The organism is Dyella sp. Tek66A03, assembly GCF_052567735.1.
Map to the genome: position 1 here is coordinate 917,735 of NZ_CP199584.1, position 56,964 is coordinate 974,698.

General features: G+C 63.7%; 52 protein-coding genes and 1 riboswitch (2 of these 53 only partly in view). Of the genes, 42 read left to right on the forward strand and 10 right to left on the reverse strand.

Annotated features, from left to right (window positions below; all coding sequences use genetic code 11):
• Positions 1-516, reverse strand: the 5' portion of a protein-coding gene (locus ACT01B_RS04005; protein ID WP_445146095.1) for a carbon starvation CstA family protein. The gene continues 1,560 nt to the left of window position 1, outside the view; only the first 516 of its 2,076 coding nucleotides appear in the window; it begins with the start codon at positions 514-516; the stop codon falls past the left edge of the window.
• Between the two features lie 206 nt (positions 517-722).
• On the opposite strand from ACT01B_RS04005, the gene def reads away from it, so the two are divergent.
• The 4 genes from def (at position 723) to ACT01B_RS04025 (ending at position 7,021) form a co-directional block, all read left to right on the forward strand.
• Positions 723-1,262 carry a peptide deformylase gene (gene def / locus ACT01B_RS04010; protein ID WP_445146096.1) on the forward strand — a complete coding sequence of 180 codons (540 nt, stop codon included), beginning with the start codon at positions 723-725 and terminating at the stop codon, positions 1,260-1,262.
• 214 nt (positions 1,263-1,476) lie between these two features.
• Entirely contained in the window at positions 1,477-3,492 is a 2,016-nt protein-coding gene (locus tag ACT01B_RS04015; RefSeq protein WP_445146097.1) for an OPT family oligopeptide transporter, read from the forward strand.
• Between the two features lie 146 nt (positions 3,493-3,638).
• A complete protein-coding gene (gene mprF, locus ACT01B_RS04020) occupies positions 3,639-6,245 on the forward strand; it encodes a bifunctional lysylphosphatidylglycerol flippase/synthetase MprF (RefSeq protein ID WP_445146098.1) in 2,607 nt (868 codons plus the stop codon).
• Positions 6,242-7,021 carry a virulence factor family protein gene (locus ACT01B_RS04025; protein ID WP_445146099.1) on the forward strand — a complete coding sequence of 260 codons (780 nt, stop codon included), beginning with the start codon at positions 6,242-6,244 and terminating at the stop codon, positions 7,019-7,021. The genes mprF and ACT01B_RS04025 overlap by 4 nt, the downstream gene beginning before the upstream one ends.
• 247 nt (positions 7,022-7,268) lie before the next feature.
• Here ACT01B_RS04025 and pyrF read toward each other — a convergent pair whose 3' ends face one another.
• Together pyrF and ettA are read right to left on the reverse strand one after the other, a co-directional pair.
• Positions 7,269-8,081, reverse strand: a complete 813-nt coding sequence (gene pyrF / locus ACT01B_RS04030; protein WP_445146100.1) for an orotidine-5'-phosphate decarboxylase — start codon at positions 8,079-8,081, stop codon at positions 7,269-7,271.
• 177 nt (positions 8,082-8,258) lie between these two features.
• The gene (gene ettA, locus ACT01B_RS04035) at positions 8,259-9,920 is read right to left on the reverse strand and encodes an energy-dependent translational throttle protein EttA (protein ID WP_445146101.1); all 1,662 of its coding nucleotides are present in this window, start codon (positions 9,918-9,920) and stop codon (positions 8,259-8,261) included.
• Between the two features lie 213 nt (positions 9,921-10,133).
• Here ettA and ACT01B_RS04040 point away from each other — a divergent pair, with 213 nt between their 5' ends.
• On the forward strand, positions 10,134-11,009 hold the full coding sequence (locus tag ACT01B_RS04040; RefSeq protein ID WP_445146102.1) for a DUF817 domain-containing protein: 876 nt from the start codon (positions 10,134-10,136) through the stop codon (positions 11,007-11,009).
• A 29-nt stretch (positions 11,010-11,038) separates the two neighbouring features.
• Here ACT01B_RS04040 and ACT01B_RS04045 read toward each other — a convergent pair whose 3' ends face one another.
• From ACT01B_RS04045 to ACT01B_RS04055, 3 genes are all read right to left on the reverse strand, one after another.
• A complete protein-coding gene (locus ACT01B_RS04045) occupies positions 11,039-12,034 on the reverse strand; it encodes an aldo/keto reductase (protein WP_445146103.1) in 996 nt (331 codons plus the stop codon).
• Between the two features lie 99 nt (positions 12,035-12,133).
• A complete protein-coding gene (locus tag ACT01B_RS04050) occupies positions 12,134-12,736 on the reverse strand; it encodes a TetR/AcrR family transcriptional regulator (protein WP_445146104.1) in 603 nt (200 codons plus the stop codon).
• Positions 12,737-12,738: 2 nt separating this feature from the next.
• Positions 12,739-13,842 (reverse strand): alpha/beta hydrolase family protein, encoded by a 1,104-nt coding sequence (locus ACT01B_RS04055; protein ID WP_445146105.1) that lies wholly within the window; start codon positions 13,840-13,842, stop codon positions 12,739-12,741.
• Between the two features lie 144 nt (positions 13,843-13,986).
• Between ACT01B_RS04055 and glyA the strand changes: the two genes are divergently transcribed.
• The 14 genes from glyA to ACT01B_RS04125 all read left to right on the forward strand — a co-directional run bounded on the left by glyA (position 13,987) and on the right by ACT01B_RS04125 (position 26,487).
• Positions 13,987-15,240, forward strand: coding sequence for a serine hydroxymethyltransferase (gene glyA / locus ACT01B_RS04060; protein ID WP_445146106.1), 1,254 nt, complete (start codon positions 13,987-13,989; stop codon positions 15,238-15,240).
• Between the two features lie 80 nt (positions 15,241-15,320).
• A complete protein-coding gene (nrdR, locus tag ACT01B_RS04065) occupies positions 15,321-15,839 on the forward strand; it encodes a transcriptional regulator NrdR (protein WP_445146107.1) in 519 nt (172 codons plus the stop codon).
• Between the two features lie 233 nt (positions 15,840-16,072).
• Positions 16,073-17,137, forward strand: coding sequence for a bifunctional diaminohydroxyphosphoribosylaminopyrimidine deaminase/5-amino-6-(5-phosphoribosylamino)uracil reductase RibD (gene ribD / locus ACT01B_RS04070; RefSeq protein WP_445147422.1), 1,065 nt, complete (start codon positions 16,073-16,075; stop codon positions 17,135-17,137).
• 41 nt (positions 17,138-17,178) lie between these two features.
• Positions 17,179-18,048: a phytanoyl-CoA dioxygenase family protein gene (locus ACT01B_RS04075; RefSeq protein WP_445146108.1), complete on the forward strand. Its 870-nt coding sequence runs from the start codon at positions 17,179-17,181 to the stop codon at positions 18,046-18,048.
• Complete coding sequence (locus ACT01B_RS04080) at positions 18,045-19,061, forward strand: Gfo/Idh/MocA family protein (protein WP_445146109.1); 1,017 nt, start codon at positions 18,045-18,047, stop codon at positions 19,059-19,061. The genes ACT01B_RS04075 and ACT01B_RS04080 overlap by 4 nt, the downstream gene beginning before the upstream one ends.
• A gap of 112 nt (positions 19,062-19,173) precedes the next feature.
• Positions 19,174-19,343, forward strand: a riboswitch (FMN riboswitch).
• Between the two features lie 147 nt (positions 19,344-19,490).
• Positions 19,491-20,132 carry a riboflavin synthase gene (locus ACT01B_RS04085; RefSeq protein ID WP_445146110.1) on the forward strand — a complete coding sequence of 214 codons (642 nt, stop codon included), beginning with the start codon at positions 19,491-19,493 and terminating at the stop codon, positions 20,130-20,132.
• Positions 20,133-20,209: 77 nt separating this feature from the next.
• Positions 20,210-21,301, forward strand: coding sequence for a bifunctional 3,4-dihydroxy-2-butanone-4-phosphate synthase/GTP cyclohydrolase II (ribBA, locus tag ACT01B_RS04090; protein WP_445146111.1), 1,092 nt, complete (start codon positions 20,210-20,212; stop codon positions 21,299-21,301).
• A 158-nt stretch (positions 21,302-21,459) separates the two neighbouring features.
• Entirely contained in the window at positions 21,460-22,419 is a 960-nt protein-coding gene (ldcA, locus tag ACT01B_RS04095) for a muramoyltetrapeptide carboxypeptidase (RefSeq protein ID WP_445146112.1), read from the forward strand.
• Between the two features lie 47 nt (positions 22,420-22,466).
• Positions 22,467-22,928: a 6,7-dimethyl-8-ribityllumazine synthase gene (ribH, locus tag ACT01B_RS04100; RefSeq protein ID WP_445146113.1), complete on the forward strand. Its 462-nt coding sequence runs from the start codon at positions 22,467-22,469 to the stop codon at positions 22,926-22,928.
• Positions 22,928-23,374: a transcription antitermination factor NusB gene (gene nusB / locus ACT01B_RS04105; RefSeq protein WP_445146114.1), complete on the forward strand. Its 447-nt coding sequence runs from the start codon at positions 22,928-22,930 to the stop codon at positions 23,372-23,374. Before ribH ends, nusB begins: the two co-directional genes overlap by 1 nt.
• On the forward strand, positions 23,374-23,919 hold the full coding sequence (locus ACT01B_RS04110; RefSeq protein WP_445146115.1) for a GNAT family N-acetyltransferase: 546 nt from the start codon (positions 23,374-23,376) through the stop codon (positions 23,917-23,919). The genes nusB and ACT01B_RS04110 overlap by 1 nt, the downstream gene beginning before the upstream one ends.
• Positions 23,920-23,960: 41 nt before the next feature.
• Positions 23,961-24,941, forward strand: a complete 981-nt coding sequence (thiL, locus tag ACT01B_RS04115; RefSeq protein WP_445146116.1) for a thiamine-phosphate kinase — start codon at positions 23,961-23,963, stop codon at positions 24,939-24,941.
• Positions 24,938-25,441, forward strand: coding sequence for a phosphatidylglycerophosphatase A family protein (locus ACT01B_RS04120; RefSeq protein WP_445146117.1), 504 nt, complete (start codon positions 24,938-24,940; stop codon positions 25,439-25,441). Before thiL ends, ACT01B_RS04120 begins: the two co-directional genes overlap by 4 nt.
• A 470-nt stretch (positions 25,442-25,911) precedes the next feature.
• Positions 25,912-26,487 carry a hypothetical protein gene (locus tag ACT01B_RS04125; RefSeq protein ID WP_445146118.1) on the forward strand — a complete coding sequence of 192 codons (576 nt, stop codon included), beginning with the start codon at positions 25,912-25,914 and terminating at the stop codon, positions 26,485-26,487.
• A gap of 147 nt (positions 26,488-26,634) precedes the next feature.
• Here ACT01B_RS04125 and ahr read toward each other — a convergent pair whose 3' ends face one another.
• Positions 26,635-27,651, reverse strand: a complete 1,017-nt coding sequence (gene ahr, locus ACT01B_RS04130; RefSeq protein ID WP_445146119.1) for an NADPH-dependent aldehyde reductase Ahr — start codon at positions 27,649-27,651, stop codon at positions 26,635-26,637.
• 162 nt (positions 27,652-27,813) lie between these two features.
• On the opposite strand from ahr, the gene ACT01B_RS04135 reads away from it, so the two are divergent.
• The 22 genes from ACT01B_RS04135 (at position 27,814) to ACT01B_RS04240 (ending at position 53,394) form a co-directional block, all read left to right on the forward strand.
• Positions 27,814-28,782, forward strand: coding sequence for a potassium channel beta subunit family protein (locus ACT01B_RS04135; RefSeq protein WP_445146120.1), 969 nt, complete (start codon positions 27,814-27,816; stop codon positions 28,780-28,782).
• Between the two features lie 340 nt (positions 28,783-29,122).
• Positions 29,123-30,013: a subclass B3 metallo-beta-lactamase gene (gene bla, locus ACT01B_RS04140; RefSeq protein WP_445146121.1), complete on the forward strand. Its 891-nt coding sequence runs from the start codon at positions 29,123-29,125 to the stop codon at positions 30,011-30,013.
• Positions 30,014-30,103: 90 nt separating this feature from the next.
• On the forward strand, positions 30,104-30,325 hold the full coding sequence (gene hemP, locus ACT01B_RS04145; RefSeq protein ID WP_445146122.1) for a hemin uptake protein HemP: 222 nt from the start codon (positions 30,104-30,106) through the stop codon (positions 30,323-30,325).
• 188 nt (positions 30,326-30,513) lie between these two features.
• Positions 30,514-31,050 (forward strand): hypothetical protein, encoded by a 537-nt coding sequence (locus tag ACT01B_RS04150; RefSeq protein WP_445146123.1) that lies wholly within the window; start codon positions 30,514-30,516, stop codon positions 31,048-31,050.
• A gap of 175 nt (positions 31,051-31,225) precedes the next feature.
• Positions 31,226-32,497, forward strand: a complete 1,272-nt coding sequence (locus ACT01B_RS04155; protein WP_445146124.1) for an efflux RND transporter periplasmic adaptor subunit — start codon at positions 31,226-31,228, stop codon at positions 32,495-32,497.
• Between the two features lie 61 nt (positions 32,498-32,558).
• Entirely contained in the window at positions 32,559-33,281 is a 723-nt protein-coding gene (locus ACT01B_RS04160) for an ABC transporter ATP-binding protein (protein WP_266183521.1), read from the forward strand.
• A 66-nt stretch (positions 33,282-33,347) separates the two neighbouring features.
• Positions 33,348-34,652 (forward strand): ABC transporter permease, encoded by a 1,305-nt coding sequence (locus ACT01B_RS04165; RefSeq protein ID WP_445146125.1) that lies wholly within the window; start codon positions 33,348-33,350, stop codon positions 34,650-34,652.
• A 10-nt stretch (positions 34,653-34,662) separates the two neighbouring features.
• Entirely contained in the window at positions 34,663-35,898 is a 1,236-nt protein-coding gene (locus ACT01B_RS04170) for an ABC transporter permease (protein ID WP_445146126.1), read from the forward strand.
• 84 nt (positions 35,899-35,982) lie between these two features.
• Positions 35,983-37,296 (forward strand): ABC transporter permease, encoded by a 1,314-nt coding sequence (locus ACT01B_RS04175; protein ID WP_445147423.1) that lies wholly within the window; start codon positions 35,983-35,985, stop codon positions 37,294-37,296.
• A gap of 15 nt (positions 37,297-37,311) precedes the next feature.
• Complete coding sequence (locus tag ACT01B_RS04180; RefSeq protein ID WP_445146127.1) at positions 37,312-38,541, forward strand: ABC transporter permease; 1,230 nt, start codon at positions 37,312-37,314, stop codon at positions 38,539-38,541.
• Between the two features lie 33 nt (positions 38,542-38,574).
• Entirely contained in the window at positions 38,575-39,879 is a 1,305-nt protein-coding gene (locus ACT01B_RS04185) for an ABC transporter permease (RefSeq protein WP_445146128.1), read from the forward strand.
• Positions 39,880-39,889: 10 nt separating this feature from the next.
• Positions 39,890-41,110 carry an ABC transporter permease gene (locus tag ACT01B_RS04190; RefSeq protein ID WP_445146129.1) on the forward strand — a complete coding sequence of 407 codons (1,221 nt, stop codon included), beginning with the start codon at positions 39,890-39,892 and terminating at the stop codon, positions 41,108-41,110.
• A gap of 45 nt (positions 41,111-41,155) precedes the next feature.
• Positions 41,156-42,478 carry an ABC transporter permease gene (locus ACT01B_RS04195; RefSeq protein WP_445146130.1) on the forward strand — a complete coding sequence of 441 codons (1,323 nt, stop codon included), beginning with the start codon at positions 41,156-41,158 and terminating at the stop codon, positions 42,476-42,478.
• 11 nt (positions 42,479-42,489) lie between these two features.
• A complete protein-coding gene (locus tag ACT01B_RS04200) occupies positions 42,490-43,704 on the forward strand; it encodes an ABC transporter permease (RefSeq protein ID WP_445146131.1) in 1,215 nt (404 codons plus the stop codon).
• 95 nt (positions 43,705-43,799) lie between these two features.
• Complete coding sequence (locus tag ACT01B_RS04205) at positions 43,800-45,605, forward strand: DUF885 domain-containing protein (RefSeq protein ID WP_445146132.1); 1,806 nt, start codon at positions 43,800-43,802, stop codon at positions 45,603-45,605.
• 68 nt (positions 45,606-45,673) lie between these two features.
• The gene (locus ACT01B_RS04210) at positions 45,674-46,480 is read left to right on the forward strand and encodes a PDZ domain-containing protein (protein ID WP_445146133.1); all 807 of its coding nucleotides are present in this window, start codon (positions 45,674-45,676) and stop codon (positions 46,478-46,480) included.
• A gap of 91 nt (positions 46,481-46,571) precedes the next feature.
• On the forward strand, positions 46,572-47,915 hold the full coding sequence (locus ACT01B_RS04215; protein ID WP_445146134.1) for a sigma-54-dependent transcriptional regulator: 1,344 nt from the start codon (positions 46,572-46,574) through the stop codon (positions 47,913-47,915).
• Between the two features lie 104 nt (positions 47,916-48,019).
• Positions 48,020-48,331: a hypothetical protein gene (locus tag ACT01B_RS04220; RefSeq protein ID WP_445146135.1), complete on the forward strand. Its 312-nt coding sequence runs from the start codon at positions 48,020-48,022 to the stop codon at positions 48,329-48,331.
• Positions 48,332-48,359: 28 nt separating this feature from the next.
• Positions 48,360-49,742, forward strand: a complete 1,383-nt coding sequence (locus ACT01B_RS04225; protein WP_445146136.1) for a sensor histidine kinase — start codon at positions 48,360-48,362, stop codon at positions 49,740-49,742.
• A 68-nt stretch (positions 49,743-49,810) separates the two neighbouring features.
• A complete protein-coding gene (locus ACT01B_RS04230) occupies positions 49,811-50,770 on the forward strand; it encodes an SPFH domain-containing protein (RefSeq protein WP_445146137.1) in 960 nt (319 codons plus the stop codon).
• Positions 50,771-50,797: 27 nt separating this feature from the next.
• Positions 50,798-51,244 carry an NfeD family protein gene (locus ACT01B_RS04235; RefSeq protein WP_445146138.1) on the forward strand — a complete coding sequence of 149 codons (447 nt, stop codon included), beginning with the start codon at positions 50,798-50,800 and terminating at the stop codon, positions 51,242-51,244.
• Positions 51,245-52,122: 878 nt separating this feature from the next.
• Positions 52,123-53,394: a threonine/serine ThrE exporter family protein gene (locus tag ACT01B_RS04240; RefSeq protein ID WP_445146139.1), complete on the forward strand. Its 1,272-nt coding sequence runs from the start codon at positions 52,123-52,125 to the stop codon at positions 53,392-53,394.
• A gap of 65 nt (positions 53,395-53,459) precedes the next feature.
• On the opposite strand, the gene ACT01B_RS04245 is transcribed toward ACT01B_RS04240, so the two are convergent.
• From ACT01B_RS04245 to ACT01B_RS04255, 3 genes are all read right to left on the reverse strand, one after another.
• Positions 53,460-53,783, reverse strand: a complete 324-nt coding sequence (locus ACT01B_RS04245; RefSeq protein ID WP_445146140.1) for an H-NS histone family protein — start codon at positions 53,781-53,783, stop codon at positions 53,460-53,462.
• A 287-nt stretch (positions 53,784-54,070) separates the two neighbouring features.
• On the reverse strand, positions 54,071-55,768 hold the full coding sequence (locus ACT01B_RS04250; RefSeq protein ID WP_445146141.1) for a proline--tRNA ligase: 1,698 nt from the start codon (positions 55,766-55,768) through the stop codon (positions 54,071-54,073).
• A gap of 117 nt (positions 55,769-55,885) precedes the next feature.
• A complete protein-coding gene (locus ACT01B_RS04255; protein WP_445146142.1) occupies positions 55,886-56,311 on the reverse strand; it encodes a DUF4124 domain-containing protein in 426 nt (141 codons plus the stop codon).
• Between the two features lie 106 nt (positions 56,312-56,417).
• Between ACT01B_RS04255 and pssA the strand changes: the two genes are divergently transcribed.
• On the forward strand, positions 56,418-56,964 hold the 5' portion of the coding sequence (gene pssA, locus ACT01B_RS04260; protein WP_445146143.1) for a CDP-diacylglycerol--serine O-phosphatidyltransferase. The gene runs 224 nt beyond the window's last position; 547 of the gene's 771 nt are visible here — the first part of the coding sequence; it begins with the start codon at positions 56,418-56,420; its stop codon lies off the right edge, out of view.

A 56,964-nucleotide genomic window follows, 5' to 3' on the forward strand; every position in this document is an offset into this window, starting at 1 on the left:
GCCGAACATGGCGACCACGCCGGCCACGGGCCCCAGTTCGTCGCGCAGCATGTTGCCCAGCGAGCGGCCATCGCGACGCAGCGAAAGGCCGAGGATCATGAAGTCCTGCACCGCGCCTGCAAACACCACGCCGAACAGGATCCATATGGTTCCAGGCAGGTAACCCATCTGCGCCGCCAATACCGGACCTACCAGAGGACCGGCACCGGCGATCGCGGCAAAGTGGTGGCCGAACACCACCCACTTGTCGGTCGGCACGTAGTCGAGACCGTCATTGCGCAGTACCGCGGGGGTGGCCCGGCTCGGGTCCATGCGCAGGACGTTGTCGTTGATGAACTTGCCGTAGAAGCGATAGCCGATCAGGAATACGGCGATGGCGGCAGCCACCACCCAGATGGCATTGATCGGCTCACCTCGGCGCAGGGCGACGACGCCCAGGCACCAGGCGCCGACGATGGCGATGACGGCCCAGAGGATCTTGCCGGCGGGACTTGGTCTGGCAACGGCGGTGTGCATGCGCGATGTCTCCTGAACGGTCGACAACAAGGGTCGTCCCCGTTGCCCCGGTGGTCAATGCCATTATGCGCTTGCCAACATTAGCCATTGGTCGAATGTCCCCCATGGCGCACGCCACGCTGGAATCGTCATCCGCGCGCTAGACTGGCGCTTCGGCCGGCCCAGCGCTCGGTGGGCGGCAAACCTGCGACCTAGCGAGGCGTTCCATGATCCGAGAGATCCTGAAGATGGGCGATCCACGGCTGTTGCGGGTGGCGCCACCGGTGCCTGACGCGATGATCGGCAGTGCCGGGCTGGATTCGCTGATCGCGGACATGTTCGAGACCATGCACGATGCCGGCGGCGTTGGCCTCGCTGCGCCGCAGATCGGCGTTGACCTGCAGTTGGTGATCTTCGGCTTCGACCAGTCCGAGCGTTATCCCGATGCGCCAGCGGTGCCGCGTACCATCCTGCTAAACCCCATGATCACGCCGCTCTCACAGGACATGGAAGAGGGCTGGGAAGGTTGTCTCTCGGTGCCGGGGCTGCGTGGGGTGGTGAGCCGCTACTCGCTGATCCGCTATCAGGGGCTGGACCCGAAAGGCGAGCGCATCGACCGCAATGCCGAGGGCTTTCATGCGCGAGTGGTGCAGCACGAGTGCGATCACCTGATCGGGCGCTTGTATCCGTCGCGCATCACCGACTTCAGCCGGTTCGGGTATACCGAGGTGCTGTTCCCGGGGACGGATCCGGGCGCGGACGAGTAGTCGTGCTTTGCTCCCTCTCCCCGCTGGGCAGAGGGAGCAAAAGCCTGTGGCGCGCACTTCGACCCTCCCGCCGTAGGGGAGAGGAAAAAAACTCATTGCGTAACCCCTAAAATCTGGCAAATCTACGCGCTGGCCCGCCGCCTGGCGGCAGCCATCGCATCCATGTCGCCCCTGGGCGGCGAGCAGGGGACACCAAGATGACGGGCAGATATTCGTGAGTGGCAACCATCCCAGCGCCCAGTCGCGCAAAGAGCTGACCCTTCGAGGTCTCATCCTTGGCGTCATCATCACGGTGGTGTTTACCGCCGCCAATGTGTTCTTCGGCCTCAAGGCCGGCCTAACGTTCGCCACCTCGATTCCGGCAGCGGTGATCTCGATGGCGCTGTTGCGAGCCTTCAAGGACTCGACGATCCAGGAAAACAACATCGTACAGACGATCGCCTCGGCGGCCGGCACGTTGTCGTCGATCATCTTCGTGCTGCCGGGCATGATCATGATTGGCTGGTGGACCGGGTTCCCATTTTGGACTTCGTTCGCCGTGTGCGCGCTGGGCGGCATCCTGGGTGTGATGTACTCGATCCCGCTGCGCCGCGCGCTGGTGACCAATTCCGACCTGCCGTACCCGGAGGGCCTGGCCTGCGCCGAGGTGCTGAAGGTCGGCAGCGGCGGTGAGGACGGCGACGGTAGCATCGAGGAAGGCAAGGCCGGCCTGATGGCGGTGCTTTGGGGCTCGATCGTGTCGGCCGTGTTTGCCTTGGTGGTGGCCACCCAGGTGTTCGCCAGCGACGTCACGCAGTACTTCCGCGTGGGCAACAAGGGCGCGGTGAGCGGCTACGATTTCAACCTATCCTTCGCGCTGTTCGCCATTGGCCACCTGGTGGGCCTGTCGGTAGGTATCGCCATGCTCATCGGCGCGGTGATCGGCTGGGGCTGGGGCGTGCCGCATTACTCGTTGCTGGCGCAGGCCTCCGGTGCGGTGGCCGACGTGGCCAATGCCACCTGGAGCCACAAGGTGCGTTTCGTGGGTGCGGGCGCGATCGGCGTCTCGGCCATCTGGACCCTGGCCAAGCTGGTCAAGCCGGTGATCAGCGGCCTGGCCTCGGCCATGGCCGCCTCGCGCGTGCGCAAGGCCGGCAAGGCCGACTCGCTGCCGCGCACCGAGCGCGACATCCCCATTGGCATCGTCGGCCTGATCACGCTGGCGTGCTTCGTGCCGATTGGGTGGTTGCTCGGCTACTTCGGTTCGATCAGCGGCCTGGGTGACCACGTCGGCGTACTCGCCATCGGTGGCGTGGCCTTCGTCGTGCTGATGGGCTTCTTCGTCTCCACCGTGTGCGGCTACATGGCCGGCCTGATCGGTTCGTCCAACAGCCCGCTGTCGGGCGTGGGCATCCTGGTGGTGATTGCCGCCGCACTGCTGCTGGTGGCCTTCGTCAAGCCCTATGTGAGTCCGGAACAAGGCAAGGCGCTGGTGGCGTTCGCCCTGTTCATCACCTCGGTGGTGTTCACGGTGGCGGCCATCGCCAACAACAACCTGCAGGATCTGAAGACGGGTCAGCTGGTGGATGCCACGCCGTGGAAGCAGCAGGCGGCATTGGTGATCGGCGTGATCGCCGGTGCGGCGGTGATTCCGCCGGTGCTGGATCTGCTCAACAAGGCCTACGGCTTCGTCGGTGTCGCCGGTGCAGGCGCCCATGCGCTTCCGGCGCCGCAGGCGGGCCTGATCTCGGCGCTGGCGCAGGGCGTGATCACCAACAACATCGACTGGAGCCTGATCATTACCGGCATCTGGATCGGCGTGGCGATCATCGCGGTGGACGAGATCCTGGCGCGCACGACCAAGCGTATGCGCATTCCACCGTTGGCGGTGGGCCTGGGTATCTATCTGCCCACGGTAAGCACGCTGATGGTCGTGGTCGGTTCGCTGGTCGGCTGGTATTTCGACCGTCGCGCGGATCGCTCGGCCAAGCCCGAGACCACCAAGCAGCTTGGCGTGCTGCTCGCCTCCGGCCTGATCGTGGGCGAGAGCATCGTCGGCGTGCTGATTGCCGCCGTTGTCGCGTTCGCCGACAAGCTGGGCTTCAGCAATCCGGCAGCGCCGCTAGCGCTGGTTGGCCCCGGGTTCGCAGGCGCCGCGGAGTGGATCGGCGGCATCGCCTTCGCCGCCATCGTCTTCGTGCTGTATCTCTGGGTGGCCCGGATGGCCAAGGGCTTGAACGGCAAGTCCTGAGTTTCAGGGTCGCGGTCTGCCTGAAGCGGCCGCGACCAAATGTCATCCCCGCATGCCACGATCGAACAGGAATGCGCCTTGACCGGCTATCCTAGACGGTCGCAGTGAAGTCCTGCGTGTTAGGTCGATGTGGAGGCGGTAAACGCGTGGTGGAGCAGACTGGGGCGGAGGCCCCGATTTCCGGAGACGTGCTGGCTCGTCCTGGCCTGATGGTCAGGCTGCGCCGGTTGGCCGGTCCCCTGCTTTCGGTGGCGATGCTGTGCCTGGCGCTGTGGGCGCTGCGCCGCCTCGCCAGCGAAGTGAGCTACCGCGAGGTCGCCCGCTACGTTCACGGTCTTGAGAATTATCGCGTCGCGCTGGCTGTACTGCTGACCGCAGGCAGCTATGGCGTGATGATCCTGTACGACTGGTTTGGCCTGGCCTACGTCGGCAAGCGCCTGCCAGGCGCACAGGTCAGCCTGATTTCCTTCATCAGCTACGCCTTCAGCAACGCGCTGGGCATGGCGCTGTTGATCTCCGGTTCGATCCGCTACCGCTTCTATATTCAGGCTGGCCTGAGTACGGCTGAAGTGGCGAAGGTCGTGCTCTACTGCACCCTGAGTTTCTGGCTGGGCTTGCTTGCGCTCACTGGCGTGACCTTGCTGCTGGTGCCGGTGCCGCCATCACTACCACTGGCCAACTGGCGATTGCCGGTGGCCGCGGTGCTCACCGCGATTCCATTACTGTGGTTGGTAGGCAATCGCTTGTTGGGACGACCGCTACGCCTCTGGCGCTGGCGCGTCAGCTTACCGTCCACGCCTATCGCCGCGCGCCAGATCCTGGTCGGTGCAGTGGACTGGGGCCTGGCGGCCTACGTGCTCTACCTGTTGATGCCGGACCAGGTCGACACGGGCTTCGGGCATTTCCTGGCGATCTTCGTGCTGGCACAGATCGCCGGCCTGGTCAGCCATGTCCCGGGTGGACTCGGTGTCTTCGAGGCCGTGATGCTGGCCGGCTTTGGCGCCGCTGGTAACCAGGGCCTGGAGGCGCCGATTCTCGGTGCACTGGCTGCCTACCGTCTGATTTACTACTTCCTGCCGCTGTTCGCTGCCACCTTGGTGGTGCTGTGGCGAGAGGCGCGCGGACTGCGCCAGAAGGCGTTGCTGGCGCCGTGGTTCACGGGGCTGCTGCCGCCGTTCTTCGCGGGCCTGACGCTGGTCTCGGGTGCCGTCCTGCTGTTCTCTGGTGCCACTTCCGCGCTACCGACGCGCATGGCGATCCTGCGTGACGTGCTGCCGCTGGCGGTGCTGGAAGTCTCCCACTTCCTGAGCAGCGTGGTCGGCATGATGCTGCTGATCCTGGCGCGCGGACTGCAGCGCCGGCTGGATGCGGCCTATGTGCTGACCCTGGTCTTGCTAGTGCTGGGCGCGGTGCTGTCGCTGCTCAAGGGCATCGACTACGAAGAAGCCATCCTGCTGTCCTTGCTGGCCCTGGCGCTGGCGCCGGCACATCAGCTGTTCTACCGGCGCACGTCGCTGTTCAGTGCCAGCTTCTCGATGGGCTGGATCATCGCGATTCTCGCCGTGCTCGGTTGTGCCGGCTGGCTGGTGGGCTTCAGCTACAAGCACGTCGAATACAGCAACAACCTGTGGTGGGAATTCAGTTTCTATCACGGTGGCGCACCGCGTGCGTTGCGTGCACTGGTGGGAGCGGCGGCCGCGGGCCTGCTGTTTGCGCTGGCCAACCTGATCCGTCCGGCGCGACCGGATTTGCGCTTGCCGAACGAAGCGGAGCTGCAGCGGGCGCTGCCGCTGATCAAGCAGTATTCGTCCGCACAAGCGCATCTGGCGCTGATGGGCGACAAGACGCTGCTATTCGATGCCGAGGGCAAGGCCTTCATCATGTACGACGTGGAAGGCCGCAGCTGGGTCGCCATGGGCGATCCGGTGGGTGAGTCGGACCACGCGCGTCGTGAGCTGGTGTGGACTTTCCGCGACCAGTGCGAGCGCGCAGGCGGCTGGCCGCTGTTCTACCAGGTACGGCCGGAGGACCTGGATCTCTATCTCGAAGTGGGCATGAACCTGCTGAAGATCGGCGAGGAAGCCCGTGTGTTGCTTAGCAGCTTCAACCTCGACGGCAAGTCGAAGAAGGTACTGCGCAACACCATCAACAAGCTCACACGCGAAGGCATGCGCTTGGAGATCGTGCCGGCGGAAGCCGTGGCGTCGCTGCTGCCACGCCTGAAGAAAATCTCGGACGCATGGATGCGCGACAAGGGCGTGCGCGAGAAGGGTTTTTCGCTGGGTACGTTCGACCCGCATTACCTGGAGCGCACACCGATGGCCCTGGTATGGCAAGGCGAGGACCTGGTGGCGTTTTCCAACCTGTTCCTTACCGATAGCAAGGAGGAGGCGTCGCTGGACCTGATGCGTCACCTGCCCGACGGCACCTCGGGCATCATGGATTTCATGTTCATCGAATTGATGACGTGGGCCAAGCAAGAAGGCTACCGCTGGTTCAATCTCGGCATGGCGCCGCTTTCCGGTCTGCAGAACCGCCGCAGCGCGCCGCTGTGGAGTCGCCTGGGTGCGATGCTGTTCGGACGCGGCGAGCGTTTCTACAACTTCCGCGGCCTGCACAAGTACAAGGACAAATTCGACCCGGTGTGGGAACCTCGCTATCTGGCCGTGCCTAACGGCATTGCGTTGCCGCTGGTGTTCGCCAACGTGGCGAGCCTTATTTCGGGTGGACTTTCGGGCATGGTGCGCCGTTGAAACGACTTTGGAAGTTAGTAGCGCTGGTATTTGTGTTGGCTGGGGCGATCGGGCTGTGGGCCTGGCAGCCGTGGCATCACGCCAGCATCGACGAATCGATCTTGATGGTGCCTGCCGCGCCGGGCGTCACGCCGCCGGCGGGACGCGAGGACGTGGTCGCGATCTTCTATTCGGGCGACGGCGGCTGGCGCGACCTGGACCAGTCGCTGGGCAAGATCATGGCGTCGCACGGCATTCCGGTGGTGGGCATCAGTCTGCTCAAGTACTACTGGCGTGAGCGCTCGGCGGAAGCTTCCGCGGCCGATCTCGATGCGCTCATCGCACGCATGGTGGCAGACGGCGACAAGCGGCGCGTCTGGCTGATCGGGTTCTCGTTCGGTGCGGACGTGCTGCCTTCAATCGTCGGCAAGCTTAGCCCGGAGGGGCGCGATCGCATTGCCCAAGTGGTGATGCTGTCGCCGAGCAAGGACGTGAATTTCGAAATCGAAATGGAAGGCTATATGAAGGAGGGCTGGTGGAAGACCCATACCCAGGACTTCTTCCAGTGGCTCAACCCGGTTCATCACTACGCCGCCATGCCGCCATTGCTGGCGTTGAACGGCAAGCCCCTGGTGGTCTGCTACTACGGCGTCCAGGACAAGGCCGACACCATCTGCGCCGAACCCAACTTACCGTCCTGGATCAAGGTCTACGAAAAGACCGGCGACCACCACTTCGACTACGACTACGAAGGGTTGGCGCGGCAGATGATCGATGACCTGCCAGCCGCGCACTAACCGCACCTTTGCTTAGGAGCGCACCCTGTGCGCGACAAACCGGCACGACTGCCGGTTTGCACAGCGCCAGCTGCCCGCAGGGCGAGGGCCAAGGATGGCCCGAGTGACAAACCGGCACGACTGCCGGTTTGCACAGCGCCAGCTGCCCGCAGGGCGAGGGTCAAGGATGGCCCGAGTGAAAAGCCTAAGTAGCGGTGACGCCGTAATCGCGCACAGGGTGCGCTCCTGCATCAGAGCGTCGTGCTGATTAGCGGAAACGGTTGATCGTGTCGCGCAGCTCGATGGCTGCTGCGCGGGCAGCCTGGGTGAAACTCTCGTCGTTGCCGGCGTAAAGGATGGCGCGCGAGGAGCTGATCATCAGGCCCGTGCCGTTGGCGCTGCGGCCATGCTTCAGCACCGCTTGCACGTCACCGCCCTGCGCGCCGATGCCCGGCACCAGCAGCGGCATGTCGCCGACGACCGCACGCACCTGGCCCAGCTCTTCTGGCCAGGTTGCGCCGGTGACCAGCGCGCAATTGCCGTTGCCGTTCCAGTCGCGGGCGATGGTTTCGGCGACGCGGAGGTAGAGCGGCTGGCCGCCGCAGTCGAGCGCCTGGAAATCCGCACCGCCGGGATTGGATGTGCGGCAGAGCAGGATCACGCCCTTGTCGGCACGATCGAGGAACGGCTGGATGGAGTCACGGCCGAGATACGGATTGAGCGTCACCGCGTCCGCGTCGTAGCGCTCAAATGCTTCCGTCACATAGTGCTGCGCCGTGCTGCCGATATCGCCGCGCTTGGCGTCGAGGATCACCGGCACGCCGGGATGGCTGGCGTGGATATGGGCGATCAGCCGTTCCAGCGCATCCTCCGTGCGCAAGGCGGCGAAGTGGGCGATCTGCGGCTTGTACGAGCACACCAGGTCCGCTGTCGCGTCGACGATGGCACGGCAGAATTCAAATACCGCATCCGGCGTGTTGCGCAGGTGGGCGGGAAACTTGCTCGGCTCAGGATCGAGGCCGACGCAGACCAGCGAGTTGTTGCGGGTCCATGCCTGTTGCAGCGCCTGCATGAAGTGCATCGGATTCTCTCCTCGCCGCCGCCTTTTACTCCCTCTCCCCTCCGGGGAGAGGGTTGGGGTGAGGGGTGGTCTTGCCGTATCGCTAGATGATGGTGTGGTTCTGTTGAGGACAGGGGCCAGCCGTGGCCCCTCACCCCAACCCTCTCCCCTTTGGGGGAGAGGGAGCAAGTGCGAAACTTACGCCAGCTTCTTGTACTTCACGCGATGCGGCCGGGCCGCTTCGTCGCCGAGGCGGCGCTTCTTGTCCGCTTCGTATTCGTTGTAGTTGCCGGGGAAGAACTCCACGTGCGAGTCGCCTTCGAACGCGATGATGTGGGTGGCGATGCGATCGAGGAACCAGCGGTCATGCGAGATCACCATCGCGCAACCCGGGAATTCCAGCATCGCGTCTTCCAGCGCGCGCAGCGTTTCGACGTCCAGATCGTTCGACGGTTCGTCGAGCAGCAGCACGTTGCCGCCCTGCATCAGCGTCTTGGCCAGGTGCAGGCGACCGCGCTCACCACCGGACAGGCTGCCCACCAGCTTCTGCTGGTCGGTGCCCTTGAAGTTGAAGCGGCCGATGTACGCGCGCGACTGCAGTTCGTAGCGACCGATGGTGATGATGTCGGCGCCGTCGGAGACTTCCTGCCACACGTTCTTGTTCGGATCGAGGCTGTCGCGCGACTGGTCGACGTAGGCCAGCTGCACGGTATGGCCGAGCTTCACTTCGCCCTGGTCGGCCGTTTCCTGGCCGGTGATCAGCTTGAACAGGGTGGACTTGCCCGCGCCGTTCGGACCGATCACGCCGACGATCGCGCCCGGCGGAATCTTCATCGACAAGTCGTCGATCAGCAGGCGGTCGCCGAACGACTTCGACACGTTCTTGAACTCGATCACTTCCTGGCCCAGGCGTTCGCCTGGCGGGATATAGAGTTCGTTGGTTTCGTTGCGCTTCTGGTACTCGACCGAGTTCAATTCCTCGAAGCGGTTGATACGCGCCTTACCCTTGGACTGACGGCCCTTGGCAGCCGAACGCACCCACTCGAGCTCGCGTGCGAGAGCCTTCTGGCGGCCCTTCTCGGCGGCTTCTTCGCGGGCCAGGCGCTCGCTCTTCTGTTCCAGCCAATCGGTGTAGTTGCCCTTCCACGGAATGCCGCGGCCACGGTCGAGTTCGAGGATCCACTCGGCAGCGTGCTCGAGGAAGTAGCGATCATGCGTCACCGCCACCACGGTGCCCGGATAGTCCTGCAGGAACTGCTCCAGCCAGTCGACCGATTCCGCATCCAAGTGGTTGGTCGGCTCGTCGAGCAGCAGCATGTCCGGCTTGGACAGCAGCAGGCGGCACAGCGCCACGCGGCGCTTCTCACCACCGGACAGCGGGCCGATCTTGGCGTCCCACGGCGGCAGGCGCAGCGCGTCGGCGGCCACTTCGAGCTGGCGCTCGAGCGCATGGGCGTCGTTCACCGCCAGCAGGTTTTCCAGCTCCTGCTGTTCCTTGGCCAGCTTGTCGAAGTCGGCGCCTTCCTCACCGTAGGCGGCATAGACCTCGTCGAGGCGCTTCTGCGCATCGAGGATCACCGACACACCTTCCTCGACCGCTTCACGCACGGTCTTCTCGGCATCGAGCTGCGGTTCCTGCGCGAGGTAGCCGACCTTGATGCCCGGCGCCGGGCGGGCTTCGCCCTGGAAGTCCTTGTCCACGCCGGCCATGATCTTCAGCACCGTCGACTTGCCCGAGCCGTTCAGACCCAGCAGGCCGATCTTGGCGCCGGGGAAGAAGCTGAGCGAGATGTCCTTGATGATCTGGCGCTTCGGCGGGACGATCTTGCTCACCCCGTTCATGGTGTAGATGTATTGCATGGAGCCTCCGGCGGCGTGCACGACACCAGCCGCAGAGGGCAGGCAGTGCATTCAGAGTGGGTGTAAACCACTCATTATAGCGGGTTGTTGGGTGATCCCGGTGACGCCGACAGGCCCTGACGGCGCGACATTCCTGCCCTTGTTCGGCCATGGGCTTGCGGCTAACGGCCAGCCAGCCTCGTCATGCTGGTCTTTTCCAAAGGTGAGACTGCCATGGCAGGCCACGGCACGATGGAGGCAGGCGCCGCGCTGCGGGCGTTTGCCGCGCTGGACGGGCAGGTAGCGGCATGGGCGGCGCCGCGAGGTCACTGGGCTATCGCGCTGCATGAGCTGATCTGTTTTGGCCTGAAACAGGCATCGGCCTGCCTGTTCGGGGGCTGCATGCTGGCCTTGCTGCTGGCGAGCTGGGCTTGGTATCCGGCTGGGGCAGGGCTGGCACGCTACGACTTCCTCACCCTGGCAGCGCTGGCGATCCAGCTGCTTTTGATCGCGACCAGGATGGAGGGGCGCGACGAAGCGTGCGTGATCCTGTGTTTCCACCTGGTTGGCACCGCCATGGAAGTATTCAAGACCGCTATGGGTTCGTGGATCTACCCCGAGCCGTCGGTGCTGCACATCGCGGGAGTACCGCTGTTCACCGGCTTCATGTATGCCTCGGTGGGCAGCTACATCGCCCGGGCGTGGCGCCTGTTCGATTTCCGCTTCGTGCGGCATCCGCCCTTTGCCGCGACGGCGTGGCTGGCCATCGCGATCTACCTCAACTTCTTCACCCACCACTTCCTGCCGGACGCGCGCTGGCTATTGTTTGCCGCCGTCGCGTGCTTGTTCGGCCCCACATGGATCCACTTCCGCATACGCCAGAAGCATCGGCGCATGCCCTTGCTGCTTGGCTTCGTCTTGGTGGCGCTGTTTATCTGGCTGGCGGAGAATCTGGGCACGTTTGCCGCAGCGTGGCGTTACCCCGCCCAGCGGCACGCCTGGAGCATGGTGCCACTGGGCAAGCTGGGTGCGTGGCTGCTACTGATGATCATCAGCTACGTGCTGGTATCGGTCGTGGCGCGCCGACGGTATCGATCGGGTCTCTCGTAGGGGCGACGGCATTTCGCGTTCGCTGGTACTCAGCGTTCGCTGTCCAGCGATGCCATGCCTTGCTTGTTGTAGCGTTCGCCCGCGGCCGCGTCGGGCGGGACGGCACGCTCGATGGCGGCGAGATCGTCGACCCCCAATGTCACGTCCAGCGCCCCCAAGGCTTCCTGCAAGCGTGCTCGCGTACGCGCGCCGACCAAGGGGACGATGTCGTCGCCGCGCGCCAGCACCCAGGCGATCGCCAGCTGCGCCACGCTGACCCCGCGTGCCTCGGCCAGCTCACGCAGCAGTTCGACCAGGCCGAGGTTGTGCGTGAGGTTGTTACCCTGGAAGCGCGGACTGTGCTGGCGGAAATCGCGGGCGTCGGTAGCCTGGTCCCTGGACCAGTGGCCACTGATCAGGCCGCGCGAGAGCACGCCATAGGCAGTGACGCCTATGCCCAGTGCGCGGCAGGTGGTCAGGATGGCTGTCTCGATGCCACGCGAGATCAGCGAGTATTCGATCTGCAGGTCGGACACCGGCATCACCGTGTGAGAGCGGCGGATGGTATCGGCGCCCATCTCGGACAGGCCCAGGTGGCGCACGTAGCCGGCCTTGACCAGATCGGCGATGGCACCCACGGTCTCCTCGATCGGTACGTTCGGATCCAGGCGCGCGGGGCGATAGATATCGATGTATTCCGTGCGCAGGCGCTGCAGCGTATAGGCGAGTGCAGTCTTCACCGCCGCAGGCCGTGCGTCGTAACCCAGCCAGTCGCCGGCGGGACCACGCTGGGCGCCGAACTTCACGCTGAGGCGATAGCTGTCGCGTGGGCGTCCGACCAGCGCGTCGCCGATCAGCATCTCGTTGTGACCCATGCCGTAGAAGTCACCGGTATCGAGCAGGTCGACACCGGCATCGAGCGCGGCATGAATGGTGGCGATACTTTCGCTGCGATCGGCAGCGCCGTACATGCCGGACATGCCCATGCAGCCGAGACCGAGGGCAGACACCTTGGGGCCGTGCTGGCCGAGGGTGCGGTACTTCATGGGGGAGCTCCGCAGGGTGGAGTCCCCTATGGTGCACAGGTGAGAAAAGCTTGCCATGTGCCGAGCCTCGTTTTCCTCTCCCCTGCGGGGAGAGGAAGCTCAGAGCTGGCGCGGTTTGGCGGCGTCGAACAGTGTGCCTGCCGTGCGTGTGTGCAGCGATGCGGCGTCATAACCTTCAGGCAGCAGACCGGCGATTTCCAGCATGACCGCGCCATGCAGGGCGGCCCAGACCTGGTGACCCAGGATTGCTGCGTCCGCCGCGACCACGCCCTCGGCAATCATCACCTCCACGTGAGCGGCGACAGTGCGCCACATGCGTGCATGGGCTTCCCGATAAGCCGCGTCGTCGCGCTCGGTCTCCGGGTACTCGAACATCAGCCGATAAGTGGCTGTGTTCTCGCGCGCAAACGCGATATAGGTATCGCGCACGGCGCGGCTGCGCGTGCGTCCGTCGCCTGGCGTGTCCAGTGCGCGTTCCAATGCTTCGGAAAAGCGATGCATGCCACGCGTACGTACCGCGGTGATGATCTGTTCCTTGTTGCTAAAGTAGCGGTAGGGCGTCATGGTGCCGCAGCCGATTTCCGTGGCGATGCGGCGCATGGTGACGGCGCCCGGGCCTTCCTTCACGAACAGTTCCGCGGCCGCCTGGCAGATGCGTACGCGGAATGCTTCGGTTTCAGCCTCGCTCAGGGCTTTGGGCACGATCAGCGGCCTTGCACGTCGAGTGTCTTGCGGAAGAAGGCCAGTGCATCGGCGTTGATCTGCGCATGCACCTTGGCGCGATCCACGCCCGGCGGGTCGCTGCACAGCGGGCCAATATCCTTCGCCAGCGCCTCCGAGCAGGGTGGCAGGAATACCCAGTGATCGGCCTTGGGCACTTCCTTTACGGCCACCAGCGTCTTGAGCGTGGGGCGGATGTAGCGGGCATTCTCGTCCGGCAGCAGCACGTGATCGTACTGGCCGTAGTACAGGAACAAGGGAATGTGCACATTATCGAAGCCGTGCTCATCGAAGATCAGGCTGAGCGGGGCCATGACGAAAGCAGCCTTCACGCGCGGATCGGCCGTGTCGCCCCAACGACCGAGCTCGCCTTGCATGTCGTCGAACACCTGCTCGAGCGTGTGGCCGGACTTGGCGGCCTCCGCCTTGAACTTCGGCGCATCGCCGCAGGTCTGCGCGTCGTCCGGGTGGCGCTCGCAGTAGCCGATAAAGCGGCTGAAACGTGGCTTGGCACCGGCAATCAGCAAACTCGTATAGCCGCCGGCAGAGAAGCCCGCCACGCCGATGCGGGTCGCATCGATCAGGTTCTTCCAGCGCGGATCACCAAGCAAGGTGGCGATGGTCGACTTCACCTGGATCGGTCGACCGGCCAGCACCTCGATATGTCCGGCACCACCGGCGTCCTCGAAATCGTCTTTCGGGTGGTTGAGCGTGGCCACGATAAAGCCGTGGCTGGCGAGGTACGCGGCCAGGTCATGGTGGCCCAGCCGGCTGCCACCGTGGCCGTGGGAAATCACCACCAGGGGTTTGGCGCCTGGAAGCGCTGGGGCATCGGGAATGGCCGCCACGTTGTAGGGGCCGATCGCCGTGGTGCCATGGACGGGCAGGGGCGAGGGGTAGAACACATAACCATCGGTCTGCCCACCGCTGACCGGGTCGGGGATATGGATCGGCGCCATGCCGACCCCGGTCACGGATGGGGCGCACACCGCCACAGGGGCCAGGGTCACCGGCAAAAGCGCGAGCCAGCGAAAACGGTGGCTCGGCGGCAGCCGGTGCGTGGTGGTGCGCGGAAAGTCGGTCGTCATGGCGAAGATCCCCGATCGAAAGGTTGCGTGCAACGTACGGTACAATGTACGCAATGGCGTCGGCAAGTGCCCGACGGTGGCCGCGAAACCCCATCACAGCTACACTTTCGCGTTCGAACCCGCTTGCCACCCCACGAGGTCAGGATGTTCCCGAAGCACGAGACGATCGCCGGTTATGACAATGAACTGGCCCAGGCCATGGCCGACGAAGCGCGTCGCCAGGAAGATCACGTCGAACTGATCGCTTCCGAGAACTACGCCAGCCCGCGCGTGATGGAAGCGCAGGGCAGCGTGCTGACCAACAAGTACGCCGAGGGTTACCCGGGCAAGCGCTACTACGGTGGTTGTGAATACGTTGACATTGCCGAGCGCCTGGCCATCGATCGTCTCAAGCAGCTGTTTGGCGCTACCTACGCCAATGTGCAGCCGCACTCTGGCTCACAGGCCAACCAGGCGGTTTACCTCGCCCTGCTGCAGCCGGGTGACACCATCCTCGGCATGAGCCTGGCCCATGGCGGCCACCTCACCCACGGCGCCAAGGTCAATATCTCGGGCAAGCTGTTCAACGCCGTGCAGTACGGCGTCAACGAGCAGGGCCTGGTCGACTACGACGAAATCGAGCGCCTCGCTCTCGAGCACAAGCCGAAGATGGTCGTGGCCGGTTTCAGCGCCTACTCGCAGATCATGGACTGGGCCCGCTTCCGCGCTATCGCCGACAAGGTAGGCGCCTACCTGTTCGTGGACATGGCGCACGTCGCCGGCCTCGTCGCCGCAGGCGTGTATCCGAGCCCCCTGCCGCACGCGCACGTGGTCACCTCCACCACGCACAAGACGCTGCGCGGTCCGCGCGGCGGCATCATCGTGGCGAAGGACGCGGGCGAAGAGATCGAGAAGAAGCTGCAGTCGATCGTGTTCCCTGGCATCCAGGGCGGTCCGCTGATGCACGTGATCGCGGCCAAGGCGGTTGCCTTCAAGGAAGCGCTGGAGCCGTCGTTCAAGGTCTACCAGGCCCAGGTGGTGAAGAACGCCAAGGCGATGGCCAAGACCTTTATCGAGCGCGGCTACAAGATCGTCTCCGGTGGCACCGAGAATCACCTGATGCTGGTCGATATGATCGGTCGCGATATCACCGGCAAGGATGCGGAAGAAGCGCTGGGCAAGGCCCATATCACGGTCAACAAGAACGCGGTGCCGAACGATCCGCGCAAGCCCTTCGTCACCTCGGGCCTGCGCGTGGGTACGCCGGCCATCACCACGCGCGGTTACCAGGAAGCCGACGTGGTCGAACTGACCCAGTGGATCTGCGACGTGCTGGATGCGCCGAACGACGAGGCCGTGATCGCCCGCGTACGCGAGCAGGTCACGGCGCAGTGCCATAAGTTCCCGGTTTACGGCTGAGGCCGGGGACGAGCAGGCGGGAGCGGGAGAGTAAAGACATGGTCACTGCTTTCCCACTCCTGCATACTCACGGCTAACCCATGCATTGCCCCTTCTGCCAGCACGAAGACACACGCGTCATTGACTCGCGCCTGACCGAAGATGGCGCCACGGTGCGTCGTCGTCGTGAGTGTCCCAAGTGCAGCGAGCGTTTCAATACGTTCGAGACGGCGGAGCTGAAGCTGCCCACTATCGTCAAGAGCGGCGAGCGTCGCGAGCCGTTCGATGAGCGCAAGTTGCGCGTGAGCTTCGAGCGCGCCCTGCAAAAGCGGCCCGTGCCGACCCATTCGGTGGATGCCGCCGTGCGCGAGATCGTCAACGATCTTTGCCGTTCCGGCGAGCGCGAAGTGCCGTCGCGACAGGTGGGTGAGCTGGTGATGCGTGAGCTGAAGAAGCTCGACCAGGTGGCCTATGTGCGTTTTGCCTCGGTCTACCGCAAGTTCGAGGACGTGCAGGCGTTCCGCGAGGAAATCGAGAAGCTGGAGCGTGACCTGCCCGAGCTGGAGGCGTTGCAGCTTTCGCTTTTGGGCGAGAGTGTCGCGCGCCGCAAGAAGTCCTGAGCTTTTCTCCCTCTCTCCTCCGGGGGGAGGGCTGGGGTGAGGGGCCAATCTTGCGAAATTGCTGGGTCCAAGCCGGCTTTCGTTGTGACACTTCCGCGAGCACCCGCCCCTCACCTCAATCCTCTCCCCTCCGGGGAGAGGAGGCAGAGGCAGCTTTCGCATAGACTCAGGTGACGGCAATGCGAGACGCTTCTGCAATGACCCCCACCTTCACCGCCATCGACCACACCCACATGGCGCACGCCCTGCGCCTGGCCGAGCGCGGCATGTTCACCACCCAGCCCAACCCCCGCGTCGGCTGCGTGATTGCGCATGGCGAACAGGTGGTCGGCACGGGTTTTCATCAGCGAGCTGGCGAACCGCATGCGGAAGTGTTCGCCCTACGCGAGGCCGGTGAGCAGGCGCGCGGCGCCACCGCTTACGTAACACTGGAACCTTGCGCGCATCACGGCCGCACACCGCCCTGTGCCGATGCACTGATTGCCGCCGGCGCGGCCCGAGTGGTGATTGCCGCCGAGGATCCCTTTCCCCAAGTCGCCGGCCGCGGCATCGGCAAGCTGCGCGATGCCGGCATCGTGGTCGAGACGGGGCTGATGCGCGAGCGCGCACGCGAACTCAATATCGGTTTCTTCAGCCGCATCGAGCGCGGACGCCCCTGGGTGCGGGTAAAACTCGCGATGAGCCTGGATGGCCGCACGGCGCTCGCCGATGGCGAGTCGAAGTGGATTACCGGTGACGCTGCACGGGCCGATGTGCAGCGCTGGCGTGCCCGTAGCTCGGCGATCCTTACCGGCTCCGGCACGGTGCTGGCGGACAATCCACGCTTGAATGTGCGCCTGCCCGATGCTGAAGCCTTTACGCCACCGTTGCGCGTGGTACTCGATCGTCAACTACGCACGCCCGCTGGTAGCCATGTACTGGACGGCGCCGCGCCCACACTGCTGCTGCATGGCGAGCGTGCAAAGGCGAATGACGAACGTTTCCACACGATTGAGCACGCTGCGGTAGCAGAGCAGGGCGATGTCCTGGATTTATCGGCCGTGCTCGGCGTGCTCGCGCATCGTCATTGCAGCGAAGTGCATGTGGAAGCCGGCCCTACCTTGTGCGGCGCGCTGTTCGCCGCCGGTCTGGTCGATGAGCTGTTGATCTACGTGGCGCCCTTGCTGCTCGGCGACACCGCACGGCCGCTGCTGCAGCTACCCTCGTTGACGGCTATGGCTGCGCGTTGGAAATTGCAGACCATCGATCGCCGCGCCGTCGGTGACGACCTTCGATTGTTGTTGCGACCCGCCGCCTAAGTGTGGCGCTTCTTTCGAATTCGAGGCCAAAGGTAAAGGGCATGACCCAGTCGCAGCTGCTGCAGACCAGCGTATTGACGGAGTCGGAGCGTGCATCGTTCCGCGAACAGGGCTACCTGATCCGCAAGATTCTGGACGATGCCAGTGTTGCCCGTTACTTTGCGGCCGTCGAAGCGTCGCGCCGCGAACGGGGCGATACCCAGCAGATGAGCAACCTGCAATTCCTGCAGCCGGGCAAGGCCATTCGGGGCATCCAGGACATCATCTGTAACGCGGACATGCTTGCCGTTGCCCGTGATCTGCTCGGCGATGGCATCGTCATCGATGGCGCTTCGCTGTTCTACGGCGATGCCGGCATCGATTATCGGCAGGGCTGGCATCGCGACGTGCTGCAGGTGCCCGACGAGCTGATCGACCTGAACTGGTTTAGCGACGACTACGCCTACAACTACGTGCAAATGAATATGCCGCTGACCGTTGACGGCTGCCTGTGGATCGTGCCGGGAAGCCATCGGCGTCAGCTCAATGCGGAGGAGCGTGCGATCTTCGGCCATTCCGAGAAAATGGCGCCGGTGGACGCTGCCGAGCTGAGCGGCGGCAAGCAAATCGTGGTGCAGCCGGGCGAAGCGGTGTTCTACAACAACTACGCCGTGCATCGCGGTTACGGCGGCGTGCTCAAGGACCGGCGCATCACCATCCATCTCGGCTTCCATTCACGCACGCGCCCGCCGACCTGCCACTTCGGTGTGCTCGATCACACCGAGTACACGCTGGATTACCTGTCATCGCTGGAACCAAACGTACGCGAAGCCTTGCGTATTCATCTAGTCGAGCGCGCGAAGCACCCGGAAGTGAACATGTATCACGCCTATCACCAGCAGTTTCTCGGCAAGGAGTTCAAGACCACATGACGACGCCATCCCTACGCTGGGGCATCATCGGTTGCGGCAATGTCACCGAGGTAAAGAGCGGTCCTGCCTTCAGCAGGACGCCGAACTCCTCGCTGGTGGCGGTGATGCGTCGCGATGGCGAGAAGGCGCGCGACTACGCGCAGCGCCATGGCGTGGCGCGCTGGTACGACGATGCCGCCGCGTTGATTGCCGATGCGGACGTCAATGCCGTGTACGTGGCAACACCGCCGTCGACACACAAGCAATACGCGCTGATGAGCATCGCAGCGGGCAAGCCGGTCTACGTGGAAAAGCCCATGGCGATGGATGCCGCCGAATGCGCGGCGATCATTCATGCCGGTCGCGAAGCGAACGTGCCGGTGTTCGTAGCCTACTATCGCCGTCAGCTGCCGCGCTTCCTCAAGGTGCGCGAGTTGATCTTCGATCAGCAGGTCATCGGCAAGCCACGCATCGTCAACAGCGTATTGCACGAACCACATCATCCGCGTTACCACGACCCGGAGAACCTGCCCTGGCATGTGCGGCCGGAGATTTCCGGTGGCGGCATCTTCATGGACATCGGCTGCCACACGCTGGACATCCTGGACTGGCTGTTCGGCCCCATCGCCTCGGCCAGCGGCCACGCCAGCAATCAGCTCGGTGCCTACCCGGTGGAGGATACCGTGGCGATGTCGTTCGCCTTTGGCAACGGCATGCTCGGTACCGGCTTGTGGCATTTCGGCAGCTACCAGCATCACGATCAGATCGAAGTGATCGGTGATCGCGGCCGGATCACGTTTGCCACCTTCGGCGACGGTCCGATCCGGGTCGAGAACGCCGACGGCGCCAAGGAACTTCGCATCAACAACCCTTTGCATATCCAGCAACCGCTGGTCGAAACCATCGTGGCCGAGCTGACCGGCCAGGCCGGTGCGTGTCCGTCCACAGCGGAAAGCGGTGCGCGCACGAGCTGGGTGATGGATCAGGTGTTGCGGGACTATCGCCGCCAGACCGAGCAACCCATCGGGGCATGAGTCGATGCGGGCGGCTGGCCGGACAGATTGTTCAGCTCCATGCACGATCTCGCCCGGGGCGCCGCCAGCGAAGGTGGTAGACTGCAACGGCCGGTTCGCCGGCGAACCACAACAACGTCTTCAGGGCGGGGTGCGATTCCCCACCGGCGGTAGGTACCTTCGGGTATGAGCCCGCGAGCGCTTCCGGTCCTGCCGGAAGGTCAGCAGATCCGGTCCAAATCCGGAGCCGACGGTTGGAAGCTGGCGACAGCATCTAGAAAGTCCGGATGAGAGAAGACGGTACGGTGCACGCCTTCACGGGCGCGTGCCTGCCAGACGCCTTGGGGCGTTTTTCGCATGCTGTCCACGCGGGAAACGTTTCATGTCCAAGCATCGTTATAGCCAGCTTCGTTACCATTCGGTCGCCCCCTTCGCCAAGGAGGTGTGCTGATGTTCACTGGGATCATCCAGACCGTGGGCCGCATCGCGCGGCTCGAACCGCGCGGCGGTGATGTGCGGCTGCATGTCGATACGGCCGACCTCGACCTTGCCGATGTGCAGCTGGGCGACAGCATCGCTGTCTCCGGCGTATGCCTGACTGCGGTCACCTTGGAATCGCGGGGCTTCGGCGCGGACGTCTCCAACGAGACGCTGTCGCTCACGACCCTGGGCAAGCTGAAAGCCGGCGATCCGGTCAATCTCGAAAAGGCCTTGCGCCTGGCCGATCGTTTGGGCGGCCATCTGGTGTCCGGCCATGTCGATGGCCTGGGCAAGGTAGTATCGATCACGCCGGACGGACGCTCGCTGCGCTGGACCTTCGAAGTGCCGGCCGCGCTGTCGCGCTATATCGCCGCCAAGGGCTCGGTCTGCATCGACGGCACCAGCCTGACCGTCAATGAAGTCGCCGGCCATCGCTTTGGCGTCAACCTGATTCCCCACACGGTAGAGCACACCGCGTTCCACGCGCGCCGCGTGGGCGATGCGGTGAATATCGAAGTGGACGTGGTGGCGCGTTATATCGAGCGGCTTATCGGCAGTGGCGACGCGCCGAAGCTCGATGAGGCGTTTCTCAAGCAGCATGGCTTTGCCTGATTAAGGCCGTCATCCCAGCGTTCGCTGGGATGAGAGCAAGAACTCCGTGACTCCCAACATTTTTCCGGACAGATCCCATGAGCTTCAACACCATCCCCGAAATCCTCGAAGACATCCGCGCCGGCCGCATGGTCGTGATCCTTGATGACGAGGACCGCGAGAACGAAGGCGACCTGATCATGGCCGCGCAGATGGTGCGGCCCGAGGACATCAACTTCATGGTGCGCGAGGCACGCGGCCTGGTCTGCCTGACCTTGAACGAGCAGCGCACGCGCCAGCTGGGCCTCAAGCCCATGGTCATCGACAATACCTCGCCCTACCAGACCAACTTCACGGTTTCGATTGAAGCGGCGGAAGGCGTCACCACCGGCATCTCGGCCCACGATCGCGCACGCACCATCCAGGTGGCGGTGAAGTCGGATGCGAAGCCGCAGGACCTCTCGCAGCCCGGTCATATCTTTCCGCTCACGGCCCAGCCCGGTGGCGTGCTTACCCGGGCAGGCCATACTGAGGCCGGCTGCGATCTCGCCGCGCTGGCCGGGCTCGAGCCTTCCGCCGTGCTGATCGAGATCCTGCATGAGGACGGCTCGATGGCTCGTCGCCCCGAGCTGGAAATTTTCGCCAGGAAGCACGGCTTGAAGATCGGCACCATCGCCGACCTGATCCGTTATCGCCTGGAAACCGAGAAGACCGTCGAGCGCGTCCACGAAGAAGAGGTGCAGACCGAATTCGGCCCATTCCGCCTGGTCGCTTATCGCGACGCCATCCATCACGGCCTGCATTTCGCCCTGGTGCGCGGCACGGTGGACGACGGCGCGCCGGTGCTGACCCGCGTGCACGTGCGCAACACGTTGTCCGATGTGCTGCATCTGCAGCGCGACGATCTTGGCCTGACCGTCACCTCCGGGCTGCGACGCATTGCCGATGAAGGCCGCGGTGCGTTGCTGGTGCTTTCCGGTGAGGACAGCGCGGACGCCTTGCTGCGTCGCCTCAATCGCCAGCCGGTGGCCCAGGCTCCGGAAGAGGTGCAGCAGCAGGAATGGCGTCAGCTTGGCCTCGGCGCCCAGATCCTGGCCGACCTGGGCATCTGCCAGCTGCGCGTGCTGGGTACGCCACGCAAGATGGTGGGCCTGGGTGGATTCGGGCTTGAGGTGGTCGAGTACGTTTGAGGGGAAACGCCTCCCTCGCCACGTCTCCCCTCATCGTCATCCCAGCGTTCGCTGGGATGACGATGAGGGGACGGAGCAGGGTTTCGGCCTGGTCACTCCCTCCGAACGCCAGCTTTCTGGGCACATACTCCCGACACACATCCAGACCAGACGCCGCCATGACCCGACTCCGCCTGATCGCCCCCTCCGGCTACCCGCACGATCGTGACGCCATGACGCGCGGCGTAGCGCGCTTGCGCGCCGCCGGTTGCACCGTGGATGGGCTGGACGTGCTCGATCGGCTCGAACACCGCTACGCCGGCGGCGATGCCGAGCGCGTAGCCGACCTCAACGCCTTGGCCATCCATCCGTCGTTGCCGGATATCGCGCTGGCCATCCGCGGCGGTTACGGTGCCACCCGGCTGCTCGAACATATCCACTACGGCGCACTGCGCGAACGACTCGCCGATGCGGCCACCTTGCTGGTTGGCCACAGCGATTTCACCGCGATCCAGATGGCCTTGTACGCAAAGAGCGGTCTCGTCACCTTCGGTGGCCCCATGCTGGGCGCGGACTTTGGCGCCCCTGATCTGAATCCGCTGATGTGGGAACACTTCTGGCGCGCGGTGTCCGCGCCGGAGGCCTCGGCAAGCTGGGCGACTGCCACGACGACCGAGCTGGACGTCCATGGCCCGCTGTGGGGTGGCAATCTCGCCGTGCTGTGCAGCCTGATCGGCACGCCGTATTTCCCGCGCATCGACGGCGGCATCCTGTTCGTGGAGGACGTGGGCGAACCGCCGTTCCGCATCGAGCGGCTGCTGTATCAGCTGCATCTTGCCGGTGTGCTGGATCGCCAGCGGGCCCTGGTGCTGGGCCATTTCACCCATTGCCGGCCACATGCGTACGACAACGGCTATGACATCGACGCCGCGTTTGAGCAGATCAGCCGGGTGGCGCACCTGCCCGTGGTGCGGGGTTTGCCGTTCGGCCACGAGCCGGACAAGTTCACCCTGCCATTCGGCGTGCCGGCCCGGTTGCAGGTGGCGAACGGGCAGGCCAGCCTCCGCTTTTCCGGCCATCCCCACCTTTCCGCGGCGGTTTCCCGGCCCGATCCGGGCAAGTTGCCCCAAATCCCGTAAAATGTCCGGCCCGCATGGGCCATCGAGCCCTCAGGAAGCGTTTACCCATGAAGATCATCGAAGGCGATTTCGCCACGCCCAAAGGCCGTTTTGCCATTGTCGCCGGCCGTTTCAACGGTTTTGTGGTCGAACCCCTGGTGGCCGGCGCGCGTGACGTGCTGGTGCGCCATGGCGTGAAAGACGACGCCATCGAGCTGATCCGCGTGCCGGGCGCCTGGGAAATCGCGTTGGCGGCGCATAAGCTTGCGAACTCGGGCAAGTATGCGGCGGTGATCGCGTTGGGCGCGGTGATCCGTGGTTCCACTCCGCATTTCGACTTTGTGGCCGGCGAATGCGCCAAGGGCCTGGCCCAGGCGGCGTATGCTTCCGGGGTGCCGGTGGCGTTTGGCGTACTGACCACCGACAGCATCGAGCAGGCCATCGAGCGTTCCGGCACCAAGGCCGGCAACAAGGGCGCCGATGCGGCGCTGGCCGCGCTCGAGATGGTCAACCTGTACGGAAAGCTGTGATGAGCCAGCGTCCCGAAGGCATCGATCTCGCTGCACGTTCGCGCGCCCGCCGGCGCGCGCTTCAGGCGTTGTACGCGTGGCAGCTCAGCGGCAGCCACATGAACGCGGTAATCGATCAGTTTCGCCACGAGCAGGACATGGAAGTGGCCGATCTCGAATACTTCGAGGACCTGCTGCGTGGGGTGGAGCGCAACATCGACGCGATCGACATCAGCCTCAAGCCCTTCGTGGACCGCGACGTCGCCCAGATCGACCCGATCGAGCGTGCCGCGCTGCGCCTGGCTGCTTACGAGTTGAAGTACCGCCCGGACGTGCCGTACCGGGTGATCATCAACGAGGCCATCGAGGTTACCAAGCGCTTTGGCGCCGACCACGGCCACAGCTACGTCAATGGCGTGCTCGACAAGCTGGCCGGCACCCTGCGTGCCACCGAGAAGCGCGGCTGATGTCTGGCCCCAACGGGCGCGCCATCGAGAGTCTGGTGCCCGTGCTCGAAACCGAGCGACTGCGGCTGCGCGCGCATCGGGCTGACGACCATGCCGCATGCACGGCGATCTGGTCTGATGCGGACGTCACCCGCTATGTCGGCGGCCGTCCGTTCAGCGCCGAGGAAGTGTGGAAGCGGTTGCTGCAATACGCCGGCATGTGGAGCCTGCTGGGTTATGGCTACTGGGCCGTCGAGGAAAAAAGTAGCGGCCGCTATATCGGCGACATCGGCTACGCCGATCTCAAGCGCGATCTGGAGCCTTCGTTGGAAGGCATGCTGGAGTTTGGCTGGGTGCTGGCTCCCTCGGCGCATGGCAGGGGCTATGCGAGCGAAGCCGTTGCCGCTGTAACCGCCTGGGGCGATCAACACCTCGGCGCGCTGCGCGCCGTCTGCATCATCGCCCCGGAGAACCTGCCGTCGATCCGCGTGGCCGAGAAAGCCGGCTTCCGGCCGTGGCAGGAAACCACGTATCACGGCAGCCCAACGCTCGTTTTCAGCCGCTAATCTCGAGTGCGGCACCGGTTGATCCACACAGGTCGCAAGCCATGGAATTTCGCCTGATCGATCGCATCCGTGAACGCACCGCGCAAGGCCGCGAAGACGTGCGCCTCGGTATTGGCGATGACGCCGCCCTGGTGGCCCCACCGGTGGGGCAGGAGATCGCCATCGCGATCGACACCCTGGTCGAGGGTGTGCATTTTCCACAAGGTACGGCAGCCGCCGATATTGGCTGGAAATCGCTGGCGGTGAATCTCTCCGACCTTGCCGCGATGGGGGCCAGCCCGGCATGGGCGCTGCTGGCGCTTACGCTGCCGCCGCATGCGGCCGAATGCCATGCGCAATTCATCGACGAATTCGCCAAGGGCTTTGCCCAGCTCGCACAACCGCATCGGTTGGCCCTGATCGGCGGCGATACCACGCGTGGCGCCCTGACGGTAAGCGTGGCCGTCCATGGCTTCGTGCCGCCCGGCAAGGCGCTGACGCGCGCCGGTGCGCGGGTCGGTGACCTGGTGCTGGTGACGGGAACCCTCGGTGATGCCGCCGCAGGACTGCAGTTGCTGCAGCAGGGGGTGCGCATCGATGAAGGCGATGGCCGCGCCGCCTATCTGATTGAACGATTGAACCGCCCTACGCCCCGCTTGGCGGTCGGACTCGCCTTGCGCGAGCGTGCCAGCGCCTGCATCGATGTGTCCGACGGCCTGCTCGCCGACCTTGGCCATCTCTGCGCGGCAAGCGGACTCGGCGCGGAGATCGACGCGGCCTTGCTGCCGCGCTCATCCATGTTGCTCGGTGCCTTCGACGAGGCCAGCGCGCGCGACTTCGCCCTCACCGGCGGCGACGACTATGAGTTGTGCTTTACCGTGCCGTCCGCGCGGGTGGCTGAAGTGCAGACCGATCTGGCCCGCATGGGCTGCGGTGCCACGCGGATCGGCCGCATGGTGGAGGGCGACCAGGTGCGCGTACGCGATGAGCACGGCCAGTGGCTGGAAGTGACGCGTCGCGGCTGGGATCATTTCGCCCCATGAGCGATAAAAAGATCCTGACCTCCGAGCAACGTCGACGCCTGCTCGCCACGCCCGCGGGTTGGCTCGCCTGCGGTTTCGGCTCGGGCCTGGCGCCTGTGGCTCAGGGTACGTTCGGCTCCTTGGCGGCGATCCTGCCCTGGTTGTTGCTGCGTAGTTTGCCGCTACAGCTCTACGTCTTCGGGTTGCTGGTGGCATTCGTCGTGGGCGTGTGGGCTTGCAGCCTGGCAGGCCGCGCGCTCGGCGTGGACGATCACCGCAGCCTCGTGTGGGACGAATTCGTCGGTTTGTGGATTGCCCTGATCCCCGCGCTGCTGGCGCCCTGGTGGAGTGTCGTTATCGGCTTCGCCCTGTTTCGCCTGTTCGATGTGTGGAAGCCCTGGCCCATCGGCTGGCTGGATCGCCGCCTCAAGGGCGGCCTCGGTGTGATGGTGGATGACGTCGTGGCTGGCCTATTCGCGGCTATCGTACTGGCGGTGGTGCAGGCTCTAGTGCACGTCTGAGCTCGCATAGCGCGAGAGTCGCCACGTTCCATTGATGGCGACGGGTTCAGATCACCCTGGTGCTATGCGCCTTGGAGCAGGGGCCAGCGCAGGCGGTGCATAGGAATAATTCCTGTAAAGGTGGGCAACGGCGGCCTAAAGCCTTTACGTATCACGCATAGCAGTGTTACATCTGGTGCCATCCGGGACAGGGGCGTTTGGACGTCCACGGCGCACTGACTTTTGCCTGCCATACGACGGCAGTACACGTGTACCGGTGCGCTGGTGCTTCGGCGCGTTGGGCGTCAGATCCTGCGGTCGCGCGAGCGCCATGAGGCGTTCACAGGCCAGGTCGGCTATATCGGGGACCGCGATTTTCCGGACATCGACGCTGCAGCGACCTGGCGGCGTCGGCGGTGAATGGCGTAGCGCCCGGTTGCTGCATGGCCCGACGCCAGTTCCAGGCATTCGATTCACTTCTAGGGGGTGTTATGCGTAGGCTTCTAATCAAGAGTGCATGTCTGCTCGCGGTGCTGATTGCACCGTCGGTCGTCTCTGCGGCGGGCAGCTTACCTCCAGGACCCTGCCGGTTGATCGACCCGTCGACCTGCCCCAACGCCAACGAACTGGTGAAGTCCTCGGGCTTCGCCCAGGCCTTGGCACATTTCGCGAACAGCACGAAAGCCAGCTACTTCCGTTCCAATCGTTCCTTGAGCGAACAAGCGCTCACGGCCCTGGGAGGTACGCCGGAAAACGTCGTACGGCTGGAGGACAAGCGTTTCCTGTTTGCGGCCGCTCCATCGCACGACCGCGGGGGTGACGCGGCCGTGGTGATCCTCAATGAGTTCGGCCAGATCCAAGCCTTGGGCTTCTCCAGCTTCCATTGCGACGTGGCCTGCGAGGACCATCGCTATCTGGACTTCTACGTGAGGAAGGACACCCAGGACGAGACGGTGCTCGCGGTGCTGAAGACGTGGGGAACGAGCGACAAGATCCATAAGGCCGTATGGCGTTCGGACGCCGACGATGGCCTGGACGGGCGCACGGCAGTCCATTTGCTTCCCTGATAGCACCAGGTCATAGCGTCAAGGGCCGAATGGCCGTGCGCCTTCGCCAGTGGCTCGCGGACATCAAGGCGGATGTCGGCGAGCGACGATACCCAGCGTTGGACGGGCAGAGCTTCCAGCCGACGTGGCATCGAGCCTGCCAAGGCGCTACCCCGCCTTTGCCTCCAGCACGATGCGATAGCGCGCCTTACCCTCCTCCAGGTGTTTTAGCGCTTCGTTGACCTGATTCATGGGGAACATTTCCACCTGCGGGCGGATGTCATGGCGGGTCGTGAAGTCGAGCAAGGTGGCAATGTCGATAGGTGAGCCGGTAGGCGAGCCGGAGACTTCGCGTTGCGCCATGATCAGCGAGAACGCGGGTACGGGGATGGGCTCAAGCACCGCGCCGACCACATGCATGCGTCCGCGCGGTGCCAGCGTGGCGATGAACGCATTCCAGTCCATCGGCACATTGACGGTCACCAGCAGCAGATCGAGCGAGCCGACGATGGCGCCAATCGCATTGGCATCTCGGCTGGAGACGACATGGTGTGCGCCGAAACTGCGCGCCTCGTCCGCCTTGGCCGCGGTGGAGGTGAAGGCCGTCACTTCGCAGCCCCAGGCCTTGGCAAACTTGATCGCCATATGGCCAAGGCCGCCGATGCCCACCACGCCGACGCGGGCGCTGGGGCTGATGTCGTAGGCGAGAAACGGCTTGAGTACCGTGATGCCTCCACACAGCAGTGGACCGGCGCTGGCCAAGTGGATGCCTTCCGGGAGCGGAATGGTCCAGGCCCAGTGTGCGCGCACCTTGTCGGCGAACCCTCCCTGATGCCCGCCGATCGTGGGCACCGATTGAGCGCAGAGGTTCTGGTGGCCCGACAGGCATTGGCGGCAATGCATACAGGTTTCCGCGGTCCAGCCGATGCCTACGCGCTGGCCGAGCTTCAGGCCTTTGGCCTGCGGGCCAAGGCCAGTCACGCGGCCGATCACTTCATGTCCCGGCACGAAGGGGAAGCGGGACATGCCCCACTCGTTGTTGATCATGGACAGGTCGGAATGACAGACGCCGCAGTAGTCCACGGCGACCTCCACCTCCTCAGCGCCGAGCGGCCCGAGCTCAAAATCGCTGAGAACCAGCGGCTTGCCCGCCTCTTGCACGGCCCAACCCTTCATGAGTGACATGGCGTGGTTCCTTTGGCGAATGGGATGCGCGCGTCTAAAACACCGGAGCCTAGCCGGCAGCGCGTTGGCGTGACGTATAGGAGGGGGGCAAGAGCAGCCATGCTGGACGCGGGCCGCATGCTGTTGGCATGCTGATCCATCCCCATGCAAGCGGAGTACCCCATGCAATACCGACGTCTTGGAAAATCCGGCCTGCAGTTGTCGGCACTGTCGTTTGGCGCCTGGGTCACTTTCGGCAAACAGGTGGGACGGTCGCTGGCGCGTGACCTGCTGGCGATGGCATACGATCGCGGCGTCAATTTCTTCGACAACGCCGAAGTCTACAATCATGGCGTGGCCGAAACCCTGATGGGCGACGTGCTCGCCGACCTGCGTTTTCCGCGTGACAGCTACTGCGTGTCGAGCAAGGTGTTCTTCGGCGCGACCGAACATCCGCTGCCAACCCAGCGAGGGCTGTCGCGCAAGCACGTGATCGAAGCCTGTCACCAGGCCTTGCAACGGTTGCGTGTCGAGCATCTCGATCTGTACTTCTGTCATCGCCCTGATCCGGATACGCCGATCGAGGAAACCGTGGCGGCCATGGATACCCTGGTGCGACAGGGCAAGGTGCTCTATTGGGGCACCAGTGAATGGGCCGCCGAGGCGATAGACGAGGCCCATCGGGTGGCACGCGAGAACCATCTTTACGCACCGGTGATGGAGCAACCGCAGTACAACTTGCTGCATCGAGAACGGGTGGAGCAGGAGTACGCGCCGCTCTACGACACCTACGGCATGGGCACCACGATCTGGTCGCCCCTCGCGTCCGGCTTGTTGAGCGGCAAGTACAACGATGGCGTGCCTGCCGATGGGCGTTTGGCGCAACCGGGCTATGAGTGGTTGCGCGACGCGATCCTGGAGCAGGGGGGCGACAAGATCGCCAAGGTGCGCAACCTCGCCCCGATCGCCGCCGATCTCGGCGTGACCCTGGCGCAGTTGTCGATCGCCTGGTGTCTGGTCAATCCGCAGGTGTCGACGGTGATGCTGGGGGCGAGTCGGCTGGAGCAGTTGGAGCAGAATCTGGCTGCGCTGGAGGTAGTGGCGAAGTTGGATGCGGGCGTGCTCAAGAGGATTGATGAGGCATTGGGGTGATGAGGCGCTAGGCGCGCGAGACCATTACTTGTAGGAGCGCACCCTGTGCGCGATCACGGCGTTACCGCTCCGTAGGTTGTTCACTCGGGCCATCCCTGGCCCTCGCCCTGCGGGCAGCTTGCGCTGTGCAAACCGGCAATCCTGCCGGATGGTCGCGCACAGGGTGCGCTCTTACATGGAAACCTTGCACGGTGGGGACTTGCTGGCTCCGTAAAGCCATTTTGCGCCCGCCCGAACGCCGAGCCCGGCCGCTCCCGCTTCCTTTTCCACGCGCACCATGCACGGCCACCGGAACACACCTACCGCCGGCCCACATCGTCAGAAAAGGAGATGCCTCCGCATGAAGCCACTTACCGTTTTCCTCTCCACCTGCGTCGCTGCGGCATTCATGTCGTTCGCCCATGCCGAGACACCCGAGTGGACTCAGCCGCAAAATCCTTTCCGTATCTATGGCAACACGTACTACGTGGGTACCAAGGGGCTTAGCGCGATCCTTGTCGCTTCACCGCAGGGACTGGTGCTGATCGACGCCCCCATGGCGCGCAATGCGCCGCAGATTGAAGCCAATATCAAGGCGCTCGGATTTCGGCTGGCCGACATCAAGCTGATCCTCAATACCCACGCGCACTTCGATCATGCGGGCGCCATCGCCACGCTCGCCCGGGACAGTGGTGCCCGGGTGGCAGCGAGCGCGGCGGGGGCGAAGGCGCTGATGCTGGGCGGCAAGGATCCGGAAGATCCGCAATACGGTGAAGCGTCGCCATTTGCACCCGTCGCCAAGGTGACCGTGGTGGCGGATGGTGAGGTGGTGCGCGTGGGCGACAGCGCGATGACTGCGCACTACACACCCGGCCATACACCGGGTAGCACGACGTGGACGTGGCAAGCGTGCGATGCCGGTCGCTGCCTCAACCTGGTCTACGCGGACAGCCTCAGCTCCATCAGCGCGGACGGTTTTCACTACACCGATGATGCGGCCCATCCGCACCGTGTGGAGGACTTTCGCCATGGCATCGACACCATCGCGGGCTTGCCGTGCGACATCCTGATCACGCCACACCCGGAGCAGAGCGATTTCCTGGTGAAGGTGGCGCGGCGCGATGCCGGTGCGAAACCCGATCCGCTCATCGACACCGCTGCTTGCCGAACCTATGCCGAGAGCGGCCGCGCGATGCTGAATGGTCGGCTCGCGAAGGAGAGGGCGCAGGACTCAGACGTGCCGGCTCACTGAACAGCAACCTGGTGGGACGAATCAGGCAGTTGACACTCAAATGCGAATCATTATCATCTAGTGGCCACTTCCGAACTGCGGAGTTCCATCATGACGATGACCGTCCTGTCTCAGCCTCACGCTGCTGAAGCGCTGGCCCGCCCGTTCCGCCTGCTCAGCCTCAAGCCAACCCCGGCGGCCGACACTTCGGCGACGCGGCGCATCTCGAGCCAGCTGCTGCTGAACGGCGAGCGTGAGCTGGTGATCCAGCATCAGGGCAGCGAATACCACCTGCGGCTCACCCGCAACGACAAGCTGATCCTGACGAAATAATTCGCCGTCCCCCGTGGTGCGGTTCTTGGGCAAGGATGCCCTTTCTCCCCTTGCCGGCTCCGAGGCCGGCGACGCACTTCAGGCCTATCGCCACGCCGTTCCCGCGGAACGCCAGCCGGGTCGCCTCTCTGCAAGGAGCAATGACAATGCTTGGCTGGCTCACTCACGCCTTGACTGAGAAGTGTCGGTTGGCAGACGCGGGACCGATCACCCGCTGTTCGGTACCCATGTCGGGCGTCGAACTGGCATCCCGTCTGCCGCTGCTCGGTGGCGTGCTGTACCTGCCGGCGCCACCTTCAGCGCAGCAGGACCTGCCGGTGTCCACCGGCTGGCTGGTGGCGCGGCGCGAGCTGGCGCCGCTGTTCGAAACGCGCGAACTCGTCGCCGCCTGCATGATTGGTGCAGACGGACCGCGCGAATGGATCGACTGCATGGATGCGCAAGCTCGCCCGCGCGCGCGCTTGCACCTGTTGCCGGATACCGACTATCTCGCCTGGGACGCCCTGCTCGCCGAGAGCCGGCTGCTACCGGCGGCGCCGTTGCATCCGGAGCGAATGGTGTGTCGGGCGGCCAGCGCCACGCTCGTCCATTTTCGCCATGGTCGGGTGGGTGCGCTGCAAATTCTTGAGACCGCACAACTCGCGCAGGTGTCGGCCCTGGGGCGGGGTATCGCGAGCGACGTCGCCCGCGCCGCGGCCGTCGAGCTCGGGCCGATGCTGGGCTGAGCCGGGCGCGGACGCTTGTCCGTCTGTCCGTCCATCTGTCCGCGGACAACCGTCCGGCCCGGATCGTGTTCAGTAACGTATTGAAAACAAGCAAATAAAGCATCGATTTTCAGTTGGCACGCCGCTTGCTGACATAGGTCCAGGGGCCGCACTGTCCGCGGCCAGGGACACATCGATGATTCGCGACACCTCCGCTCAAGACCGACTGGTCGAGGTCAAACCCAATCGCAAACGTCGCCTGCTGTTGATCGGCGGTGGCGTGGCCATGCTGGTGCTGCTAGCGCTGTTCGCACCGCGCATCGGCCGCTTGTTTTCGGCGGATGCCTCGGTGAGTGCCTCTCGTCTGGCCTTCGCCACGGTCCAGCGCGGTTTGTTCGTGCGCGATATCGCGGCCGAGGGCAAGGTCGTCGCGGCCGTCAGCCCGACGTTGTACGCCACCTACGGTGGTGCCGTCGTCTTGAAGGTGCACGCGGGCGATGCGGTGAAAAAGGGCCAGCTGCTCGCCACCATCGACAGTCCCGAGCTGACCAACAAGCTGGCGCAGGAGCAGAGCGCCGCCGATGCGATGCAGGTGGACTATCTGCGCGCCCAGATCGACGCGCGCAAGAAGCGCGGTGAATTGCAGAAGTCCTACGACAACGCGCAGATCGATCAGCAGGGCGCACAGCGCGACCTGGCGCGCTACGAGAAGGCCTTCACGCAAGGCGCCGTACCGAGCATGAACGTGGACAAGGCCAAGGACGAACTGCAAAAAGCCAAGATCACCATGACGCATGCCCAGGCCGACCTGAGCACGGACAGCAACAGCCTCGAGTTCGACATTCAGTCCAAGAAGCTCGCGCATGAACGCCAGCTGCTGCTGGTGAAGGACCTACAGCGCCAAGTGGACGACCTCAACGTGAAATCGCCCGTGGATGGCCAGGTCGGCCAGCTGTTCATCGCCGAACGTGCCACGGTGGCCAAGGACGCGCAGCTGCTCAGCGTCATCGATCTCTCCGCGCTCGAAGTGGAAATGAAGGTGCCGGAAAGCTTCGCCCGTGACCTGGGTATTGGCATGGCGGGTGAAATCACCGGCAACGGCAACACCTGGAAGGGCCTGGTCAGCGCCATCTCGCCTGAAGTGGTCAACGGCGAAGTGGCGGCACGCCTGCGCTTCGATGGCGAGACGCCCAAGCAGCTGCGCCAGAACCAGCGCCTTTCCGTGCGCATCCTGCTCGACAGGCGCGACAACGTGTTGACGGTGCAGCGTGGTTCCTTCGTCGACGAATCGGGTGGCAGCTACGCCTACGTCGTGCGCGACGGCATCGCCGAGAAACACCCGATCCGCGTGGGTGCCAGCAGCATCGACAAGGTAGAAATTCTCGATGGCCTGAAGGAAGGCGACAACATCGTGATCTCCGGTACCGACAGCTTCAAGGGCGCTGCCCGCATCGCCATCAGCAACTAACGACCAAAGCCCTCCCTCGCATGCAAGGGGAGGGGCGAAAACCACCACCGAGGAAGCACACATGCTCAAGATGACTCACCTGTCCAAGGTCTACCGCACCGAAGTGGTGGAGACCTACGCGCTGCGCGACTTCAACATCAACGTGAAAGAAGGCGAGTTCGTCGCCGTGACCGGCCCGTCCGGCTCCGGCAAGACCACCTTCCTCACCATCGCGGGCCTGCTGGAAACCTTCACTGGTGGCGAGTACCACCTGGATGGCGTCGAGGTGAGCAACCTCAACGACAACGCGCGTTCGAAGATCCGCAACGAGAAGATCGGCTTCATCTTCCAGGCGTTCAACCTGATTCCCGACCTCAATGTGTTCGACAACGTCGAAGTGCCGTTGCGCTATCGCGGTATGAAGGCGGCCGAGCGCAAGCAGCGCATCATGGATGCACTGGAGCGCGTGGGCCTGGCCTCGCGCGCCAAGCATTATCCGGCCGAGCTCTCCGGTGGTCAGCAGCAGCGTGTCGCTATCGCCCGCGCCCTGGCTGGTTCGCCGCGCCTGCTGCTGGCGGACGAACCGACCGGCAACCTGGACACCCAGATGGCGCGCAGCGTGCTGGAACTGCTGGAAGAGATCCACCGCGAGGGCGCCACCATCGTGATGGTGACGCACGACCCCGAGCTGGCCGCGCGCGCCCAGCGCAACGTGCACATCATCGACGGTCAGGTCGTGGATCTGGCGGAAGACCCGCGCTTCCATCATGCGGTCAGTGCCGCTCGCGCCAACACGCCGGCCTGAGTCGGCCACACCCATGAGACCTCCCGTGCCGACGGGAGGCCGTCATCACCACCAGAGCGAACAACGATGCTTGCTTACTACATTCAGCTTGGCCTTCGCAGCTTGCGCCGCAATCCCTTGCTGACTGCACTGATGGTGATGGCGATCGGCTTTGGCGTGGCCGCATCGATGACCACCTATTCGGTGTTCCGCGCCACCTCGAACAATCCGATTCCTGAGAAGTCGTCCCAGCTCTTCGTGCCCCTGATCGACAACTGGGGACCGGAAGATGCCGCGCAGAACAAGGGCGAGCCGCCCGAAGCCATGAGTTACACCGACGCCATGGGCTTGATGCGTGATCACCGCGCCAGGCGGCAGACCGCGTTGTATCCGGTGGCGCCGTCGGTGATTCCCGCCGACGCCAGCCTGCTGCCGATGCGCGAAAGCAGCTATGCGGTGTATGCCGATGCGTTCGCCATGTTCGACGTTCCGTTCCTCTATGGCGGCGCCTGGCAGGCGTCGGACGACGAGGCACATTCGGCAACGGCGGTGATCGGGCGCAAGCTCAACGACAAGCTGTTCAATGGCGCCAACAGCGTGGGCCGCGAGATCAACCTGGACGGACGCAGCTATCGCATCAGCGGCGTGATGGACACGTGGGATCCGCAGCCGCTGTTCTTCGATCCCGTCAACACGTCGGGATTTGGTGACCCCATCCAATTGTTCATCCCGTTCACGCGCGCCATTGATCTGAAGATGGCCACCAACGGCAACAACAACTGCAACAAGCATTCCGGTGAAGGCTGGGATGCGTGGATCCGTTCCGAATGCGTGTGGATCCAGTACTGGGCCGAACTGCCCGATGCTGCCGGCTATCGCGACTATCTGCGGGGTTATGCCGCCGAGCAGCAGCGTAGCGGCCGCTTCCAATGGGCGCCCAACGTGCGGCTGTACGACGTCCCCCAGTGGCTGGAGCACGAGAAGGTCGTGCCGCAGGAAGCCAAGGTGTCGCTGCTGGTGTCGCTCGGCTTCCTGCTGATCTGCCTGGTCAATACCGTGGGCTTGCTGCTGGCGAAATTCATGCGGCGCGCGCCGGAAATCGGTGTACGTCGAGCGCTTGGGGCATCGCGCAAGGAAATCTATGCGCAGTTTCTGATCGAAGCCGGCACCGTGGGTCTGGCCGGCGGCGTCCTGGGCTTGCTATTGACTGGCGTGGGCGTGTTCGGCGTGACCTTGGTGTTCGCTCCGGATATCGCGCGGCTGGCCCACCTCAACTTTTCCCTTATCGCGCTGACCATGCTGGTAGCGGTGTTGGCGACCGTGTTGGCAGCGTTCTATCCGACATGGCGTGCGGCGCAGGTGCAGCCCGCATGGCAGCTGAAATCCAACTGAGGCGACGACCATGCTGCAAATCAAGCCCATTCTCGCCGCGCTCAAGCATCACAAGGCAGGCACCCTTCTTATCGCCCTGCAGATCGCCCTGACCCTGGCCATCGTCTGCAATGCGCTGTTTATCATCCAGCAGCGCCTGGATCGCATCGCGCGTCCCACCGGACTGATCGAAACGGATCTGCTGACCGTGCAGACCCGCTGGGTCGGTGTCGACGACGACAAGACCGGCCCGCTGGTGCGTGCGGATGTGCAGGCTATCCGCCAGCTGCCCGGCGTCGAGGACGCCATCTCGATCAATTCGTATCCCTTGCGTGGCGGTGGTTGGTCGACCGGTGTGCGTACCAATCCGGATGCCAACAAGAAGTCCGAAGCGCACACCACGCAGTACTTCGTCGACGATCATGCGTTGGCGACGATGGGGTTGAAGCTGGTCGCTGGGCGCAATTTCCGCTCCGACGAGATCATCGAAATGGATCCCAAAGCGGTCGTATCCTCGTCCCAGGTCATCGTGACCAAGGCGCTGGCCGACAAACTGTTTCCGGACGGTTCGGGTTTGGGCAAAGCGGTGTACGTCGATGACAGCACCAAGCCGAGCACCATCATCGGCATCGTCGAGCGGTTGGAAGTGCCGTGGAATAGCAGCTGGTCCGACGCGTTTCTTGACAATGCAGTGCTTGAGCCGTACCAGCTCACCGGTGGCGGCACCTCGTACATGGTGCGCAGCAAGCCGGGCCAACTGGCCGCGGTCACCAAGTCCGTGCCGGAGACGCTGTACAAGCTCAACCGTATGCGCGTGATTCCCTCGGAACGCGGCGTGCGTACCTATGACGTCGTGCGCGAACAGGCTTACAAGAGCGATCGTGGCATGGCAATCCTGATGGGCGTGGTGTGCCTGGTGCTGTTGGCGATCACGGCGGCGGGCATCGTCGGCCTCACCAGCTTCTGGGTCGGCCAGCGGCGCAAGCAGATCGGCGTGCGGCGTGCGCTGGGCGCCACGCAGCGCGACATCCTCAGCTATTTCATGACCGAGAACCTGCTTATCGGCATCGCCGGCGTGGTGGTCGGTGCACTGCTGGCAGTGGGCATGAACCTGTGGCTGGTGACGCAGTTCGAGATGGCGCGGCTGTCGCTGTTGTACGTGGCGGTAGGCGTCGTTGCGCTGTTGTTGCTGGGGCAGGGCGCGGTGTTGGCGCCGGCCATGCGTGCCGCGCGCGTGCCGCCGGTTGAGGCGACCCGGTCGGTTTAAGGCGATGGTGTTTTTCAAGGAGAGCTCGATGGTTTGGCTTGCGAAGACGGATGCCTGGTTTGGAATGAGGTGGTCATGAGCGCCATGTTTATCCACAACTTGCGATTAGGTGCTTCCAGTCTGCGCCGCAACCCGCTGCTGACGGCGCTGATGATCATGTCGATCGGCTTCGGTGTGGCCGCGTCGATGGTGACGTTTGCGGTATTTCGTGCGGTATCCGGCGATCCGATTCCGCAGAAGTCATCGCAGTTGTTCGTGCCGCTGATCGACAACCGCGGCCCGCAGTACAACCGCAAGGGCGAGCCGCCGAGCGCGCTCACCTACACCGATGCCATGGCGCTGATGCGAGCGCACAAGGCCGAGCGGCAGACGGTGCTGTTTCCGGTGGCGATGTCCATCATGCCGGGCGATCCGCACAGGATGCCGTTCAAGGCGATCGGATATGCCACCTATGGCGACTTCTTCCCGATGTTCGACGTGCCGTTCCTGTACGGCAGTGCCTGGGGGGCGACCGAGGATGACTCACGCAGTGCCATCGTGGTGATCAGTCGCGCGCTCAACCAGAAAATTTTTGGCGGAGAGAACAGCGTGGGACGGCGGATCATCCTGGATGACAGGGAATACCGCATCGTCGGCGTCACCAATGACTGGGACCCCAAACCGCGCTTCTATGACATGTTCAATGACAATGCCTACGCCTCACCGGCGCAGGTCTATATTCCATTCACGTATGCCATCGACCAGAAGATCGATAGCTACGGCAATAACAACTGCGGTAGCGACGGCAAGCGCGGCGAAGACCGTGACAGCTGGATGCGTGGCGAATGCGTGTGGATCAGTCCCTGGGTCGAGCTCGACAACCCGGAGCAGGTAGAGGCCTATAGGCAGTTCCTTCGCGGCTACGCTGATGACCAGCGCCGCGCCGGGCGTTTCAACTGGGCACCTAACAATCGGCTGCGCGACGTCAACCAGTGGCTGGACTTTCAGCACGCGGTGCCGCCGGAGAGTCGCATTTCGCTCTCGCTGGCGCTGGGTTTCCTGGTGATCTGTCTGGTCAACACCATTGGTCTATTGCTGGCGAAATTCATGCGCCGCGCGCCGGAGATCGGTGTCCGCCGTGCGCTGGGCGCCTCGCGTGCCGACATCTATCGGCAGTTCCTCGCCGAAGCCGGCATGGTCGGTCTTGCCGGTGGCGTACTCGGCTTGCTGTTGACTGCCTTGGGCATGTTGGGTGTGGGTCTGGTATTCGAGCCACAGATCGCGCGCCTGGCCCATCTGGATATTTCCCTGGTGCTGCTGACCTTGCTGGTGGCCATCGCCGCCACGGTGCTGGCCGCGTTCTATCCCACCTGGCGGGCGGCGCAAGTGCAGCCCGCCTGGCAGCTGAAATCGAACTGAGGCGAGGAGGGAGCCATGCAAATCAAGCCGATCCTTTCCGCACTGCGCCGGCACAAGGCGGGTACCTTTCTTATCGCCATGCAGATCGCGTTGACGCTGGCGATCGTCTGCAATGCGCTGTTCATCATTCACCAGCGGCTGGCGCACCTGTCCGAACCCACGGGCATCGATGAGACAAACATCTTCGTCATCCAGAACGAATGGGTGGGTTCGTCCACGACCGATCAGGCGGATGCGAAAATCGTTGAGGACCTGCGCGTGCTGCGCGAGCTTTCCAGCGTGCAGGACGTCACCTCAAGCAACTCCTATCCGTTGCGCGGCGGCGGCTGGGACGATGGCATCAAGCTCAAGCCCGATCAGCTGCAGGACACCACCGGGTCTACCGTCTATTTCGGGGACGATCATTTCGTCGACACGCTGGGCTTGAGGCTGATCGCCGGTCGCAATTTCCGCGCGGAAGAAATCAGTCGGATGGATTGGCGCGACCGGCTGGGACCGGCGCAGGTCATGGTGACCAAGGCGCTTGCCGACAAGTTGTTCCCGAATGGCGATGCGGTGGGCAAGACGATTTATTTGGTGGGTGGTCCTACCACGATCGTCGGCGTGGTCCAGATGCTGCAGGCGCAGAGCGTCGATCGTTGGGCGGCGGATTTTGCCTATCGCGCCCTGATCGTGCCCAAGCGACTCGCCACCTCACTGGGCGTCTTCTATATCGTTCGGGCTCGTCCCGGTCAGTTGGACGCAGCGATCCGTGCGGCGCCCAAGGCGCTGTTCGAGCACAACCCGCGGCGCATCCTGGACGAGAAGGACGGCGTGCTCAGCTTCTCCCAGGTGCGCAGTCGTGCCTACGAGCGCGATCGGGGCATGGCGATACTGATGGGGGTGATCTGCGTGGTCCTGCTGGCCATTACGGCGGCCGGCATCGTCGGCCTCACCAGTTTCTGGGTAGGTCAGCGGCGCAAGCAGATCGGCGTGCGGCGGGCCCTGGGCGCTACGCAACGCGACATTCTCAATTACTTCATGACCGAGAACCTGCTGATCAGCAGTGGTGGCGCGCTGATTGGCGTCTTGCTGGCGATCGCCATCAATTTGTGGTTGGTCACGCGCTTCGAGATGAACCGGCTTTCGCTGGTGTACGTGCTGGCCGGTGTGGTGATTCTGTTGTTGTTGGGTCAGGGCGCCGTGTTGGCGCCGGCGATGCGTGCATCACGGGTGCCTCCGGTAGAGGCCACGCGGTCGGTCTGACCGCAGGGAACGTTTGGGAACGAGGGGAAACATATGTTCGGCTACTACCTGGATTTGGCACTGCGCAGCCTCAGGCGCAACAAGATGCTCACGGCACTGATGGTGCTCGCCATCGCGTTGGGTATCGGCGCCAGCATGACCACGCTGACCGTGCTCCATGTGTTGTCGGGTGACCCGATGCCTGGACGCAGCGCGACGTTGTTCTACCCGCAACTCGACCCTCAGGACATGGACGGCTACGAGCCGGGCAAGGAGCCCCCGCAACAAGTCACCTGGATCGATGGCATGAACCTGTTGCATGCCAAGCGCGGCCTGCGGCAGGCCCTTATGACCGGTGGCGCGGTACCGGTGCAGCCGGCGCAGTCGGGCATGGACCCGTTCTACAGCGACGCGCGCTACACCTCGAGCGATTTCTTCGCCATGTTCCAGGTGCCGTTTATTTACGGCCGCGGCTGGAGCGAAGCGGATGATAAGGACAAGGCGCGCGTGGTGGTGATCACCCGCACCCTCAACGACAAGCTGTTCGCGGGCAAGGACAGTACCGGCCAGACTCTGCGCATGGGCGATGCGGCCTTCCGCGTCATCGGCGTGCTCGACAGCTGGCGGCCCAATCCGCACTTCTACGACATGAACATGGGCAACTATGCCGCGTCGGAAGATGTTTTCCTGCCGCTTACCACTGGACGCGAGCTGCGCTTCGATCACAACGGCTCGATGGACTGCTGGGGCACCGGCGGAGGCGATGAGGAACATCTCGAAACCGCACCTTGCGTCTGGTTGCAGTTCTGGGTCCAGCTAAGCAGTACCAGTGATGCAGCCGCCTACAAGGAATTCCTGCTGCATTACTCGCAGGAGCAGAAAGCGATGGGGCGCTTCCAACGGCAACCCAACGTGCGCCTGCCGGCCCTGATGGAGTGGCTGGATATCAACAAGGTCGTGCCCGGCGACGTGCGCCTGCAAACCTGGTTGGCATTTGGATTCCTGCTGGTCTGCCTGGTCAATACGGTGGGCCTGATGCTGGCCAAGTTCCTGCGTCGTTCGGGTGAACTGGGGGTACGTCGTGCGCTGGGCGCGTCCAAGCGTGAGGTGTTCATGCAACTGCTGGTGGAATCGGGCGTCATCGGCCTGGCGGGTGGCGTTGGCGGCTTGCTGCTGGCCTTCCTCGGCTTGTGGCTGGTGCGCAAGCAGCCTTCCGACTACGCCGCACTCGCGCATCTGGACATGTCGATGTTGTTGATCACGTTCCTGTTGGCGGTGGGATCGAGCCTGTTGGCCGGTCTGCTGCCCGCCTGGCGTGCCTGCCAGATCACTCCTGCGCTGCAACTGAAGAGCCAGTAAGGACAACGCCATGGACATCCTGCCTATTCTTTCGACGCTGCGCCGTCACAAGGTCACTGCCTTCCTGGTGATCATCGAGATCGCACTGACCTGCGCCATCGTGTGCAATGCGGTATTCCTCATCAACCAGCGACTCGACCGCATGCATATGACCAGCGGTGTGGCCGAGCATGAACTGCTGCAAATCCTGTTCGCCGACATCGGCCCGAACAAGAACCAGAAGGCGCGTACCGAGGAAGACCTGGCCGCGTTGCGGCAGATCCCCGGTGTCATCCAGGTGTCGTCCGCGAACCAGGTGCCATTCGGCAATTCCTCGTGGAACGGAGGCATCAAGCTCGACCGCAACCAGCGCGTGTCGACGCTCAATGCCACCACCTATACCGGCGAGAACGTCCTGCAGACGCTGGGCACCCAACTGGTGGCCGGACGCAACCTGCAGCCGGACGACTACATGGATTTCGATGATGTCGTCAGGGCCGCTTCGGTCAAGGACGCGAAGGGGATTCCCAAGGTGACCGTCATCACCCAGAGCCTGGCGCAACGCCTGTGGCCTGGACAGCAGGCGCTCGGCAAGCAGATCTACTATGCCGACTACCCCATGACGGTGGTGGGCGTCGTGAAGCACCTGGTGCGGCCGGCCTTCACGGACTTGGCCACCGCGGAGTTCACCATGGTGCTGCCGATGCGCATCACCCAGGGGCTCTACATCATCCGCACCGACCCGCAGAATCGCGACGCCGTGCTGAAGGCGGCCGTCGCCAAGATGAAGGCGATCAATCCGCATCGCGTCATCCTGAAGCAGCGCCCATGGGATGAAGTACGCGACAACTTCTTCCAGAATGACCGCGCCATGGCCGGCCTGCTGGTGGGCGTGTGCTTTGCCTTGCTGGTGGTGACGGCCTTGGGCATCGTGGGCCTGGGCAGCTTCTGGGTAGCCCAGCGCCGTCGGCAGATCGGTGTGCGGCGTGCGCTCGGTGCGACGCGCCGAAACATCCTGAATTACTTCCAGACCGAGAATTTCCTGCTCGCCACGATCGGCATCGTGCTCGGCATGGTGCTCGCTTACGGCATCAACCTGATGTTGATGGTGCACTACGAATTGCCGCGCTTGCCGGCGATCTATTTCCCAGTCGGCGCGCTGTCGCTATGGGTGATAGGGCAGTTGGCCGTGCTCGGCCCGGCTATGCGTGCGGCTGCCGTGCCGCCGGTCGTGGCGACGCGTTCGGTGTAATGACTACTCGCCGCCCCACAAGGGCGGCGATACGGGGAGGTGGGGATGTTCGGCTACTACCTTGATCTGGCGTGGCGCAGCCTGCGCCGCAACAGCGTGCTCACGGCGTTGATGGTGCTGGCAATTGCCGTAGGTATCGGCGCCAGCATGACTACGCTGACGGTGATGCACCTGTTGTCCGGCGACCCTTTGCCTGGGCGCAGCGGCTTGCTGTTCTATCCGCAGGTCGATCCAGATACGTCACTGGACGGACACAAAGAGCCATTTGACGTGATGGACTACCACTCGGCCGTGGACTTGTGGAGTGCGCATCGCGCCGAGCGCCAGACCCTGATAAGTAGTGCGCCGGTCAAGCTGCGGGCAGAGGGCAGCGCCGTTCCCCCGCTGATGATGCAGATGCTGGCGACGACGGCGGACTTCTTCCCCATGTTCGACGTGCCGTTCTTGTATGGCGGCAGTTGGTTGCCGGATGACGAAGAGCATCGTGCACGGGTGGCGGTGATCTCTGCCCAGCTCAACGACAAGCTGTTTGGAGGCGCCAACAGTGTCGGGCGCACCCTGCGCTTGCGCGACAGCGATGTCCGCATTGTCGGCGTACTCAAGCCGTGGCGTCCGTCGCCGCAGTTCTATGAGGTGCGTGGCGGTCGCTTCTCCAATGGCGATACGGCGGATTTCTTCGCCAAGCCGGAAGACGTCTACGTTCCCTACTTTACCGGCGTGGATATAGCCGACCGCAACTTCAACGTCTTCACTTGCTGGCGCATACCTGACGATCACGCAAAGCTACCGGACCAGCCTTGTGTATGGGTTGCGCTATGGGTGCAGCTTGGCAGTGCGGCCAAGGTCAGTGACTATCGCGGTTTCCTTGCCGACTACGCGGCTCAACAAAAGGCGCTGGGACGCTTTGCCCGCGCTGACAATACGCGCCTGCGCAGCCTTATGCAGTGGCTCGACTTCAACCAGGTCGTGCCGAGCGATGTGCGGCTACAGACCTGGCTCGCGTTCGCCTTCCTCGCCATCTGCCTGTTCAACACAATCGGCCTGCTGCTTGCCAAGTTTCTGCGGCGATCCGGCGAAATCGGCGTTCGTCGGGCCCTGGGGGCCAGTCGTCGTGCCGTGTTCGCCCAATGCCTGGTGGAGGCCGGCATGATCGGGCTGCTCGGTGGTGTTGGCGGCTTGCTGCTCACCCAGCTTGGCTTGTGGTTGGTACGTCGGCAGCCAGCAGCGTATGCCGACCTGGTGCATCTGGATGTCGCCATGTTCCTCGGCACGTTCGCGCTTGCGATATCTGCGAGCTTGTTAGCGGGCGTGCTACCTGCCTTGCGTGCGAGCCGGGTCGCACCCGGCCTGCAACTGAAGACCTTGTGAGGAGCGGCCTCATGTCGATCGCCCCCATCCTGTCCGCCTTGCGTCGCCATCGCCTCGCCGCGACGCTGATTGCGTTCGAGATTGCACTGGCCTGCGCCGTACTGTGCAACGCATGTTTCCTGATCGTCAGTCGCCTGCAATTGATGCATGTCCCGAGCGGTGTGGATGAAGCATCGCTGGCGATCATCAAGCTGACCGGCTTCGAAGAGACCCAGGCTGTCGATCTCAATGCTCGCGTCTTGACTGCGCTGAGGAACCTGCCCGGAGTGCGATCGGCGACCGTCACCAACACGGCACCGTTCAGCGAGAAGGTGGGCTCAGCGGGTATCACGACAGCTCAGGAACCGGGTCACCCTCGCGCAGTGGTCGACTTCTATGTCGGCGGACCAGGTACGTTCGACGCGATGGGACTGCGGCTGATCAGCGGGCGGATCCCGCAGCCCGGCGAATACGCCTTGTTCTCCGGCTTCGTTCCCGAGAACGGAGTGGTGCTGGTGACGCGGTCACTGGCCGAACACTTCTGGCCGCGCGTCGATCCCTTGGGTAAGGAGGTGTGGTGCGATCGACTGCATTTCCGCGTGGTCGGTGTGATCGAGCACCTGGTGCGTCCCGATCCTGCGGGGTTCGGACGCGGTAGCGGTGATTGGAGCGTCTTTGTTCCCGGGCTACCTGGACCGAAATTCGCCGGCACCTATTTGCTGAAGGCCGACCCGGCGCAGTTGCCACGGGTTTTGCGCGACGCGCGCGCTGCCATCGCCAAGATCGCGCCGGATGTGGTGCTGGATGAGGAATACAGTCGCACGCTCAGCGACATGCGCGACATCCGTTTTCGCCAGGATCGCGCCATGGCCGGCATCTTGATCGGTGTGATCCTGGCCCTGCTGCTGGTGACGGCACTGGGCATCGTGGGGCTGGCCAGCTTCTGGGTGCAGCAGCGGCGCAAGCAAATCGGCATCCGTCGCGCCATTGGCGCCACCCGGCGCGACATCCTGGGCTATTTCCAGACCGAGAACTTCCTGATCGTCAGCGGCGGCATCGGCATCGGCATGGTCCTGGCGTTCGCCCTGAACCTGGTACTGATGAAGTTCTACGAACTGCCGCGCTTGCCGCTGTACTACCTGCCGTTGGGCGCTGTCTCACTGTGGCTGCTCGGCCAGTTGGCCGTGCTTGGTCCGGCCTTGCGGGCGGCCGCGGTGCCGCCGGTGGTGGCGACAAGGTCGGTATAGGGGTGAATTAGGCCGCACATCCGTGCTGTTCGGCACGGGTTGCCAGGCCATCGGCCATGGAAAATGAGTGTTATCTCAACCGGAAGGGTGTTCCCATGAAAATCGGACCGCGTATGGTCTTGGCGGGTTTGTTGATGTCGGCCGCGTGTGCGGCTTCGGTACAGGCCGCGCCGACGGATGTACCCACCCGCGTCAAGGCGCTTAATGTCCTGCTGGCCGAGCAGTGGCAGCACAATCTGGAAAACTCACCGGAGTTCGCCACCATCGTGGGCGACCTGCGTTACAACGATCGCTGGAGCGATGTCTCGCTGGCGCATACCCAGGCCGAGCAGGCGAAGACCCAGGATTTCCTGAAGCGCTTCCAGGCGATCGACACCACCGGGTTCTCCGACGACGACAAGCTCAATCAGCAGCTGATGGTGCGTCAGCTGCAGGACGCGCTCAAGGCCCATGAGCTGAAGATCGACGAGATGCCGCTGGACCAGATGAGCGGCGCGCACCTCATGCTGGCCGGTTTCGTCAGCTCCATCCCGTTCAACAACACCAAGGAATACGACGACTACCTGGCACGCCTCAAGGCTGTACCCGCCTTGCTCGCGCAGGTGACCGGCGTGGCTCAGCAGGGCCTGAAGGACGGCATGATGCCGCCGAAGTATCTACTGGAAAAAGTGGTCACCCAGATCGACAGCATCGGCAAGCCCGCTGGCATGGACAGCGTCTTCGCCGAGCCGCTCAAGCACTTCCCCAAGTCAGTGTCGCCGGCGGACCAGAAGCGCCTGCATGACGCCATTCTTGCCGCCATCGACCACGACGTGCGTCCGGCCTACCAGAAGCTGGGCGAATTCGTGGCCAAGGACTATGCGCCGCATGGTCGCTCTGAACCTGGCGTGTGGCAGCTGCCCAATGGCGATGCGATCTACCGCTTCGACGTCGAGCAGATGACCACGACCAAGGAAAGCCCGGAGCGCATCCATGAGATCGGCCTGGCCGAGGTCAAGCGCATCGAGGGCGAGATGACCGAGATCGCCAAGTCGCAGGGCTACAAGGATCTGGCCAGCTTCCGCGCTGCGCTCAAGACCAACCCGAAGACGCACGCCACTTCGCGCGAGGACATCCTCAACCGTTACCGCAACTACCTCGCGGGCATGCAGCCGGAACTGCCGAAGCTGTTCGGCCTGCTACCCAAGACCAAGGTGCAAGTCGTGCCGGTGGAGCCGTTCCGCGAGAAGGAAGCTGCGGGCGCCGAATACCATCAGGGTACGCCGGATGGTTCGCGTCCGGGCCAGATCTTCGTCAATACCGGTGATTATGCCGATCGCAGCGTGTTGAGCATCGAGTCGACGGCTTACCATGAAGGTATCCCCGGCCATCACATGCAGATCGCCATCGCGCAGGCGTTGCCTAACTTGCCGCCGTTCCGGCAGCAGGCCGGCTACAACGCCTATATCGAAGGCTGGGCGCTGTACTCGGAGCAATTGGGCAAGGAGCTCGGTTTCTATAAAGATCCGCTGTCCTACTATGGCCACCTGTCCGACGAGTTGCTGCGTGCCGATCGCCTCGTGCTCGACACCGGCGTTCACTCCAAGCACTGGACGCGCCAGCAGATGGTCGATTTCTTCCATGAGCATTCGAGCCAGGACGAACCGGACTTGCAGGCAGAAACCGATCGCTACATCACCTGGCCGGGCCAGGCGCTGGCGTACAAGATGGGCCAGCTGAAGATCGTCGAGCTGCGTGAGCATGCGAAAAAGGAACTGGGCGACAAGTTCGACATCCGCGCCTTCCACGACGAAGTGCTCGGTGGCGGCGCGCTGCCGCTGGACGTGCTCGAAACGCGCATCAATGCGTGGATCGCTGCAGTGAAAGCGGGCAAGGCGCCCGCTCACCCGGTGGCGAGCTGAGCATTCAGTAAGACCGGAGCGCGCGCTGCATCCCGCAGCGCGCGCTTTGCAACGCTAGGGAGAGAGCGATGCACCGATCGATGAAGTCCTTGCTGTGGGTCGTGGCGCTGCTGGCGCCTATCTCGGCTGCAATCGCGGGTACGGAGTTCTCGTATCGCTCTGACAGCACCTTGCGTTGGCACAGTGAAGGACGCTACTTACACCTCGCAACGGCGAAAGACGGTGGCGTCAAGGTGCTGGCGGTAACGCCGGCATCGCTTTGGGGACTGACCGAGGGCGACGAGATCCTGGAGGCCGACGGCCAGCCGGTTCGCGATGTCGCGGCGCTGATGGATCGACTTCGAGCGCATGACGCTACGCCCATGTCGCTCAAGGTACGGCAGGGCCGTATCGAGAAGGCGGTAACCCTGGCGGCCCAGGCTCATGAGCTGGTGTCTGCACCTGCACCCAAGTCACCGGCGGCGCCGGAGTCTCCGGCATCACCCGCAGCACTGGCCGATACGAGTCACAGTCGATTTGTCTATCAAACCGACAGTAGCCTGCGTTGGCGCAGCGATGGGCAACGATTGCAGCTGGTGACTGCCAGTGGTGGCGGCGTAAACGTCGTTGCGCTGACACCGGCGTCCTTGTGGGGCCTGGCGCAGGGGGATGTGATCGTCGAGGCCGACGGCCAGCCGGTTCACGATGTGGCCGGGCTGTTGAATCGTCTGCGGGCGCATGGCGCGTCCCCGATGCCGGTCAAAGTGCGCCGGGACGGTGCCGAACACTCGGTCATGCTGGCAGAGCAGGCTCGCAGCGGCTTGCTGCCGACCGCGCCACCGCCGGCACCACCACCGCCAGCCCCACCGGCAGCCCCCGTTCCACCGGGCGGTTGACGGCCGCCACCATCGACCCGCGACGGATCGCGCGAAAGATGGCAACCTTTTGGCGTGGAGCTGCATCCACGTCTACATGTGCAAGAGACGAATGCGAACCGTACTGATTATTGACGACAACCCGGCCGTGGGTGAGGCGCTGTCGCTGGCGCTTTCCCTCCATGAAATCCGCCCGTTGATCGCGCTGACGCCCGAGCAGGGGCTGGCCATGCTGGAAAGCGAGCGCGCCGACGTGGTCATTCAGGATATGAACTTCACCGCCGACACCACGTCCGGCGAGGAAGGCATCGCCCTGTTCCGGGCCATCCGTCAACGCCATACCGACCTGCCGGTGATCCTGCTTACCGCCTGGACGCATCTTGAAACGGCCGTGGAGCTGGTCAAGGCCGGCGCTTCGGACTATCTCGCCAAGCCGTGGGACGACGCCAAGCTGCTGACCACGGTGGAGAACCTGTTGGAGCTGTCGGAATCTACCCGCGAGGTGACCCGTACGCGCAACGAGCGTCGTCGTCGCCGTGAAGATTTGCAGCGCCGTTACGAACTCGACAGTTTGGTGTTTGCCTCCGAGGGCATGGCACGCACGCTGGAGCTGGCCTGCCAGGTGGCGCGTTCGGACGTACCGGTCTTGATCACCGGCCCCAATGGCGCCGGCAAGGAGCGTATCGCGGCGATTGTGCACGCCAATTCGGCGGCCAAGCGTGGCGCGTTCATTGCGGTGAACTGCGGTGCCTTGCCCGGCGAGCTGATCGAAGCCGAACTGTTTGGCGCTGACGCCGGCGCCTATACCGGCGCCAACAAGGCGCGCGAGGGCCGTTTTGAGCTGGCGGACGGCGGCACCTTGTTCCTCGATGAAATTGGCAACCTGCCGCTGTCGGGGCAGGTAAAGCTGCTGCGCGTGCTGGAAACCGGACAGTTCGAACGGCTCGGTTCCGGGCGTACGCGGCAGGTGAAGGTGCGTGTGCTGAGCGCAACCAACGCCGATCTCAAGGCTATGATCCGCGCCGGCACGTTCCGTGAGGATCTCTACTACCGCCTCAATGTCATCGAGGTCAATCTGCCGCCGCTGTCCGACCGTGTCGATGACATCCTGCCGCTGGCCGAGCACTTCCTCGACGGTCGCGCCGAGTTGGGCGATGCCGCGCGTGACGCCTTGCTGTCCTATCCCTGGCCGGGCAACGTGCGCGAGCTGAAGAACGCCATCGAGCGTGCCGCGCTCTTGGCCAGCGATGGCCGCATTTCACCGGAACAACTGAACCTGCCGCAAGTCGCTCCCACGGTCGTTCGCAATCTGGACGAGCCCAGTCGCGAGTCGGTGGAAGCGGCGCTGGAGAAAGCCGGCGGCGTCGTCAGCCGTGCCGCCCAGGCGCTGGGCCTGTCGCGCCAGGCACTGTACCGGCGCATGGAGCGCTACGGCCTGGCCCAGGTGCAGGTCTGATCCAGGCATGGCGTCGATCGGGCGTGAATGGCGCGTTGCGACATCAGTCATGATTGCCGCCGGTGGCGCCGGCGAGGATGATATCGATACCGATGGAGCCTGCCATGCGATATCGCAGCGTCGTGATTCTTCTAGCCTCCGTGCTCGCCGGTCCGGCGATGGCGCAAAGCGCCAAGCCGCCCGTTACACAGGCAAGCGACAAGTGGAGTGCGCCATCATCATCGAGCACCAGCGCGGGTACCTATCGCGATGCCCTGAGCACCGCCGCCAGCGACGCCGAGCGCTTCAAGTTCAGCAACCAGGGCCCAAAGGACAACGCGCCACCGGATCAGTCGCCAATTCGCGTAATCATCAACAACGGTCGCGGCCCTCATGTGAACTGCATACCGATGGGGATGAGCGGCGCGTGCCATTGACGACGATTTGCCTCGAAGGAAGAAGCCGATGCTGCGTGGTTTGAGTTCGCTCGAATCGCGCATGGTCCTGTTGCTGAGCCTGGCGGGCTTGTCGGGCGTACTGGTCTATGCCGGCGTCACGCAATGGCCGTTGCCGCAACTGCTGGTGTGGCTGCACAAGGACCTGGGCATCGACCTGGGTGCGCCGGCGCATTTCAGTTTCTATGGCGGCCTGATCGTTTCGATCATCCTGCTGCTGCCGCTGTCGCTGTGGCTGGGTCACCGTGTGATGTCGCCGATTACCAAGCTGCTGCGCGCGCTGGAAGGCGCGGTGGCGAGTTATCGCGATGGCGACTTCAGTTTCTCCATTGCGGCGGATCGTCGCGACGAACTGGGCGAGTTGATCCGCATGCACAACGCACTGGGCCAGACCTTGCGCGAGCAACGGCAGAACTTGGCCCAACGCGAGTTGCTGCTGGATACCGTGGTGCAGAACACGCCGGTGGCGCTGGTCCTGACCGATGCCAGCGGCCGCGTGACCTACGCCAATATCGCGGCTCGTCACCTGTTCAACGAAGGACGGACCCTGCACGGCTTGAGCTTTGTCGAGCTGTTGAGCGACGGCCCCGAGGCCCTGCGTCGCGCCGTGGAGGGGGGTGAGGATGCCTTGCTCACCGTGGAGATGGATGGTGGCGAGGAAACCTTCCACCTGTCGCAGCGCAGTTTCCGCCTGCAGGGGCGCCCCCATCGACTGCAGCTGTTTCGTCGCATGACGCGAGAACTCTCGCGACAGGAAGTGGCAACCTGGAAACGCGTGATCCGCGTAATCAGCCATGAGTTGAACAACTCGCTGGCACCGATATCGTCGCTTGCGCATTCGGGTGCCGAGCTTGCGCGACGTGGCGACACGTCACGCCTGCCGGGCGTATTCGCCACCATTGGCGAACGCGCGCGCCACCTGCACGGCTTCATCGCAGGCTATGCCAGCTTTGCCAAGTTGCCGGCGCCACAACCGGTAGCGATTGCATGGAAGGCCTTTCTCGATGGGCTTTCGCTCCACTGCCAATTCAAGCTGAGCGGCCATATCCCCGAGCAGCCAGGCTGGTTCGATGCGGGCCAGGTCGAGCAAGTGCTGATCAACCTGATCAAGAACGCCCACGAATCGGGCAGCGCCGATGACGAAGTGAGCTTGTCGCTGACGGTGATTGCCCGTGACTTGCGCATCGAAGTGGCCGATCGCGGTCCAGGCATGAGCGAGACGGTGCTGGCGCAGGCCTTGCTGCCGTTCTATTCGACCAAGCGTTCCGGTACGGGTCTCGGGCTGGCGCTGGCGCGCGAGATCGTGGAAGCGCACGGTGGGCGCATCGCACTGGCCAATCGCGAGGAAGGCGGCTTGCGCGTCAGCCTTCTGCTACCGCTCGGGCCGAAGTAACCGCTCGTATCCCTGCGAGGCACCTCACCTATACTCCGGGTATCTTTCAAGGATGCAGGAGTAGGGCCATGGGACAGTTGTTCGCTTTGGTCGTGGTCGTCGTCGTGGTGATCATCTTGGCCAAGTTGGTGCGCATCGTGCCGCAGGGCTACGAGTGGACGGTGGAGCGCTTTGGCATGTACACGCGCACGCTCAGCCCCGGCCTGCACTTCCTTATACCCGTCATGTACGGCATCGGCCGCAAGATGAACATGATGGAGCAGGTACTGGACGTACCATCGCAGGACGTCATCACCAAGGACAATGCCGTCGTACGCGTGGACGGGGTGGTGTTCTATCAGGTGCTGGATGCGGCCAAGGCCGCCTACGAGGTGGCGAACCTGGAGCAGGCAGCGCTGGCCTTGATCATGACCAATATCCGTACCGTGCTCGGTTCCATGGATCTGGACGAATCCTTGAGCCAACGCGATGCGATCAATGCCAAGCTGCTCAAGGTAGTCGATGAGGCGACCCATCCCTGGGGCGTCAAGGTCAACCGCATCGAGATCAAGGACATTGCGCCACCGCGCGACCTGATCGACTCGATGGCTCGCCAGATGAAGGCCGAGCGCGAGAAGCGCGCGAACATTCTCGAAGCGGAGGGCTTCCGCCAGGCGGCCATCCTCAAGGCAGAAGGCGCGAAGCAGTCGGTGATCCTGGCTGCCGAGGGTGAAAAGGAGGCGGCGTTCCGCGCGGCCGAAGCGCGCGAGCGTTCGGCCGCGGCCGAGGCCAAGGCGACGTCGATGGTTTCCGAGGCGATCGCCAATGGCAACATCAACGCGCTCAATTACTTCGTGGCCAACAACTACGTTGAGGCGCTGAAGGAAATGGCGAATTCGCCGAATCAGAAAATGCTGCTGCTGCCCATGGAGGCTACCGGCATTCTCGGTTCGCTGGCGGGCATTGCCGAACTGGCCAAGGAATCGTTGAGCCAGCAGCAGGTCCAAAGCGGGCAAGCTGGCCGGCGCACGCCGCCGCCGGTGGGCTGAGCATCCCCAGGCCGAGGACGAGACGACATGGAACAGGTGGCCTTGCACTATTGGTGGTGGATTCTCGCGCTGCTGTTGATTGCGCTCGAGGTGATCCTGCCGGGTTATTTCATGCTGTGGATCGGCATCGCCGCCGGTGTCACCGGGCTGGTCGTGTTGGTCGCGCCCGGCCTGTCGTTGTTAGGCCAGGCCTTGGTGTTCGCCGTGCTGGCGTTTCTTTCCTGCGCGGTCTACTGGTACGGGTTGCGCCCGAAGTTGATGCGCAACGAACCGGGCGATGCTTTGCTCAATCGTCGTGGTGAGCAAAAGATCGGTCAGCGTTACGTGTTGGCCGAGCCCATCATCAACGGGCGTGGCAAGGCGCGGGTGGGCGATGGTTTGTGGCTGGTGAGCGGGCCGGATCTGCCGGTGGGCAGTATGGTCGAGGTGGTGGGGGTGGATGGGACGACGTTGCTGGTGCGTCCTTCGGAGTGATTTGTCTCCCGCTTGCCTCGCCGTGAGCGCCGTAAGCTTTTTGATCGTCATCTCCACGCGTCACCGCGACCTGGCTCGCCTGCCGCGGGCTTCCGAGCCGCTGCCGCGGCCCGGGTCACTTTTCTCTGTTTGGCCAGAGAAAAGTAACCAAAAGAGAGGCCACCCCGATGGCGCGCCTTCCGGGCTACGCCCTCCAGGTGCGCGGGTGGGTTACGGAGGTTTGTCGACAGGGCATCCTGCCCTGACGACAAACTGGCCGGCGTCCTGCCGGCCACCCTGCGGGCTTTTCCTCCACCCACCCGCCACGCCATAGGGGCCCGAAGAGCCAAGAGCACGAGCAAGAGCGACGAGCAGCGCACCGCGCTGCTCGAGCCTTTGGCTCTGGCTTTTGACCTTCGGGACCCCTGTGCGGCGGTGAGGGTCGGACGATCAGGCCCGCAGGGGGATCGACAGGGATGTCGATCCCTTTTCGTCAGGGCAGGAGCCCTGTCGAAAAGCCCGGCCGACCCTCACGGACTTGCCGAGCTTTAGCTCGGCAAGCGCCAAGCGGGTTGCCCTTCTCCGTTGGTTACTTTCTCTTGGGCAAGCAAGAGAAAGTAACCCGGGCCGCGGCAGCGGCTCGGAAGCCCGCCGCAGGCGAGCCCGGTCGCAGCACCACCACACAAGAGCGAACGTCAGTGGATGACTGGTTTCGCCGTTGTAAAGCGCCTCCAGCTCTTGCTGGGATGACGAGCGAAATCTGCGATGACCAAGGCAAAAGCGTAAGCAACCCTAACAATAGCCATGCGAATCAGTTTTACTAACGGCATGCCCAAGGCCACGCCGACATCGCACCTATCCATGCCAAGCGCCGCACCCCCCATGCGACTCCTCCCTCGATGACTGCATCCGTCCTCACGCCGCTCGCCATGGCGCCGCTGAATACGCGCATCGCGTTCCTGCTCGAACTGGCGCGCCGTCTTCACCAGTACGGCACGGCGGCGCCGCGTCTTGAGGGAGCCATCGCCGGCTCGGCGCAGCGGCTTGGGCTGATTGCCGATGTATGGTCCAGCCCGACCGCCATCATTATCTCGTTCACCGATCTGGCACAGGACGAGCAGGACGTGGCCCAGGTCACCCAGGTGATGCGGCTGGCTCCGGGTGACGTGAACCTGGCGCGCCTGTGTGATGCCGATGCCATCGCCGACAAAGTGATTGCCGGTGACATGGAGTTGCGCGAGGGTTTTCGTCTGTTGCGGGAGCTGGGGCGCCCCGAGACGCGTCGCGCGCAGGCGGGTGTGATCGCCAGTTATGGGCTGGCGGCGGCCACCGTCGTGGCCTTGCTGCTGCACAGCTCGTGGGCGGACCTGCTCGCGGCGGCGTTCATTGGTCTGATTATCGGCAGCATTACGGTGCTGTCGGCGACACGACCTCGTTTGGCCGTGGCGAGTGAGGCGATCAGTGCGCTGGTGGCCACGGTCATTGCCATCATGGTCAGCCAGTTCGTGGTGCCGCTGGCGATCAAGTCGGTGATCCTTGCGGGCTTGATCGTCTTGATGCCAGGTATGGCGCTCACCACGGCCGTGCGCGAGATTTCCAGTCAACACCTGGTGGCCGGTGTGGCACGCATGGGTGGCGCCATCGCGACGCTGATCAAGCTGACCTTCGGCACCGTGGCGGGCACCCAGCTCTGCAGCGCGCTCGGTGTCGTTGGACGCGATTACGCGCTGCCGCCACTGCCCTCCTGGACGGATTACCCGGCCCTGCTGATCGGTGCCTTTGCCTTTGCCATTTCGTTTCGCGCGGCGCGACGCGACTGGCTGGTGGTCATGGCGGCGGTGGTGCTGGGTTATCTGGTGACGCGCTGGGGCGGCGTTTTTGCGGGCAATATCCCGGCGGCACCATTCGGCGTGTTCCTGGGTGGCCTGACGTTGAGCAGTCTGGCCAATCTTTACGCGCGATTCGTACATCGGCCGGGGGCGGTCATTCGCGAACCCGGCATTATCTTGCTGGTGCCGGGCAGTATCGGATACCGCAGCGCGTCTTATCTGCTGGAACGTGACACGAGCTTGGGTATGGACACCACCATGTTGCTGATCACCCTGTTGATTGCACTGGTGGCGGGTTTGTTGTTTGGAGATCTTTTGATCGCTCCACGTCGCTCGCTTTGAATCGAACGCCGAAATGAAAAACGCCGGCACTAGCCGGCGTTTTTGTTTTCGGGAACTCACGGCGATTAGATCGCCAGGTCCTTTTCCTTCTTGCCAGCCTTCAGCGCCTCATTGAACCAGCGCGGACGCTTGCCGCGACCGGACCAGGTCTGCTCCGGGTCGGCGGGATTGCGGTACTTCGGCGCCACGGTACCGCCGCTGCGGCGGGTCTTCGCGCGTCCATGGCCGAAGATATCCTCGAATGCATAACCCTCGGCCTTGATCAACGCGTGAATCTTTTCACGCAGCTTGACCACCTTTTCCTTGCGCAGTTCATTCTGACGCAGCTGGGCCTTGCTGATCAGGTCATTGAGCTGGCTGTGATTGAGGCTCTTGATATCAACTGCCATGAGCAACTCCGGAAGGTGAGTAGGGCTATAAATGGGCGTCGTCGACGTAGGGACGAGGCATCTTCGATTTACTTTTGATTCTCTATCATGTGCATCGCAATTGCAAAGCGTCGGAAAAAGGCGATTCCGCTTTGGATGGCGCCCATTAGCAATGAATCTGTATTAGATGGGTAATGCATGGATGTCAGATATTTGAAAAAGTTCAGCATGGCCAGAGGGCTGACGGTGCCCGCAAAAGAAAACGGCCGCGCAGGGCGGCCGTTTCCCTGGATCATTCAACGGGTGGATTAGCCGAGCAGGGAGAACAGCTCGTCCTGCGTAATGGCACGGCTTTCCGCGGCATCGCGCGCACGATATTCCAGCGTGCCGGCCGCCATGCCACGTTCGCTGATAACTACGCGATGCGGAATGCCGATTAATTCCATGTCTGCGAACATGGCGCCCGGGCGAAGGCCACGGTCGTCCAGCACCGTCTCAATGCCGCGCTCATTTAGCTGCGTATAAAGCGCATCAGCCGCCTGGGCGATGTCCGGCGAGTTTTTGGGATTGATCACACAGACGGCGATGCGCCACGGCGCCATCGCCTCCGGCCAAATGACACCGGCTTCGTCGTGGCGTTGCTCGATGGCTGCGGCCACGATCCGGCTGACGCCGATACCGTAGCAGCCCATATACATCACCTGGGCCTTGCCCTTTTCGTCCAGCACGGTGGCCTTGAGCGCCTCGGCATACTTCTGGCCTAGCTGGAACACGTGGCCCACTTCGATGCCGCGGGCGATGCGCAGCGTGCCGTGGCCGTCCGGCGAGGCGTCACCTTCGACGACCTTGCGGATGTCCTCAACGCGGGTGATGCGTGCATCGCGGTCCCAGTTGGCGCCGGCGTAATGGGTGCCATCCTGGTTGCCGCCGCAGACGAAATCGGCGAGTACGGCGGCACTGCGATCGACGATGACCGGCACCGAGGCGGGCAGGCCGACCGGGCCAAGGAAGCCGGGACGGGTGCCGGTGAGGGCGAGGATCTCTTCCTCGCTGGCCAGTTCCGATGCGCCCGGCAGCTCAGCCAGATTGGCCGCCTTCACTTCGTTGACCTCATGGTCGCCACGCACGCACAGCGCGACCAGCCCTTCGGTGCCGCGCACCAGGATGGTCTTCACGCACTGCTGCGGCGAGACCTTGAGGAAGGTTGCCACCTCGTCGATGGTCTTCTGCGTGGGCGTGTCCATGCGCTGCAATGCGGCGGCAGGGGCAGGGCGCTCGATGGCCGGTGCCAGCGCCTCGGCCTTTTCGATATTGGCCGCGTAGTCGGAGCCATCAGAGAACGCGATGGCATCCTCGCCCGAGTCGGCCAGGACCTGGAACTCGTGGCTGGCGTTGCCGCCGATGGCGCCGGTATCGGCCTGCACTGCACGGAACTTCAGGCCCAGGCGGGTGAAGATGCGCGCGTAGGCCTGGTACATCACATCGTAGGTTGCGGCCAGCGAGTCCGGCGTGAGATGGAAGGAGTAGGCGTCCTTCATCAGGAACTCGCGCGCGCGCATCACGCCGAAACGGGGGCGGATTTCGTCGCGGAACTTGGTCTGGATCTGATAGAAGTTGAGCGGCAGCTGTTTGTAGCTCTTGAGCTCGTTACGCGCGAAATCGGTGATGACTTCCTCGTGCGTGGGACCGTAGCAGAACTCCTGCTCCTTGCGATCCTTGATCTTCAGCAGCTGGCCGCCGAATTTCTCCCAGCGACCGGTTTCTTCCCACAGCTCCCTGGGCTGGATGGAAGGCATCAGCATCTCGATGGCGCCGGCGCGATTCATTTCCTCGCGCACTACGTTCTCCACCTTGCGCAGCACGCGCAGGCCCAGCGGCGACCAGGTGTAAAGGCCGGCTGCGAGCTTGCGTATCATGCCGGCGCGCAGCATCAGTCGGTGGCTGGTGATTTCGGCGTCGGCGGGGACTTCCTTGACGGTGGCCAGGTGGAATTGGCTAAGGCGCATGCGAGCGGATCCGGCGGGTTAAAAGAGGCCGATTATAGCGATCCGCGATGCCGACTCCGCAGATTCGAGCCCAGGAACGTTGTCGAGGGCCGGAATCCGCAGGAACGGTTCGGTGGCTCAGCCGCCCGAGCAGAACTGCTGGTACTGGCCTTCGGCAGCGGTCTGCTGCTGCTTGCGCTGGTCGGCATCCATCACCTTCTGCTGGCCGCCATCGTCCATGACCACTGGGCCGCTGCTCTTGAGGGCCTCCAGGTTGCTTTTGAGCGACGCGCACATTTTGGCCCGGTTCTCAGGCGTGTCCGCTACCGGCTGGGGGGCAGGTTTGCTCGCCACTTGGCCCGCGCTCTCGGCATTGGCCCTGGGTGCGGGCTCGGCCAACGGCTCCACCGTGCCCGAGGTGGTCACCTTCTTGTAGTTGGTGCCCTGCGGCGGGGGCGCATCGGAGTAATGCACGGTGCCGCCGGCATCGGTCCATTTATAGGCCTGGGCAGCGACCAGGGGCGCAACGAGCAGTAACGCGGCGGCGATCAGCAAGCGGCGCATCGGGTTCTCCATGGCTTTGGACAAGGTGCACAAGTAAACAACCCCCTTCGGCCGGACTCAAGCGGCGGATGGTTTACACTGCGCGCATTCCGTCACGGATTGATTCATGAGCGACAGTACGCCAGTCCGCCCCCCGCGACATAGGGGTATTTACCTACTGCCGAACCTGTTCACGACGGGCGCCATGTTCGCCGGTTTCTACGCGATTGTCGTGAGCATTGGCGGTGATTTCAGCTCGGCAGCCATTGCCGTGTTCGTGGCTGCGCTTCTGGACGGCATGGACGGCCGGGTGGCCCGCCTGACCGGCACGCAGACCGAGTTCGGTGTCCAATACGACTCGCTGTCCGACCTGGTGAGCTTTGGCCTGGCGCCGGCCTTGGTCATGTACACGTGGTCGTTGTCCACGCTTAGGGACTTCGGTCCGACCTGGGGCAAGATCGGCTGGGCCGCCGCCTTCATCTACGCCGCTTGCGCCGCTTTGCGCCTGGCTCGCTTCAACACCCAGGTGGCGGTGATCGACAAGCGCTATTTCCAGGGTCTGGCCAGTCCGGCCGCCGCCGCCGTGTGCATGTCCTTCGTCTGGAGCATGGACAAGTTCGGCATCCTTGGCGAAGAGGTGTGCTTCATCACGATGGTGATGGCCGTGGTGGTGG

What these genes read in the sequence shown, in the direction of transcription:
- def (WP_445146096.1), top strand. Translation starts at nt 723, where the DNA reads ATGATCCGAGAGATCCTGAAGATGGGCGATCCACGGCTGTTGCGGGTG.
- pyrF (WP_445146100.1), bottom strand. Translation starts at nt 8,081, where the DNA reads ATGCACTTCATGCAGGCGCTGCAACAGGCATGGACCCGCAACAACTCG.
- ettA (WP_445146101.1), bottom strand. Translation starts at nt 9,920, where the DNA reads ATGCAATACATCTACACCATGAACGGGGTGAGCAAGATCGTCCCGCCG.
- ACT01B_RS04040 (WP_445146102.1), top strand. Translation starts at nt 10,134, where the DNA reads ATGGCAGGCCACGGCACGATGGAGGCAGGCGCCGCGCTGCGGGCGTTT.
- ACT01B_RS04045 (WP_445146103.1), bottom strand. Translation starts at nt 12,034, where the DNA reads ATGAAGTACCGCACCCTCGGCCAGCACGGCCCCAAGGTGTCTGCCCTC.
- ACT01B_RS04055 (WP_445146105.1), bottom strand. Translation starts at nt 13,842, where the DNA reads ATGACGACCGACTTTCCGCGCACCACCACGCACCGGCTGCCGCCGAGC.
- glyA (WP_445146106.1), top strand. Translation starts at nt 13,987, where the DNA reads ATGTTCCCGAAGCACGAGACGATCGCCGGTTATGACAATGAACTGGCC.
- nrdR (WP_445146107.1), top strand. Translation starts at nt 15,321, where the DNA reads ATGCATTGCCCCTTCTGCCAGCACGAAGACACACGCGTCATTGACTCG.
- ribD (WP_445147422.1), top strand. Translation starts at nt 16,073, where the DNA reads ATGGCGCACGCCCTGCGCCTGGCCGAGCGCGGCATGTTCACCACCCAG.
- ACT01B_RS04075 (WP_445146108.1), top strand. Translation starts at nt 17,179, where the DNA reads ATGACCCAGTCGCAGCTGCTGCAGACCAGCGTATTGACGGAGTCGGAG.
- ACT01B_RS04080 (WP_445146109.1), top strand. Translation starts at nt 18,045, where the DNA reads ATGACGACGCCATCCCTACGCTGGGGCATCATCGGTTGCGGCAATGTC.
- ACT01B_RS04085 (WP_445146110.1), top strand. Translation starts at nt 19,491, where the DNA reads ATGTTCACTGGGATCATCCAGACCGTGGGCCGCATCGCGCGGCTCGAA.
- ribBA (WP_445146111.1), top strand. Translation starts at nt 20,210, where the DNA reads ATGAGCTTCAACACCATCCCCGAAATCCTCGAAGACATCCGCGCCGGC.
- ldcA (WP_445146112.1), top strand. Translation starts at nt 21,460, where the DNA reads ATGACCCGACTCCGCCTGATCGCCCCCTCCGGCTACCCGCACGATCGT.
- ribH (WP_445146113.1), top strand. Translation starts at nt 22,467, where the DNA reads ATGAAGATCATCGAAGGCGATTTCGCCACGCCCAAAGGCCGTTTTGCC.
- nusB (WP_445146114.1), top strand. Translation starts at nt 22,928, where the DNA reads ATGAGCCAGCGTCCCGAAGGCATCGATCTCGCTGCACGTTCGCGCGCC.
- ACT01B_RS04110 (WP_445146115.1), top strand. Translation starts at nt 23,374, where the DNA reads ATGTCTGGCCCCAACGGGCGCGCCATCGAGAGTCTGGTGCCCGTGCTC.
- thiL (WP_445146116.1), top strand. Translation starts at nt 23,961, where the DNA reads ATGGAATTTCGCCTGATCGATCGCATCCGTGAACGCACCGCGCAAGGC.
- ACT01B_RS04120 (WP_445146117.1), top strand. Translation starts at nt 24,938, where the DNA reads ATGAGCGATAAAAAGATCCTGACCTCCGAGCAACGTCGACGCCTGCTC.
- ACT01B_RS04125 (WP_445146118.1), top strand. Translation starts at nt 25,912, where the DNA reads ATGCGTAGGCTTCTAATCAAGAGTGCATGTCTGCTCGCGGTGCTGATT.
- ahr (WP_445146119.1), bottom strand. Translation starts at nt 27,651, where the DNA reads ATGTCACTCATGAAGGGTTGGGCCGTGCAAGAGGCGGGCAAGCCGCTG.
- ACT01B_RS04135 (WP_445146120.1), top strand. Translation starts at nt 27,814, where the DNA reads ATGCAATACCGACGTCTTGGAAAATCCGGCCTGCAGTTGTCGGCACTG.
- bla (WP_445146121.1), top strand. Translation starts at nt 29,123, where the DNA reads ATGAAGCCACTTACCGTTTTCCTCTCCACCTGCGTCGCTGCGGCATTC.
- hemP (WP_445146122.1), top strand. Translation starts at nt 30,104, where the DNA reads ATGACGATGACCGTCCTGTCTCAGCCTCACGCTGCTGAAGCGCTGGCC.
- ACT01B_RS04155 (WP_445146124.1), top strand. Translation starts at nt 31,226, where the DNA reads ATGATTCGCGACACCTCCGCTCAAGACCGACTGGTCGAGGTCAAACCC.
- ACT01B_RS04160 (WP_266183521.1), top strand. Translation starts at nt 32,559, where the DNA reads ATGCTCAAGATGACTCACCTGTCCAAGGTCTACCGCACCGAAGTGGTG.
- ACT01B_RS04165 (WP_445146125.1), top strand. Translation starts at nt 33,348, where the DNA reads ATGCTTGCTTACTACATTCAGCTTGGCCTTCGCAGCTTGCGCCGCAAT.
- ACT01B_RS04170 (WP_445146126.1), top strand. Translation starts at nt 34,663, where the DNA reads ATGCTGCAAATCAAGCCCATTCTCGCCGCGCTCAAGCATCACAAGGCA.
- ACT01B_RS04175 (WP_445147423.1), top strand. Translation starts at nt 35,983, where the DNA reads ATGTTTATCCACAACTTGCGATTAGGTGCTTCCAGTCTGCGCCGCAAC.
- ACT01B_RS04180 (WP_445146127.1), top strand. Translation starts at nt 37,312, where the DNA reads ATGCAAATCAAGCCGATCCTTTCCGCACTGCGCCGGCACAAGGCGGGT.
- ACT01B_RS04185 (WP_445146128.1), top strand. Translation starts at nt 38,575, where the DNA reads ATGTTCGGCTACTACCTGGATTTGGCACTGCGCAGCCTCAGGCGCAAC.
- ACT01B_RS04190 (WP_445146129.1), top strand. Translation starts at nt 39,890, where the DNA reads ATGGACATCCTGCCTATTCTTTCGACGCTGCGCCGTCACAAGGTCACT.
- ACT01B_RS04195 (WP_445146130.1), top strand. Translation starts at nt 41,156, where the DNA reads ATGTTCGGCTACTACCTTGATCTGGCGTGGCGCAGCCTGCGCCGCAAC.
- ACT01B_RS04200 (WP_445146131.1), top strand. Translation starts at nt 42,490, where the DNA reads ATGTCGATCGCCCCCATCCTGTCCGCCTTGCGTCGCCATCGCCTCGCC.
- ACT01B_RS04205 (WP_445146132.1), top strand. Translation starts at nt 43,800, where the DNA reads ATGAAAATCGGACCGCGTATGGTCTTGGCGGGTTTGTTGATGTCGGCC.
- ACT01B_RS04210 (WP_445146133.1), top strand. Translation starts at nt 45,674, where the DNA reads ATGCACCGATCGATGAAGTCCTTGCTGTGGGTCGTGGCGCTGCTGGCG.
- ACT01B_RS04215 (WP_445146134.1), top strand. Translation starts at nt 46,572, where the DNA reads ATGCGAACCGTACTGATTATTGACGACAACCCGGCCGTGGGTGAGGCG.
- ACT01B_RS04220 (WP_445146135.1), top strand. Translation starts at nt 48,020, where the DNA reads ATGCGATATCGCAGCGTCGTGATTCTTCTAGCCTCCGTGCTCGCCGGT.
- ACT01B_RS04225 (WP_445146136.1), top strand. Translation starts at nt 48,360, where the DNA reads ATGCTGCGTGGTTTGAGTTCGCTCGAATCGCGCATGGTCCTGTTGCTG.
- ACT01B_RS04230 (WP_445146137.1), top strand. Translation starts at nt 49,811, where the DNA reads ATGGGACAGTTGTTCGCTTTGGTCGTGGTCGTCGTCGTGGTGATCATC.
- ACT01B_RS04235 (WP_445146138.1), top strand. Translation starts at nt 50,798, where the DNA reads ATGGAACAGGTGGCCTTGCACTATTGGTGGTGGATTCTCGCGCTGCTG.
- ACT01B_RS04240 (WP_445146139.1), top strand. Translation starts at nt 52,123, where the DNA reads ATGACTGCATCCGTCCTCACGCCGCTCGCCATGGCGCCGCTGAATACG.
- ACT01B_RS04245 (WP_445146140.1), bottom strand. Translation starts at nt 53,783, where the DNA reads ATGGCAGTTGATATCAAGAGCCTCAATCACAGCCAGCTCAATGACCTG.
- ACT01B_RS04250 (WP_445146141.1), bottom strand. Translation starts at nt 55,768, where the DNA reads ATGCGCCTTAGCCAATTCCACCTGGCCACCGTCAAGGAAGTCCCCGCC.
- ACT01B_RS04255 (WP_445146142.1), bottom strand. Translation starts at nt 56,311, where the DNA reads ATGCGCCGCTTGCTGATCGCCGCCGCGTTACTGCTCGTTGCGCCCCTG.